This window comes from Brevundimonas sp. (assembly GCF_046295595.1).
Lineage (GTDB): Bacteria > Pseudomonadota > Alphaproteobacteria > Caulobacterales > Caulobacteraceae > Brevundimonas.
In genome coordinates, this window is record NZ_JBKBMX010000023.1 from 1 (window position 1) to 43560 (window position 43560).

Annotated in this window: 44 protein-coding genes; 20 read left to right on the forward strand and 24 right to left on the reverse strand. The window is 69.6% G+C overall.

From position 1 onward, the window contains the following. Both ACK4JY_RS13120 and ACK4JY_RS13125 read right to left on the reverse strand, forming a co-directional pair. A partial coding sequence (locus ACK4JY_RS13120) for a hypothetical protein (protein WP_409606416.1) occupies nt 1-590 on the reverse strand: 590 nt, incomplete at its 3' end. A gap of 46 nt (nt 591-636) precedes the next feature. Beyond that, nucleotides 637-1875, reverse strand: a complete 1239-nt coding sequence (locus ACK4JY_RS13125) for an NAD(P)/FAD-dependent oxidoreductase (protein ID WP_409606418.1) — start codon at nt 1873-1875, stop codon at nt 637-639. Between the two features lie 49 nt (nt 1876-1924). On the opposite strand from ACK4JY_RS13125, the gene greA reads away from it, so the two are divergent. The 3 genes from greA to ligD all read left to right on the forward strand — a co-directional run bounded on the left by greA (nt 1925) and on the right by ligD (nt 5347). After that, nucleotides 1925-2401, forward strand: coding sequence for a transcription elongation factor GreA (gene greA, locus ACK4JY_RS13130; protein ID WP_409606420.1), 477 nt, complete (start codon nt 1925-1927; stop codon nt 2399-2401). A 113-nt stretch (nt 2402-2514) separates the two neighbouring features. After that, a complete protein-coding gene (locus ACK4JY_RS13135; protein WP_409606422.1) occupies nt 2515-2661 on the forward strand; it encodes a hypothetical protein in 147 nt (48 codons plus the stop codon). Between the two features lie 82 nt (nt 2662-2743). Continuing rightward, complete coding sequence (gene ligD, locus ACK4JY_RS13140) at nt 2744-5347, forward strand: DNA ligase D (RefSeq protein WP_409606423.1); 2604 nt, start codon at nt 2744-2746, stop codon at nt 5345-5347. Here the strand turns inward: ligD and ACK4JY_RS13145 are convergent. The 7 genes from ACK4JY_RS13145 to ACK4JY_RS13175 all read right to left on the reverse strand — a co-directional run bounded on the left by ACK4JY_RS13145 (nt 5344) and on the right by ACK4JY_RS13175 (nt 14244). After that, nucleotides 5344-6201: a Ku protein gene (locus ACK4JY_RS13145; protein ID WP_409606425.1), complete on the reverse strand. Its 858-nt coding sequence runs from the start codon at nt 6199-6201 to the stop codon at nt 5344-5346. The two genes, ligD and ACK4JY_RS13145, sit on opposite strands and share 4 nt — an antisense overlap. Before the next feature lie 55 nt (nt 6202-6256). Then, entirely contained in the window at nt 6257-8029 is a 1773-nt protein-coding gene (locus ACK4JY_RS13150) for an ATP-binding protein (RefSeq protein WP_409606427.1), read from the reverse strand. Between the two features lie 4 nt (nt 8030-8033). Continuing rightward, complete coding sequence (locus ACK4JY_RS13155; RefSeq protein WP_409606429.1) at nt 8034-8573, reverse strand: YfiR family protein; 540 nt, start codon at nt 8571-8573, stop codon at nt 8034-8036. After that, nucleotides 8573-10519 (reverse strand): TonB-dependent receptor plug domain-containing protein, encoded by a 1947-nt coding sequence (locus ACK4JY_RS13160; RefSeq protein WP_409606431.1) that lies wholly within the window; start codon nt 10517-10519, stop codon nt 8573-8575. Before ACK4JY_RS13160 ends, ACK4JY_RS13155 begins: the two co-directional genes overlap by 1 nt. 132 nt (nt 10520-10651) lie before the next feature. Beyond that, complete coding sequence (locus tag ACK4JY_RS13165) at nt 10652-12331, reverse strand: response regulator (protein ID WP_409606433.1); 1680 nt, start codon at nt 12329-12331, stop codon at nt 10652-10654. Further along, entirely contained in the window at nt 12328-13827 is a 1500-nt protein-coding gene (locus tag ACK4JY_RS13170; protein ID WP_409606435.1) for an ATPase domain-containing protein, read from the reverse strand. The genes ACK4JY_RS13165 and ACK4JY_RS13170 overlap by 4 nt, the downstream gene beginning before the upstream one ends. 126 nt (nt 13828-13953) lie before the next feature. Continuing rightward, entirely contained in the window at nt 13954-14244 is a 291-nt protein-coding gene (locus ACK4JY_RS13175; protein ID WP_409606437.1) for a hypothetical protein, read from the reverse strand. Nucleotides 14245-14642: 398 nt separating this feature from the next. Here ACK4JY_RS13175 and ACK4JY_RS13180 point away from each other — a divergent pair, with 398 nt between their 5' ends. Next, a complete protein-coding gene (locus tag ACK4JY_RS13180; protein ID WP_409606439.1) occupies nt 14643-15656 on the forward strand; it encodes an AAA family ATPase in 1014 nt (337 codons plus the stop codon). Nucleotides 15657-15696: 40 nt separating this feature from the next. Further along, nucleotides 15697-18168 carry a S8 family peptidase gene (locus ACK4JY_RS13185; protein WP_409606441.1) on the forward strand — a complete coding sequence of 824 codons (2472 nt, stop codon included), beginning with the start codon at nt 15697-15699 and terminating at the stop codon, nt 18166-18168. A gap of 192 nt (nt 18169-18360) precedes the next feature. Here the strand turns inward: ACK4JY_RS13185 and groL are convergent, their stop codons facing one another. Together groL and groES are read right to left on the reverse strand one after the other, a co-directional pair. Further along, a complete protein-coding gene (gene groL, locus ACK4JY_RS13190; protein WP_409606443.1) occupies nt 18361-20013 on the reverse strand; it encodes a chaperonin GroEL in 1653 nt (550 codons plus the stop codon). A 54-nt stretch (nt 20014-20067) separates the two neighbouring features. Then, the gene (gene groES / locus ACK4JY_RS13195) at nt 20068-20355 is read right to left on the reverse strand and encodes a co-chaperone GroES (RefSeq protein ID WP_021698725.1); all 288 of its coding nucleotides are present in this window, start codon (nt 20353-20355) and stop codon (nt 20068-20070) included. 256 nt (nt 20356-20611) lie between these two features. On the opposite strand from groES, the gene ACK4JY_RS13200 reads away from it, so the two are divergent. Further along, nucleotides 20612-21025 (forward strand): hypothetical protein, encoded by a 414-nt coding sequence (locus tag ACK4JY_RS13200; protein ID WP_409606445.1) that lies wholly within the window; start codon nt 20612-20614, stop codon nt 21023-21025. A 136-nt stretch (nt 21026-21161) separates the two neighbouring features. Here the strand turns inward: ACK4JY_RS13200 and ACK4JY_RS13205 are convergent, their stop codons facing one another. Both ACK4JY_RS13205 and pgi read right to left on the reverse strand, forming a co-directional pair. Further along, nucleotides 21162-21383: a hypothetical protein gene (locus ACK4JY_RS13205; RefSeq protein WP_409606447.1), complete on the reverse strand. Its 222-nt coding sequence runs from the start codon at nt 21381-21383 to the stop codon at nt 21162-21164. Between the two features lie 112 nt (nt 21384-21495). Then, nucleotides 21496-23121, reverse strand: coding sequence for a glucose-6-phosphate isomerase (gene pgi / locus ACK4JY_RS13210; RefSeq protein ID WP_409606449.1), 1626 nt, complete (start codon nt 23119-23121; stop codon nt 21496-21498). 101 nt (nt 23122-23222) lie between these two features. On the opposite strand from pgi, the gene ACK4JY_RS13215 reads away from it, so the two are divergent. Together ACK4JY_RS13215 and ACK4JY_RS13220 are read left to right on the forward strand one after the other, a co-directional pair. Then, the gene (locus ACK4JY_RS13215) at nt 23223-23699 is read left to right on the forward strand and encodes a hypothetical protein (RefSeq protein WP_409606451.1); all 477 of its coding nucleotides are present in this window, start codon (nt 23223-23225) and stop codon (nt 23697-23699) included. 261 nt (nt 23700-23960) lie between these two features. Then, entirely contained in the window at nt 23961-24314 is a 354-nt protein-coding gene (locus ACK4JY_RS13220; protein WP_409606453.1) for an endonuclease domain-containing protein, read from the forward strand. A gap of 190 nt (nt 24315-24504) precedes the next feature. Here the strand turns inward: ACK4JY_RS13220 and ACK4JY_RS13225 are convergent, their stop codons facing one another. The 4 genes from ACK4JY_RS13225 to ACK4JY_RS13240 all read right to left on the reverse strand — a co-directional run bounded on the left by ACK4JY_RS13225 (nt 24505) and on the right by ACK4JY_RS13240 (nt 28287). After that, a complete protein-coding gene (locus ACK4JY_RS13225; protein ID WP_409606455.1) occupies nt 24505-25194 on the reverse strand; it encodes a thioredoxin family protein in 690 nt (229 codons plus the stop codon). 11 nt (nt 25195-25205) lie between these two features. Further along, nucleotides 25206-27365: a protein-disulfide reductase DsbD family protein gene (locus tag ACK4JY_RS13230; protein WP_409606457.1), complete on the reverse strand. Its 2160-nt coding sequence runs from the start codon at nt 27363-27365 to the stop codon at nt 25206-25208. Between the two features lie 60 nt (nt 27366-27425). Then, nucleotides 27426-27869, reverse strand: coding sequence for an OmpA family protein (locus tag ACK4JY_RS13235; protein ID WP_409606459.1), 444 nt, complete (start codon nt 27867-27869; stop codon nt 27426-27428). Between the two features lie 73 nt (nt 27870-27942). Next, nucleotides 27943-28287 carry a glycine zipper domain-containing protein gene (locus ACK4JY_RS13240; protein ID WP_409606461.1) on the reverse strand — a complete coding sequence of 115 codons (345 nt, stop codon included), beginning with the start codon at nt 28285-28287 and terminating at the stop codon, nt 27943-27945. 71 nt (nt 28288-28358) lie between these two features. Here ACK4JY_RS13240 and ACK4JY_RS13245 point away from each other — a divergent pair, with 71 nt between their 5' ends. The 3 genes from ACK4JY_RS13245 to ACK4JY_RS13255 all read left to right on the forward strand — a co-directional run bounded on the left by ACK4JY_RS13245 (nt 28359) and on the right by ACK4JY_RS13255 (nt 30686). Beyond that, nucleotides 28359-28787 (forward strand): hypothetical protein, encoded by a 429-nt coding sequence (locus tag ACK4JY_RS13245; RefSeq protein WP_409606462.1) that lies wholly within the window; start codon nt 28359-28361, stop codon nt 28785-28787. 94 nt (nt 28788-28881) lie between these two features. Next, a complete protein-coding gene (locus ACK4JY_RS13250; protein WP_409606464.1) occupies nt 28882-29835 on the forward strand; it encodes a diacylglycerol/lipid kinase family protein in 954 nt (317 codons plus the stop codon). Continuing rightward, nucleotides 29835-30686, forward strand: a complete 852-nt coding sequence (locus ACK4JY_RS13255) for a metallophosphoesterase family protein (protein ID WP_409606466.1) — start codon at nt 29835-29837, stop codon at nt 30684-30686. Before ACK4JY_RS13250 ends, ACK4JY_RS13255 begins: the two co-directional genes overlap by 1 nt. A gap of 75 nt (nt 30687-30761) precedes the next feature. Here the strand turns inward: ACK4JY_RS13255 and ACK4JY_RS13260 are convergent, their stop codons facing one another. From ACK4JY_RS13260 to ACK4JY_RS13270, 3 genes are all read right to left on the reverse strand, one after another. Further along, complete coding sequence (locus ACK4JY_RS13260) at nt 30762-30929, reverse strand: DUF1328 family protein (RefSeq protein WP_409606468.1); 168 nt, start codon at nt 30927-30929, stop codon at nt 30762-30764. Between the two features lie 91 nt (nt 30930-31020). Further along, on the reverse strand, nt 31021-31428 hold the full coding sequence (locus tag ACK4JY_RS13265; protein WP_409606470.1) for a hypothetical protein: 408 nt from the start codon (nt 31426-31428) through the stop codon (nt 31021-31023). Next, nucleotides 31428-31808, reverse strand: coding sequence for a glycine zipper domain-containing protein (locus ACK4JY_RS13270; protein WP_409606472.1), 381 nt, complete (start codon nt 31806-31808; stop codon nt 31428-31430). Before ACK4JY_RS13270 ends, ACK4JY_RS13265 begins: the two co-directional genes overlap by 1 nt. Nucleotides 31809-31941: 133 nt before the next feature. Between ACK4JY_RS13270 and ACK4JY_RS13275 the strand changes: the two genes are divergently transcribed. Continuing rightward, nucleotides 31942-32595, forward strand: coding sequence for a fumarylacetoacetate hydrolase family protein (locus ACK4JY_RS13275; protein ID WP_409606474.1), 654 nt, complete (start codon nt 31942-31944; stop codon nt 32593-32595). Next, a complete protein-coding gene (gene maiA / locus ACK4JY_RS13280) occupies nt 32592-33224 on the forward strand; it encodes a maleylacetoacetate isomerase (protein WP_409606476.1) in 633 nt (210 codons plus the stop codon). The genes ACK4JY_RS13275 and maiA overlap by 4 nt, the downstream gene beginning before the upstream one ends. Nucleotides 33225-33227: 3 nt before the next feature. On the opposite strand, the gene ACK4JY_RS13285 is transcribed toward maiA, so the two are convergent. Both ACK4JY_RS13285 and ACK4JY_RS13290 read right to left on the reverse strand, forming a co-directional pair. After that, nucleotides 33228-34118 carry an alpha/beta fold hydrolase gene (locus tag ACK4JY_RS13285; RefSeq protein ID WP_409606478.1) on the reverse strand — a complete coding sequence of 297 codons (891 nt, stop codon included), beginning with the start codon at nt 34116-34118 and terminating at the stop codon, nt 33228-33230. 209 nt (nt 34119-34327) lie between these two features. Further along, nucleotides 34328-35656 carry a peptidoglycan DD-metalloendopeptidase family protein gene (locus ACK4JY_RS13290; RefSeq protein ID WP_409606480.1) on the reverse strand — a complete coding sequence of 443 codons (1329 nt, stop codon included), beginning with the start codon at nt 35654-35656 and terminating at the stop codon, nt 34328-34330. A 403-nt stretch (nt 35657-36059) separates the two neighbouring features. On the opposite strand from ACK4JY_RS13290, the gene ACK4JY_RS13295 reads away from it, so the two are divergent. The 7 genes from ACK4JY_RS13295 (at nt 36060) to ACK4JY_RS13325 (ending at nt 42107) form a co-directional block, all read left to right on the forward strand. Then, on the forward strand, nt 36060-39269 hold the full coding sequence (locus tag ACK4JY_RS13295) for a YdbH domain-containing protein (RefSeq protein ID WP_409606482.1): 3210 nt from the start codon (nt 36060-36062) through the stop codon (nt 39267-39269). Nucleotides 39270-39349: 80 nt separating this feature from the next. Continuing rightward, nucleotides 39350-39538: a YnbE family lipoprotein gene (locus ACK4JY_RS13300; RefSeq protein ID WP_409606484.1), complete on the forward strand. Its 189-nt coding sequence runs from the start codon at nt 39350-39352 to the stop codon at nt 39536-39538. Then, nucleotides 39538-39921: a YdbL family protein gene (locus tag ACK4JY_RS13305; protein WP_409606485.1), complete on the forward strand. Its 384-nt coding sequence runs from the start codon at nt 39538-39540 to the stop codon at nt 39919-39921. Before ACK4JY_RS13300 ends, ACK4JY_RS13305 begins: the two co-directional genes overlap by 1 nt. Before the next feature lie 65 nt (nt 39922-39986). Further along, nucleotides 39987-40208 carry a hypothetical protein gene (locus tag ACK4JY_RS13310; RefSeq protein WP_409606487.1) on the forward strand — a complete coding sequence of 74 codons (222 nt, stop codon included), beginning with the start codon at nt 39987-39989 and terminating at the stop codon, nt 40206-40208. 31 nt (nt 40209-40239) lie between these two features. Continuing rightward, on the forward strand, nt 40240-41052 hold the full coding sequence (locus tag ACK4JY_RS13315) for a tryptophan 2,3-dioxygenase (protein WP_409606488.1): 813 nt from the start codon (nt 40240-40242) through the stop codon (nt 41050-41052). 11 nt (nt 41053-41063) lie between these two features. After that, on the forward strand, nt 41064-41564 hold the full coding sequence (locus ACK4JY_RS13320) for a hypothetical protein (RefSeq protein ID WP_409606490.1): 501 nt from the start codon (nt 41064-41066) through the stop codon (nt 41562-41564). Nucleotides 41565-41621: 57 nt separating this feature from the next. Next, nucleotides 41622-42107, forward strand: a complete 486-nt coding sequence (locus ACK4JY_RS13325) for a PA2169 family four-helix-bundle protein (RefSeq protein ID WP_409606492.1) — start codon at nt 41622-41624, stop codon at nt 42105-42107. A 63-nt stretch (nt 42108-42170) separates the two neighbouring features. Here the strand turns inward: ACK4JY_RS13325 and rplS are convergent, their stop codons facing one another. Both rplS and trmD read right to left on the reverse strand, forming a co-directional pair. After that, complete coding sequence (gene rplS, locus ACK4JY_RS13330; protein ID WP_409606494.1) at nt 42171-42602, reverse strand: 50S ribosomal protein L19; 432 nt, start codon at nt 42600-42602, stop codon at nt 42171-42173. Between the two features lies 1 nt (nt 42603). Beyond that, the gene (gene trmD / locus ACK4JY_RS13335; RefSeq protein ID WP_409606496.1) at nt 42604-43356 is read right to left on the reverse strand and encodes a tRNA (guanosine(37)-N1)-methyltransferase TrmD; all 753 of its coding nucleotides are present in this window, start codon (nt 43354-43356) and stop codon (nt 42604-42606) included. Nucleotides 43357-43560 lie beyond the last annotated feature (204 nt).

Here is a 43560-nt window from a genome sequence, read left to right on the forward strand (position 1 = left end):
CCGCCGGCCCGACCCGCGCCGCCGCCGCGCGCGCCCCCGCCGGCGCTCGCCGGCCGGGTCGGACCCTGCACCGGAATCTCCAGCCCGGCCGGAATCGGCGCGAGGTCCAGCGCGTGACGTACGAAGTCGCGCAACGACACCACCAGCTCATGGGTGTGCACCGGCCGCCCCTCGACCAGATCCACCGCCGCGCGCTGGGCGAGCCGCACCTGTTCGTCCGTACCCAGAAGGATGATGTCCGACAGGGCCGCCTCGACCGCGTCGCGGATGCGCCGGGCCCGGTCCGAGCCTTCCTCGCCCGGCTCCGCCGCGGCCTCGCCCAGACCGACCCCTTCGCCGGTCACGGCCGCGCGCCGCAGCTGCCGCATATGCCGCGGATCGACCGACAGATCGCCGGTGAACGACCCGCCCAGCACCTTGTAGGCAGCCATCAGAGTCTTCAGCCGTTCGTTGATCTGGCGGTTGGCGCGCTCGCGGCGCTGCTGGAAGGTCATCATCATGACCAGGCGGATGCCGACCCCGATCAGGGCGAACAGGGCCAGCGCCACCAGGCTGACCAGAATGCTCTGCCACGAGCTGAAATCCATCATCCGCATGTCCGACCCCTGAACGCCGCCCCCCGTCGGGGACGCGGGATCAACGCGCGGACGGCGAACCTGTGCCGTGCGCCACGAACCAGGCCAGCACGCCCTCCGCCGCGACCACCCCCGAGGCCATCGACGCCTGCAGCAGATAGCCGCCGGTCGGCGCCTCCCAGTCCAGCATCTCGCCGGCGACGAAGACGCCGGGCAGGGCGGTCAGCATCAGCCGCTCGTCCACCGCGTCCAGCGTCACGCCCCCGGCCGTGGAAATGGCCCGCGCCAGTCCCTGAACCCCGGTCAGGGTCAGGCGCACCGCCTTGATCCGCCGCGCCAGCTTGTCCGCCCCCGGCGGCAGCTCGCCCGGAATCTCGCGCAACAGGCCGACGCCGACCGGCGACAGTCCCGCCGCCTTCCTCAGCCAGTTGGACACGCTGTCCTTGCCGCGCGACCTGGTCAGCCGCAGCGCCAGGGCCTCGATCGACAGGTCGGGCCGCAGGTCGACGGTCAGGGTCGCCGAGCCGTCGCGCTCCACCGCATCCCTCAGCGGCGCCGACAGGGCGTAGACCGCCCCGCCTTCCAGACCGTAGCGCGTCACCATGGCCTCGCCGCGCACCGTCGTCTCGCCGAAGGTCAGGGCGATGGGCTTCAACGGCAGGCCGGCGAACCGGTCGGCGAATACCTCGGACCAGACGACGTCGAAGCCGACATTGGAGGGCCGGAACGGCGCCACCTCGACGCCTTCGGCTTCCAGCGGCTCGCGCCAGCGCCCGTCCGAGCCCAGCCGCGGCCAGCTGGCCCCGCCCAGCGCCAGCACGACCGCATCGGGCCGCTCGACCCGTTCACCCTCCGGCGTCTCGAACACCCAGTCGCCATCCCGCCGGCCTGCCCAGCGCGACCGCGTCCGCAGCTCGACCCCCAGCTCTCCGAGCCGGCCCAGCCAGGCCCGCAACAGCGGCGAGGCCTTCATCGATCGTGGAAACACCCGCCCCGACGAGCCGGTGAACACCGGCTGCCCCAGGCCCTCGGCCCAGCCGATCATATGCGTCGGCGAGAACGGCTCCAGCCAGCCCGACACGGTCGGCGACGCCGCGCCATAGCGGGCGCTGAACCCCTCCATCGGCTCCGAATGGGTCAGATTCAGTCCGCCGCGCCCGGCCATCAGAAATTTTCGCGCCGCCGAGGGCATGGCCTCGTGCACCACCACGGCGACGCCCGCCCGGGCCAGCTGCTCGGCCGCCATCAGCCCGGCCGGTCCGGCCCCGATCACATGCACCGTCTTGTCTGTAGAGCTCATGGCCCCGTTCTAGACCGGAACGACCGCGACCGGCATACGCTTCGTCCCCATGAGCGTTGCATTCACCCGCGAGGAGGATCTGGAGGCCACGGCCGCCGATCTTCCGGACCGCCCGATTTCACCCCACCCGAACCTCGTCACGCCCGAAGGTCTGGCGGCGATCGACGCCGCCCTCGCCTCCGCCCGCGCGGCCTACGCCGCTGCCCAAGCCAAGGGCGACATCGAGGCCGACCGCACCGCCATGGCCCGCGCCACCCGCGATCTGCGCTACTGGTCGGCCCGCCGCGCCACGGCCCAGCCGGTCGAGACCACGGCCGACGGCCGCGTCCGTTTCGGCGGCTCGGTGACGATCGAGCGCGACGACGGCCGCACCCAGACCTGGCGGATCACCGGCGAGGACGAGGCCGACCCGGCCGCCGGCTCGGTCAGCCATGTTTCGCCCCTCGCCGTGGCCCTGACCGGCAAGCGGGTTGGCGACGAGGCGACGGTGGCTGGCCAGACGGTGGAAATCGTCGCCGTCGATTGAATGGTTGTCCCGCGCGCCGGGGCGCCCCACCTTGTACGCATCCCCCGCCGCCCCTGCGGCGTTCTGCCGACGCATTGCGTCAGGCGCGCTGCGCCGGAAAGGAAGACCTGCCGATGGCCCGTAAGCCCAACTACAGCTTCGAACGCATGGAGCGCGACCGCGCCGATCAGAAGAAGGCCGCTGAAAAGGCCGCCGCCAAGGCCGAGAAGCGCGCCGCCGCCCGCGGTGAAAAGCCGGACGAAGAGCCGCAGGCCGAATAACCACCGGCGCCGCCCCGCGTCCGTCGATTGAGCCATCCGGACGCGCGCGCGTTCTCCTTCCGGCTGATGACGGGAGGCCCGGGTGCGCGGCGAACTTGAAACGTACAAGAAGAAGCGGAATTTCGGTGACACGCCGGAGCCTGCGGGCAAGAAGGGCCGGGCGCGCAAGGCCGGCCTGACCTACCTCATTCAGCGTCACGCGGCGACGCGGCTGCACTACGACTTCCGCATCGAGGTGGACGGCGTGCTCAAATCCTGGGCCGTCACCAAGGCGCCGTCGCGCGACACCACCGTCAAACGGCTGGCGGTCGAGGTCGAGGACCATCCGCTCGACTACGGGACCTTTGAAGGGACCATCCCGGCCGGCAACTACGGCGCCGGCACGGTGCAGCTGTGGGACCGCGGAACCTGGGAGCCGCAGGAGGACGACCTCGCCGACGCCTTCGCCCGCGGCAACGTCAAGATGATCGTCCACGGCGAGCGGCTGCAGGGCAAATGGGCCCTGATCCGCATGAAGACGGATCGCGGCAAGCCGTCGAAACGCAACAACTGGCTGCTGATCAAGGAGAAGGACGAATTCGCCGTCCCGGAAGAGGGCGACGCCAATATGGCCATCGACGCCTCGATCACCACCGGCCGCAGCCTCGCCGAGATCGCGGCTGGAGCGAAGAGCTCGACCGCGCCGAAAAAGACCACCCGCGCCGCGCCGACGAAGGCCAAGGCTCCGGCGGCGGCCGCCAGCCCGGCCTCGAAGCCCCGCCCCTTCGTCCCGATCCAGCTGTGCAAGATCGCCGACTATCCGCCGCACGGGAGCGGCTGGGCGCATGAGATCAAGTTCGACGGCTACCGGCTGCAGGTCGCCTCGGGCGGCGGCCGCGCCATCGTCCGCACCCGCAAGGGTCTCGACTGGTCGGACAAATTCCCCGAGCTGGCCGCCGACGCGGCCGGGTGGCCCGATGCGGTGGTCGACGGTGAGCTCTGCGCCCTGGCCGAGAACCACATGCCGGACTTCTCGGCCCTGCAGGCGGCCATCTCCAGCGGCGACACCGGCGACCTCGTCTATTTCGCCTTCGACCTGCTGTTCGACGGCGCCGAGGACCTGCGCAAACTGCCCCTGTCGGAGCGCAAGGCGCGGCTGCAGGCCTATATCGACCGCATCCCCGAGGCCGCCCGCGCCCGCATCCGCTACGTCGACCATTTCGCCACAACCGGCCAGGCCATTCTCGAGAGCGCCTGCCGCATGGACCTCGAAGGCGTCATCTCCAAGAAGCTGGACGCGCCCTATCGCGAGGGCCGCTCGACCACCTGGCTCAAGTCCAAATGCCGCGGCGGCGACGAGGTCGTCATCGGCGGCTGGACCTCCGAAGGCGGCGGCCGCTTCCGCTCGCTGATCGTCGGGGTGCAGGACACGGACGGTTTGCGCCATCTCGGCCGCGTCGGCACCGGCTACAACCAGACCCTGCTCAAGACCCTGCTCCCGGCGCTGAAGGCGGCCGAGACCGACAAGAGCCCCTTCGTCGGCAAGGACGCGCCGAAGAAGTCCCGCGCCGCCGGCGCCACCGTCCACTGGGTCAAGCCGGTGCTGGTCGCCGAGATCGAGCACGGCGGCTACACCGACACCGGTTCGCTGCGCCACGCCGCCTTCAAGGGCCTGCGCGAGGACAAGCCGCCGGCCGAGGTCACCGAACGCCCCCACGCCCCCTCCGACCCGTCGAAGGAGCCGGGAAGCCACACGAACCCGGTCCCCCTCGCCATCCCCGGCGAACGCCCCGCCGCCGGCAAGGGCAAGGGCAAGCTGGTCGTCGCCGGCGTGACGATCTCCAACCCCGACAAGATCCTCTGGCCCGCCGCCGACGGCCGGGACGCTGTCAGAAAGGCGGAGCTGGTCCGCTATTACGAAATGGCCGCCGAGCGCCTGCTGCCGCATGTCGGCGACCGCCCGGTCTCGATCATCCGCGCCCCCGAAGGCATCAACGGCCAGAAATTCTTCCAGCGCCACGCCATGCCCGGCTCCAACCCGCGGCTGAAGCTGATCGATGTAAAGGAGCGCAAACCCTATGTCGGCGTCGTCGACGTCGGCGGCCTCGTCGCCATCGGCCAGTCCGGCGGGCTGGAGCTGCACCCGTGGGGCTGCAAGCCCGGCGACCCCGAAACCCCCGACCAGGTCACCTTCGACCTCGACCCGGATGAGGGCCTCGACTTCGCCGACGTCATCTCGGCCGCCAAGGTGCTGAAGCGCGAACTGGAAGGCCTCGGCCTCAACCCCTTCGTCAAGACCACCGGCGGCAAGGGGCTGCACGTCGTCGTCCCCATCCTCGCCGACGCCAAAAGCCGCATCGGATGGGACCAGTGCAAGGCCTTCGCCAAGGCTGTGTCGGAACGCGTCCGCGCCGCCGATCCCGACCATTTCACCACCACCCTCGCCAAGAAGGCGCGCGGCGGGAAGATCTTCCTCGACTATCTGCGCAACGGCCGCATGGCCACGGCGGTGGCCCCGTGGTCGGTCCGCGCCCGCCCCGGCGCCGGCATCGCCTTCCCCCTGTCGTGGGGCCAGGTGAAGGCCGGCCTCGACCCGGCCGCCTACACCCTGCACGACGCCGCCGCCCTGCTGAAGAAGCCCGACCCGTGGAAGGATTTCCGCGCCGGCGCGGTGAACCCGCGCCCGGTGCTGAAGAAGGTTCTCTAGGCCGCCTTCTTCTTCGCCGGAGGCTTCTTCGCGGCCGGCTTCTTGGCCGCCGCCTTCTTCGCCGGCGCCTTGGCTGCGGCCGAACCCTTCAGGCTGGCGCGCAGGGCCTCCATCAGGTCGATGACATTGGTGTCGTCCGGCTCCGGCGCCTCGACCAGGCCCCCGCCGCCCTTTTGCTTGGCCTTGATCATCGCCTTCAGGGCTTCGTCATAGCGGTCCTTGAACTGGGTCGGATCGAAGTCGGCCTCCTTCTGGCCGATGATGCGGGTGGCGATCTCGACCATGTCCTTGTCCGGCTTGACCGTCGGGATGTCGTCGAAATAGTCGGCGGCGTCGCGCACCTCGTCGTGGGCCCGCAGCGAATAGGCCACCAGTCCCTTGCCGCGCACCTCCAGCGCGATCTGCCGCTCGCGCCCTCGCAGCACCAGACAGCCGATGGCGATCTTGCCCGCCGCCTGCATGGCGTCGCGGATCACGGCGAAGGCCTCGGCGCCGACGCCCTTCTCGGGCACCACATAGAAGGGGTCGTTCCAGTACAGCCGGTCGATGTCGGCCTCGTCGACGAACTCGTCGATCGAGATGGTCCGCGTGCTCTCCAGCTTGACCTTGTCGAAGTCCTCGTCGTCGAACAGGACGTATTCGTCCTTCGACACCTCGAACCCCTTGACCAGATCCGAGCGCTCGACCGGCCCGGCGTCGGGGTCGGTCGGCACCATGCGGATGCGGTTGTTGGTCTCGGGATTGATCAGGTGGAAGCTGACGTGGGTCGCCGAGGAGGTCGCCGTGTACAGCGCCACCGGGCACGTCACCAGCGACAGCTTCAGATGTCCCTGCCAGGTCGGTCTCGCGGCCATGATCGCCTCCTCGTCGTCGGATGTCGCGACTCGAACGCCGCGCCCCCCGAATCGTTCAGGTCGACGTCGTTCGTCCCGCCGCACCCGCCAGCGTCTCGCCCAGCGCCGCCGTCAGGCTGTCGATGCCATACGGCTTGGGCAGCAGGCGGAAGGCCTGGCCGGTCGCCGCCGAGGCCGCCTCGCTGAACCCGGTGGTCAGCAGCACCGGCATCTGCGGCATCCGCCGCCGCACCTCCTGGGCCAGCCCCAGCCCGTCCATCTGGCCCGGCATGACCATGTCCGAGAACACCATGTCGAAGGCCGCGTCCTGCTCCAGCATGACCAGCGCCTCGGCCGCGCTGGCGACCCGCACATGGCTGTAGCCGAGGTCGCCGAGCATATGGCCGACGCCGGCCGCGACCGCATCGTCGTCCTCGACCAGCAGCAGCCGTCCCCCGGCCTTGCGGGCCGGCGCCTCTCCGGCCTCGAGGGCGAGCGCCGGAGCCGCCTCTTTCGGCGTCTTGTCGGTGCGCGGAAGGCACAGGGTGAAGGTCGTGCCCTCGCCCTCGCGCGACTCGACGCCGATGTCGCCGCCCGACGAGCGCACGAAGCCATAGACCTGCGACAGGCCCAGGCCGGTGCCGCGCCCGACCTCCTTGGTGGTGAAGAAGGGCTCGAACACCCGCGACGCCACCACGTCCGACATCCCCGCGCCGGTGTCGGCGACCTTCAGACAGACCCGGTCGGGCACGCCTTCCTCGGTCGGCATATTGTGCCCCGACACCGTCAGACGCCCGCCGCGGGGCATGGCGTCCCGGGCGTTGACCGCCAGGTTCAGCAGGGCCAGCTCAAGCTCGCCGCGATCCGCCTCGATCGGCCACAGATCCTCTTCCAGCTCCAGCACCACCTCGATGTCCTCGCGCAGCGACCGCTCCAGCAGAAAGCGCAAACCTTCGATGTGGCTCCGCAGGTCCAGCACCTCGGCCTGCAGCGGCGAGCGCCGCGCGAAGGCCAGCAGCTGGCGCGTCAGGGCCGCGCCCCGTTCGACCGCCTGTTTGACCCCGGCCGCCAGCGCCGCGCGCCGTTTGGGGTCCTCGGTGCGGTCCAGCAGCTCGATGCCGCTGGACGCCACCATCAGCAGATTGTTGAAGTCGTGGGCGATGCCGCCGGTCAACCGGCCGATGGCCTCCATCTTCTGGCTCTGGCGCAGCGCCTCCTCGGCCTTTTCCCGCTCCATCATCTGCTGCTGCAGCAGGTCGTTGGCCCGCGCCAGTTCGGCGGCGCGGTCCGCCAGCTGGCGGTTGGCGCGGCGCAGCGCGCCTTGCGCGACGGCGAGGACGATGACGACCAGCGCGCCCAGCCCCAGCACCAGCAACAGGCCGGCGATGCGACTGAATCTCTGCGCCGGCGGCGTTTCCAGCACACGCAGGCGCGCCGTGCCCAGGGCCTGCCCGGCCTGCTCGACCGGCCGCACGATATACAGCCGGCCATCCCGGAACGTCGTCGTCCTTGACCTTGGCGCCGCCACGGGCGGAACCACCTCGCCGACGCGGGCGAAGCTGGCCACGAGGCGGTTCTGCTCGTCATAGATGGCCGCCGCCAGCACGTTCGGATTGACCTGCACCGCGTCGACATAGTCCTGCGCCGCCTGGCGGTCGTCGAAAGCGAGGGCGCCGCTGACCGCCGAGGCCAGCAGGTCCGCCTGGGCGCCCGCCTGGCGCGCGGTCTGCACCTTCAATGACTGTTCGTTGACGATCGCGATCGCCACCCCGGCGATCAGCAGCACCAGCAGCGAGGCGAGGGCGACGAGGGGGAAGCGGCTGGAGCGAAGACGGGCGAGCAAGGGCATCGGCTCAACCTCCCCTAACGCTGAGGGCGAGGTTCAGCAGGCGCGAACTGATCGACAACCGGCTGCGCGAGGCGGCCTGCAGGTCGATATGGAACCGCACCCGGTCGTTGCTGACCGCGAAATGGATCATCCCCCGATCGGTCGAGACGGCCCCGTCGGTGACATGCAGGATGGCGGGCTGACCGGCCGGAACCAGGCTCCCTCCGCCGCTGCCGACATAAAGGATGTGACAACCGGCCGCCGCCTCGACCGTGGCCGGCCGCCGCACGATCAGGGGCCGGCCATAGGCGGTCTGGGCCCGCGCCGCCCGGTCCAGGGATCCGGCGAACGGATCTCGGCCGGCGACGCACAGCACCACCGGCGAGCGGCTGTCGGCGAAGGACCGCGGCGGCCATTCAACGAAGGCGGCGAACCGCACCAGATAGTTGGCCTTGACCGAATATTCGAGGTTGGTCTGCAGCGACGCGGGCGCGGCGAAGACGTGCAGCGGCAGGCTCCACAGCAGGGCGACGAGCACCGGCAGGGAGCGCCGCCCCGGACGCATCAGAAGCGCACCTGCAGGGCGCCGAAGACGCTGCGGCCGAAGGCCCGGCCGCGGACCGTATCGCCGGTCTCGACGTGGCGATCCTCGATCAGGTTCCGGCCCGTCAGCGACAGCTCCAGCCGCTCCGTCACATGCCAGCCCAGCCGGACATCGGCCTCGACATAGCCATCGACGGCGGACAGGTCGTCGACGGCGCGCAGCCGCACGTCCAGCTCGACCGCGTCGGTCAGGTCGTGCTGCGACCGCAGCAGAACCTGATAGTCCGGATCGTCGCCGATCGAGACCAGGCCGCTGATGTCGTCGGTCGTCGGCGTATCGTCATAGTCGCGGGTCAGGGTGCTGACGCCGGCGCTCATCCGCCAGGACGGCGACACGTCATAGCTGGTCCAGGCGTCCACGCCCCAGGTGGTCGCCTCGCCATTGTTGCTGAGGTTCAGCGGCAGGAAGGTCACCGGCGTGATCGAGACCGTCCGCAGGTCGTCGTAGACATTGTAGAAGGCGTTGATCGAGAACGACAGTCGCGGCGAGGGATTGGCGCGGTATCCCAGCTCGTAGGCCGTCGCGGTCTCCGAGCGGAAGTCGGCCCCGACCAGGAAGCCCGGCAGTGTCAGGTCGCGCTCGATCCGGTTGGGCGTGCGGCTGGCGCGGCTGATCGCGCCCCACAGCAGGTCGCCCCCCGGCCGATGCCAGGCCAGCCGGATGTTGGGCAGGAATTCCTCGCCCGAGAAGCTGTTGTCCTCGAATTTGGCGCCCAGCGTCAGGGTCAGGCCCTCGGCCAGGGTGATCTGGTCCTGAACGAAGACATTGGTCAGCGTCAGGGTCCGTTCGGCCGGATCGAGAACCGCTCCGCCGGCCGGCGCCGTGAAGCGGGAGTCGATCACGCGGTGGCCGACGCCCATCACCAGCCGGTGCCGTCCCAGATCGAGGGCGTGCTGGACCGACGCGTCCCAGGTGTCGGACTCCTCCAGCGAGCCGGGCTCCTCCCTCTCATGCCGGTCGAAATAGGCCTGGACCTGAAGTTCGCCGCCCGCCAGCGGGCGGACCCAGCGACCCAGCACGTTCCCGCCCCGCACCTGGGTGTCGGTGCCCAGCAGGTCCTCGTTGACGGCGACCTCGTTGTCGAAGACCTCCCCCTGCAGGGTCAGCCGGTTCTCGCCGCTGGCCCAGTCGGCCCGCGCGCCCGCGCGCATCCCCTCGGCGTCGTCATTGGCCTCCTCGCCGGTCGGCGCCCGGGTTTCGCCGCGCTCGTGGCCGCTCACCCAGGCCCGCCAGGCGCCGGCCTCGCCCAGTTGCCCGCCGTGCCGCAGGCCCCAGGCGAAATCGTCGTCCCCGGCCCCGACGCTGAACAGCGTGCCCACCGTGTCGGCGGCCGATCTGGTGATGATGTTGATCACCCCGTTCATGGCGTTGGAGCCGTACAGCGCCCCGCCCGGGCCGCTGATGACCTCGATCCGCTCCACGTCCGCCAGCATGACGTCGTGGGCGTCCCAGAACACGCCCGAGCTCAGGGTCGAATAGATGCTGCGCCCGTCGACCACCACCAGCAGCTTGTTCGAGGTCTCGTAGCCGTTGAAGCCCCGCGCGCTGATCGCATAGTCGACCGCATTGACCCGCTGGACGCTCAGGTTCGGCGCCAGACGCAGCGCCTCGGGCAGGCTGGTCGCGCCGGAGCGACGGATGTCCTCGGCGGAAATGACGAAGATCGCCGCCGCCGCGTCGGCGAGGGCCTCGGGCCGGCGCGACACCGAGGTGATCTCGACCATCGACAGCTCTTCCAGCGACAGCCGTGTCAGATCCTGGTCGTCATGGCCGCCCCCCCCGATCTGCCGGGCGGCGCCGAGGGCGTCATTCGGCGCAGGCGCGGACCCGTGCGTATCGTCGGCCCGCGCCACCCCGGGCAGGACAAGCAGAATCGCGGCCGCGGCTCCCCGCCGAAAATGACGCATCAATATCTCCCCCGACGCTCGTGCGATCGGCTGCAACGCTTCTTCCGTTCATTCGGTTGCCGCCGGCTGACCCGCTTGGCTCGCCGACGTCATCCTGTCCGCACCCCGGATGGCCCAGGGGGCGGTCGGCGGTCAACCCGTCGCGAAGCTGCGCGACAGCTTGCGCGCCAGTTCCGCCTGGACGAACGGCTTGTGCACGATCTGATGATCGCCGACGCCCATCAGCGCCTCGGCGTCGGCGTATCCGGTGGCGAACAGGATCGGCACCCGCGGGCGCCGCGCCCGCAGTTCGCGCGCCAGATCGGCCCCGTTCATGCCGGGCATGGCGAAGTCCAGCACCACCGCGCTGATCTCGTCATGGCGTTCGAACAGGTCCAGCGCCGCCCCGCCGCTGCCCGCCTCGACGACATTGTAGCCCAGGTCCGCCAGCAGGCCGGCGGTGACCTCGCGCACGGCGTCGTCGTCGTCGACGACCAGCACCACCAGATGATCCTCATGGGCGACCGGCCCCGCCCCGGCCTCCACCCCCGGTTCCGCCGGCGCTCCGCTGGCCTTCGGCAGGAACACCTTGATGCTCGTGCCGCGGCCGACCTCGGTGTCGATGGCGACGCCGCCGCCCGACTGTTTGGCGAGGCCGAACACCTGGCTCAGCCCCAGACCCGACCCCTTGCCGACCTCCTTGGTCGTGAAGAACGGCTCGAAGGCCCGGGCCCGCACGTCGTCGGTCATGCCCGAGCCGGTGTCCGTCACCGACACCATCACATAGTCGCCCGGCGCCGGGGCCTCCGGCGTGTCCGGCTCGCCCAGCGTCACATTGGCCGTGGTGATGGTCAGCGAGCCGCCGACCTCCATGGCGTCGCGGGCGTTGATCGCCAGGTTGAGGATGACCAGTTCGATCTGCGTCGGATCGATCATCGCCGGCCACAGATCCTCGGCCAGCCGCGGTTCGGCGATCTGCACGCTGCCGCCGATCGTGCTTTGCAGCAGGTCGCGCATGCTCCTGACCGTGCCGTTCAGATCGACCGGCCGCGGCTCCAGCTTCTGCTGCCGCGAGAAGGCCAGCATCTGGGCGGTCAGCCGGGCGCCGCGCTGCGAGGCCTCGCTCATCATCGCCAGCCGGCGGATCAGCGCCGGGTCCTCGGCCCGCTTCCGCATCTGTTCGACATTGCCGAGGATCACGGTCAGCAGATTGTTGAAGTCGTGCGCCACGCCCGAGGTGAGCTGCCCGACCGCCTCCAGCCGCTGCGCCTGGCGCAGGGCCGACTCGACCTTCTCGCGCTCGCCGATCTGTTCGGCCAGTTGCCGGTTGGCCGCCTCCAGCTCGGCGGTGCGCTCCGCCACACGGCGCTCCAGCATCGCCTCGGCGCGGCGGATCTCCTCGATCCGCTCGCGCGCCTCATACTGCCGCCGCCGCCCGCGCAGGGCCGTCTGCACGGCGCTGACCAGGGTGGTCGGGTGGAACGGCCGCTCCAGAAAGCTGACGTTGCCCAGGGTGTCCGACAGCCGCCGCGCCGCCGGATTGCGCTCGACGCTGCCGCCGCGCTTGGTCAGCACCACGAACGGAAAGTCCGACCACGACGGCTGCCCCTCGATCCACGCCGCCAGCCCGCTCAGGTCGCAGTCGCGCAGCGCCTCCTCGACCACCACCGCCAGGCCGGCGCCCTCCGACAGCCGCGCCTGCAGGCTGTCCAGCGTCTCGCAGACCTCCACCGGCGCGCCCGCCTCCTTCAGGATGGCGGCCGCCACCGCGGCGTCGCGCCCGGTCGGCGCCAGCACCAGCGCCCTTTGCGATACGTCGCCGCCGTCACTCATGCCGAGCGGTCGCCCATCAGGCCCGAGCCCTGGCCGACGAAATTCGGCACCCCGCGCAGCACGCCCTGGAAGCCGTGCAGCGGCTCGCCCAGCGTCAGGCCGTCGGCGCTGATGTCGTATTCGCGGATCGTCTTCTCGTGCCGCCCGGCGCGCTTCTTGATCACCGACACGGCCCGCCGCACATGCCCGGCCGCCTCGAAATAGCGCAGCAGGATCACCGTATCCGCCAGATAGGTCACATCGACCGGCGCCTTCATGTCCCCGACCAGCCCGTGCTGCGCCACCGTCAGATAGGTCGAGGCCCCCTGGCGGTTCAGATACTGCAGCAGCTCGTGGATGTGCAGCACGAGGAATTTCTCCTGCGGCATCGCCGCCTGGTAGCCGTTCAGACTGTCGATCACGACCGTCTTGATGTCGTCCTCCGACACGCAGCGCCGCACCCGCGCCGCGAACTCGCCGGGCGACAGCTCGGCCGCGTCGACCTGTTCGATGATCATCGCGCCGGCGTCGCGCATCGCCTCCAGATCGATGCCCAGCCCCTTCACCCGGTCGAACAGCAGGCCCAGCTCCTCGTCGAACACGAACAGCGCCGCCTTCTCGCCCCGCTCCACCGCCGCCACCGCGAAATTGATCGTGAACAGCGACTTGCCCGTCCCCGCGGGCCCCAGAATCAGGCAGCTGGAGCCGCGCTCCACACCCCCGCCCAACAGGTCGTCCAGCTCCGTCACCCCGCTCGACATCGGCGTCCGCTCGAACGCCGTCCGGTGCTCCGAGGCGACGATGCGCGGATAGACCTCGAGCCCGCCGGTCTTGATGGTGAAGTCGTGATAGCCGCCGCGGAATCGCCGCCCACGGTATTTGATCACCCGCACCCGCCGCCGCTCGGCGCCATACTCCGGCGCCAGCTCCTGCAGCTGGATCACCCCGTGCGCCACGCTGTGCACCGTCTTGTCGTTGATGTCGGTGGTCAGGTCGTCCAGCAGCAGCACCGTCACGCCGCGCTTGGCGAAATAGTGTTTCAGCGCCAGCACCTGGCGCCGGTAGCGCAGCGAGCCCTGGGCCAGCAGCCGGATTTCCGACAGGCTGTCGACCACCACCCGCGTCGGATCCGACCGCTCGACCGCGTCGAGGATCATCCGTGTGGTCTCGCCCAGCTCGAGGTCCGAGGAATACAGCAGGCTCTGCTGCTGCTGTTCGTCCAGCAGGCTCTCGGGCGGCACCAGTTCGAAGATCTCGATCCCGTCCAGCGCCCAGTGGTGCGACGTCGCCGTGGCCCGCAGCTCCTCCTCGGTCTCCGACAGGGTGATGTACAGGCAGCGCTCGCCCCGCGCCGCGCCCTGCATCAGGAAGTTCATCGCCGCCGTGGTCTTGCCGGTCCCGGGATTGCCCTCCAGCAGATACAGCCGGTTCCGCTCCAGCCCCCCGGCCAGGATGTCATCCAGCCCCGAAATCCCGAATTCGGCCTGATCCCGGCCGTCGCCCACGCGCTTCGTCATGCATCCTCTCATGGTCTAGCTGAGCCATAACGCACGGATATGGATAAGGTTACACGGCATATCCTCCCCCAACGGGGGAGGGGGACCGCCGGAACGGCGGTGGAGGGGGCCGAACCCGCTCCGGTCCTAACCCGCCCCCTTCACCACCCCCGCCACCGCGCGGAACATCTCCACCGCCTCCCGGTCCCCCATCGTCTCGAAGTCCACCCCGGCGGTCATCCGCTCCAGCTGGCGCACCACATCGCCGCAGTCGGCCCGCGCCTCTGGCGCTTCCTCGACGACCCATTCGGCGATGGCGGCGATGCTCCGCAGCGCCTCCTGGTCGGTCATCTGCCCCTCGGCCAGCCCCGCCACGGCGGCGATCTCGCCGATTTCGCGCAGGGCCCTGCGGCAGGTCTGTGGATCGTGTTCGCTCATCCCCGCCGAACGCCCCGCAAACCCGCCGGTTCACAACCCACCTTCCTTCTCCCCTCGGGGGAGAAGGTGGCCCGGAGGGCCGGATGAGGGGGCTCTATCCGCCACACCGCCGCCCACAGAACAACACCCCGCTCCCCCCAAGGCCGGCGCGCCCCGCGCGCCCGGCCTGCCCAGCCCCGGTCGCCCGCGCCGGTGCGGGTCAAGGACAGGCCGTCCCGGCCTGCCGCGCGAGCGGCGCGCAGCGTCCTTGAGGCGCGCCGGGGCGGGTGGCCCGTCTTCGTTCCTCGCTGCCGATCGATGCGCTTTGGCTCCCCTGCTGCCAAATTCGATTGAATGCGCGTTAACGTCTTCTCATCCATGCTCTACAGTGCGTTCAAGCCAGCCGAAGATTCAGACCCATGCCCGCCGCCAACCAGGTCATCGCGCTGCTCGCCGGCCATCTCGACGGCGACAACGAACAGGTCAGAACGGTCGCGCTCCAGATCGCGGCGTCTGAAGCGCGTCAGGGGCACATCAAGACTGCCGCGACCATGAAAAAGCTGCTCGATCGCCCCCGACCGAGGAACGCTGGTCCGACAGCGATCGCAGCCGTGGGCGCCACCCTGCTGGCGAAGCCCCGAGGAGATCTCGAGGAGCTAGTCACGGTCGCGTCGCCGAAGGCGCGGGTGAGCGAGATGACGCTTACGCCGATGGTTCGCGAGCGGCTGGATCGGATGGTCCGCCAGCAGACCTCCCGCGGTCGCTTGCGCGAACATGCCTTGCGTCCGAGCTCCAAAATACTGCTGGTCGGCCCTCCCGGTTCTGGAAAGACACTGACCGCTAGCGCCCTAGCCGGCGAACTCAATCTGCCTCTGTTCACGATCCGGCTCGACGCAGTCATAACCCGATTTCTCGGGGACAGCGCTACCAAGCTCAGAACCGTTTTCGACCAGATCGCGCAGATGCGCGGCGTCTATCTTTTCGACGAGTTCGATGCGATCGGCGGCAAGCGCTCGGCCGGCAACGACGTGGGCGAGGTCCGTCGCATCCTCAACTCCTTCTTGCAGTTCCTAGAAGAACCCAATGCGACGGACAGCGTCATCGTTGCGGCGACCAATCATCCGGAATTGCTAGACCGCGCCCTCATCCGACGCTTCGACGAGATTGTCGAATATGGTCTTCCGGATGAGGCGGGTGTGCGCGATATCGTCAAGCGACGTCTCGGCGGCCGGGCAAGCCGGTCGCTGAATTGGGGCCGGATTGGCGAAGCGGCGCATGGGCTCAGTCACGGCGAGGTCTCACGAGCCGTCGAGGAAGCGCTTCGCGAAGCCATCCTCGGCAATCGCAAGACGGTCGATCAGCCGTCTCTGATAACCGCGCTCGACGCGCGTCGCGCCATGCGCGAAGCCATGGCTGACTTGTTCAACGAATAGGTGCAGTTTCACGGTCGACTGCCGAATCTGAAAGTCTCCCGTGCTCCGACCTCATCTGCGCATCGACCGCTTCGCTAGTGAAGCTCCTTATCAGCGCCCTAGGGGCGGCGGTGGAAATAGAAACACCTACGGTCGGGCGTTCGGGCAGCACGCCGAGGATCTCAAGCGCGACCTTGCCAGAGCTTGGGCGGACGCCGACGGCCTTTTGTTCCAGCGCGAAGCTCCGGTGGGCGAGCCCGGTGCCTATGTCGCCTTCGAAACCGCTGTTGATGCGCCCCTGCCATCCCTGGAGTGGAAGCGCGAGGGGCTCCGACTGGCGGCCGCCGGTCGGAATGATGAGGGACGAGCCGTCGGCACCGTATTCGTGCCTGACACGGCGAGGGGCTTTCTGGACGAGAAGATCACGGGCTACGGCGCTCAGACAACCGGCCGCACGCAACAGAACGAAGCCCGTTTCGTTGCGATCGACCGTTTTTCCGCAGCCCGCCTGGCCGACCTCTGGGTCGACGGCCGCGACATGCCTGAGGGCGACGCGTCCCAGTGGTGGGAGTGCTGGTGTTGGCCGGACCGCATCCACAATCTTGAAGCCAAGGCGGCGCACATCGGACTGCCGGTCTCGACAGACCGGCTGACCTTCCCTGAGCGTACCGTGGCTTTCGTCTTCGCCAACGCCACCCAGATGGCCCGGCTCGTCAGTGGTGTCGACAGTGTCGCGGAGCTGCGGCTCGGACGCGACACCGCCGCCTATTTTCGGGGCGAGTCGAGGGCTGACCAGGACGGCTGGATCGATGCCTTTCTGGACCTCATCCAAGACGGCCGGTCCGCCACAGCGCCCGCGATCTGTCTTCTAGATACCGGAGTGAACCGGGCGCACCCCCTTCTGTCGATGATGTTGGCGGCCGGCGACCTCCACTCCGTTCGTGCGGACTGGGGTGTGGATGACGATGTTGGGCACGGGACCGAACTGGCGGGGCTGGCCCTGTATGGCGACCTGACTGCGCCCCTGCAGTCCTTGACGCCCGTCGTACTCGATGTGAGCCTTGAGTCCGTCAAACTGCTTCCGCCGAACGGCTTCCCGGCGAACGCACCTGCAAGCCTCGGCCTAGTGACCCAACAGGCGGTGGCCCTGCCCGAGATTGAAGCGCCCGACCGACCGCGGGTGTTCTGCTTGGCTCTTGGTCAACCGTCCGTCGCCGGCCCACGCGCGTCGAGCTGGTCCGCCGCGATCGACCAGTCCGCCGCGGACGCTCAGGTCGAGAACCTCGAAGAGCGTCATCGCCGACTTTTCATCATCGCCGCCGGCAATGTTCCGGACGGCCTCAACGACGAGGCGATGGAGGACTGGGACAGTCATGAGATCGAGGACCCGGGTCAGGCTTGGAACGCCCTCACGATCGGCGGCATGACCGACAAGGCCGTCATCACCGAGCCGGCTCGGGCTCATTGGACGACGGCCGCCGGGATTGCAGAACTGAGCCCCTATAGTCGAGTCTCCGCGACTTGGCATCGCGGCGTCTCGCCAGTTAAGCCCGAACTCCTATTCGAAGCGGGGAACCGGGCGGTCGATCCTTTTGACCAGAGTCACTGGAGCGGCTTGGACTCCCTCTCGATGCTGACGACCGGGCACCGGGTGACCCAAGAGCCGCTGAGCACATCTTGGGCCACGAGCGCTGCGGCGGCGCAGGCCGCGGGTATGGCTGCGCGCCTGCTAGCCGATGATCCGAACTACTGGCCCGAGACCGTGCGCGCCCTGATGGTTCATGGTGCGGAATGGACGCCGCCAATGCTGGCGCGGTTTCAGGCTCTGGCGGGTAAGACCGAACGCATGATGCTGGCGCGGCGGCTCGGTTATGGCCGGCCGAGTCTTGAGCGCGCCAAACGCTCACGCAGCGCCGATCTAGCCTTGGTCTCCCAGGCCTCGATCCAGCCCTTCCGCAGGGACGGTGGAAACGTGCGAATGAACGCCTTCCACTTCTACGCCCTGCCATGGCCCCGTGACTCCTTGGCTCTTCTGGCGGAGAACGACGTCCGGCTAAGAGTCACCCTGTCTTACTTCATCGACCCCAATCCTAGCGCTGATGCTCCGCTCGCGCCGGCCCGTTACCGCTCGTACGGCCTGCGCTTCGACCTGCGTAAACGAGGAGAGACCACGGCGCAGTTCCAGAGCCGGATCAACGCCCTCGCTGAGACGCCCGACGAAGACCTCGATCTGGCTGGCGCCGACAATGATCGTCTGTTCGGAGCCAAGTCCGTCTCCGCCGGATCGTTGCATACGGACGAGTGGCGGTGCGCAGCGGCGGACCTAATCGACCGGGACTGTTTGGCGGTCTATCCCGTCGGCGGCTGGTGGAAGATGTCCCGTCGACCGGAGGTCTCCGACCGCTTGGCCCGATACAGTCTCGTTGTGACCCTCGACGCAGGCGATGTGGAGGTCGACCTGTATAGCGAAATCGAGCAGCGGATCGCCGCCGCCATTGCCGCAGAGGCGGATGCGGCGGTCATTGACACCTGAGGTCTATAGGCCTGTCCGGTTATCAAGCGATTTTGGGCTTCGTATCCGAGTGATGACAATCCGCGGACGGGTGCTGCTCGGCCGAAAGCGGACCTTCCCAAATGTCGCTATGGGTCGGAAACCACACACCAAAAAGGGCGGAGCCTTGCGGCCCCGCCCTCTTCGTTCGATCAGCGTGAGCGAAGCGCGGACTTAAAAGTCCATCCCGCCCATGCCGCCGCCCATGCCGCCCATGTCGCCGCCGCCGGCGCCGGCCGAGGCCTTCTTCGGCGCGTCGGCCACCGCGGCTTCGGTGGTGATCATGATGCCGGCCACCGAGGCCGCATCCTGCAGGGCGGTGCGGACCACCTTGGCGGGGTCGATCACGCCCATGGCGACCAAGTCGCCGTACTCTTCCGTCTGGGCGTTGAAGCCGTAGGTGGCGCCCGGGTTTTCCAGCACCTTGCCGACCACGATCGAGCCTTCGACGCCGGCGTTTTCGACGATCTGCCGGATCGGGGCCTGGATGGCGCGGCGGATGATGGCGATGCCGGCGGTCTGGTCGGCGTTGTCGCCGGTCAGGCCTTCCAGCGCCTTCGTCGCCTTCAGCAGGGCGATGCCGCCGCCGGGGACGATGCCTTCTTCAACGGCCGCGCGGGTGGCGTTGAGGGCGTCGTCGACGCGGTCCTTCTTCTCCTTGACCTCGACCTCGGTCGAGCCGCCGACGCGGATGACGGCGACGCCGCCGGCCAGCTTGGCCAGACGTTCCTGCAGCTTCTCCTTGTCGTAGTCCGAGGTGGTGTCCTCGATCTGCTTCTTGATCTGCGAGACGCGGGCCTCGATGGCGTCCTTCTCACCCGAACCGTCGACGATGGTGGTGTCGTCCTTGGTGATGGTGATCTTCTTGGCCTTGCCGAGCATGTCGAGGGTGACGTTCTCGAGCTTGATGCCGAGGTCTTCCGAGATGACCTGGCCGCCGGTCAGGACGGCGATGTCCTCCAGCATGGCCTTGCGGCGGTCGCCGAAGCCGGGGGCCTTGACGGCGGCGACGCGCAGGCCGCCCCGCAGCTTGTTGACCACCAGGGTGGCCAGGGCCTCGCCCTCGATGTCCTCGGCGATGATGACCAGCGGGCGGCCGCTTTGCACGACGGCCTCGAGGATCGGCAGCATGGCCTGCAGCGACGAGAGTTTCTTCTCGAACAGCAGGATCAGCGGCTCCTCGAGCTGGGCCTCCATCTTGTCGGCGTTGGTGATGAAGTAGGGCGACAGGTAGCCGCGGTCGAACTGCATGCCCTCGACGACGTCGAGTTCGGTCTCGGCGGTCTTGGCTTCCTCGACCGTGATGACGCCTTCGTTGCCGACCTTTTCCATGGCCTTGGCGATCATTTCGCCGACCTCGGTGTCGCCATTGGCCGAGATGGTGCCGACCTGGGCGATCTCGGAGTTGTTCGAGACCTTCTTGGACGAGGCCTTGATCTCGGCGAGGACGGCGGCGACGGCCTTGTCGATGCCGCGCTTCAGATCCATCGGGTTCATGCCGGCGGCGACGGACTTGAGGCCTTCCTGCACGATCGACTGGGCCAGGACGGTGGCGGTGGTGGTGCCGTCGCCGGCCTTGTCATTGGTCTTGGAGGCGACTTCGCGGATCAGCTGGGCGCCCATGTTCTCGAAGGCGTCTTCCAGCTCGATCTCTTTGGCGACCGAGACGCCGTCCTTGGTCGAGCGCGGCGCGCCGAAGGACTTCTGAATGATGACGTTGCGGCCCTTGGGCCCGAGGGTCACCTTGACGGCGTTGGCGAGGACGTTGACGCCCCGCAGCATCTTCTCGCGGGCTTCGGTCGAGAACTGAACTTGTTTCGCGGCCATGTGAGGCTGCTCCTGTCTATGTTTGTGGGGAAAAAGTCGTGGAAACGCCGGTGCTTACGAGAGCACGCCCAGCACATCCGACTCCTTCATGATGATGAGGTCGTCGCCATCGATCTTCACTTCCGTGCCCGACCATTTGCCGAACAGGATGCGGTCGCCGGCCTTCAGCTCGAGGGCGTTGACCTTGCCGCTGTCGTCACGGGCGCCGGGGCCGACGGAGACGACTTCGCCTTCCTGCGGCTTTTCCTTGGCGGTGTCGGGGATGATGATCCCGCCCTTGGTCTTGGATTCTTCTTCCACGCGCTTCACGAGCACGCGGTCGCCGAGCGGACGAAACGCCATAGTTCAGGTCTCCCAAAATCAGTTTCGGTGAAGCCCCGGGGACCGGCTTTGGCAGCCGCCGCTCCCGAGTGCTAACGCGACCGGGAGGTAAGCCTGGCGGGCCCCATCGTCAAGGACGCGGCGGCGCATTTCCGCGCTCCGTCCCGCGCCGGATGAACCCCCGATGAACCGCCGCCCCCCGTCCTGTTCAGACGGACAGGCGCATACGGGGATCTCTCCAGCGCGGATCGCGCCACCAGCGGAAAGGGACCCGACCATGCAGACGCTTTCGAAATTCACCGCCTCGACCGCCATGGTCGGCGCCATGGCCCTGACCCTCGCCGCCGCCTCGCCGGCCGCCGCCCAGAGCCGCTACCACGACCGCGACCAGGGCGGAGACCGCACCGAGGGCCTGATCCTCGGCGCGGTGGTCGGCGCCCTCGCCGGGGCCCTGATCGGCAATGGCGACGGGAAGTATGTGGCCGGCGGCGCGGTCGCCGGCGCCGCCCTCGGGGCCGGCTCGGGCGGCGGGGACGACTGCGACTACTACCGCGGTGGCCAGTGCTACCGGAACCAGGGTCACTGGGAGCGCGAGCACGGCATCGACAGCCGCGACGGCTACGACCGCCGCGAACTGCGCCGCCTGCGCCACGGCGACCGCCGCGACGATCGCTACGACCGCCGCTGGTAGACCAGCTCCCTTTCGTCCGGCCGCGTGAGTTTGGTCGGGCGTGGGCGAGGAAGGCGGGCGCCGGAAACGGTGTCCGCCTTTTTCTATGGGCGGGCTTCGGGGACTTGGCTACGGGCGAGCCTGGCCGTTGGGAACGTCAAAACAGTTCGTTCAGGGTGCCGATGAAGACGGTCAGCACGAGCGCCAGGATCAGAGCCGCTCCAAACACCGCCATGAGCCAAATGGCGATTATGAAAATGCTCGCCGGGACTCGCAGCCAGAGGGGCATATCCCTAGTTGGCGCGATCGACCGTTCCGCCCAGGACCGGGTGAGGGCGGCCACCAGTTCGAACGAAGCGGAGAGGACGATCTGGAGCAAGATTTCTGCCCGGCAAACAGAAGACGCATCGGTTCAATCGGCTCGCACGCTAATCCCCGATAGCTAAGAGTCTGCAAACCACCCATTGCAAACCTCGAAGCGACCCCCCCCCCTACACCATCAACCGCTTCATCAGCTCCGCCGTCGACGGATCCAGCCCCGCCGACGGCTCGCCGGCCTGAACGTCCTTCAGAATCGCCTTCGCCAGCACCTTGCCCAGCTCGACGCCCCACTGGTCGAAGCTGTTGATGTCCCAGATGACGCCCTCGACGAAGGTCTTGTGCTCATACAGGGCCAGCAGGGCCCCGACCGCCTCGGGCGTCAGGGCGTCCAGCAGCACGGTCGTCGACGGCCGGTCGCCGGGGAAGGTCTTGTGCGGCGCCAGCCGGTCGGCCTCGGCCTCGCCCACCCCGGCGGCCAGCAGCTCGGCCCGCGCCTCGGCCCCGGTCTTGCCGACCATCAGCGCCTGGGCCTGGGCCAGGGCGTTGGACCACAGCGGCGCATCGCCCTCGCGCGCGTCCAGCGCCGCGTCCGAGGTGTGGCGCACGACGATGAATTCGGCCGGGACCACCTGCGGTCCCTGATGGATCTGCTGGAAAAAGGCGTGCTGGCCGTTGGTGCCGGGCTCGCCGAACACGATGGGGCCGGTCGCGGTGTCGACCGGCGTCCCGTCGCGCTTCACCCGCTTGCCGTTCGACTCCATCTCCAGCTGCTGCAGGAAGGCCGGCAGCCGGCGCAGGCCGTGGGCGTAGGGGGCGACGGTGCGGGCGTGACGGCCCAGACCCTCGACATTGAACACCTGGGCCAGCGCCAGCAGCACCGGGGCGTTCTTCTCAAGATCGGCCTCGCGGAAATGCTCGTCCATGGCCCGGGCCCCGTTCAGCACCCGCTCGAACACGTCCCAGCCCAGCGCCACGGCGACCGACAGGCTGACCGACGACCACAGCGAATACCGGCCGCCGACCCAGTCGCGGAAGCCGAAGGTGCGGCCGCAGCCCCAGGCCTCGGCCTTGTCCGGCGCCGCCGTCACCCCGACCAGATGTTTGACCATGCGCCGCGGCGACAGGCTTTCGGCCAGCCACGCCTTGGCCAGATCGGCGTTGGCCAGTGTCTCCTGGGTGGTGAAGGTCTTGGACACCACCACCACCAGCGTGGTCGCGGGGTCGAGGCCGGCGAGGGCCTCGCCCATGTCGCGCGGATCGATATTGGCGACGAAGCGCAGGTCGATGGTCGGCTCCAGCGGCCGCAGCGCGTCCCACAGCAGGCGGGGACCCAGATCCGAGCCGCCGATGCCGATGTGGACGATGGCGGTGAACGGCTGTTTGGTCCCGCCCGTCTCGGCCCCCGAGCCGATGTCGATGGCGAACTGACCCATTTCCGCGCGGGTCGCCGCGACCTCGGCCGAGACCGGCTCGCCCAGCGCGCGGAAATCGGCGTCGTCGGCGGCGCGCAGGGCCGGGTGCAGCACCGCCCGGCCCTCGGTGTTGTTGACCGCCTCGCCGCCGAACAGGTCCGCGCGTCGCCCCTCGATGTCGCAGGCCCGCGCCAGATCCAGCGCCGCCTCGAAGCCCTCGGCGGTCCAGCTCTGTTTCGACAGGTCCAGATACAGGCCGGCGGCCTCGACGCCCATCCGGTCGGTGCGGCCCGGATCGGTCGCGAACTGGTGGACGATGCGCGCGCCGGCGTCCTTGCGCGCCACGGCGCGAAGCATGTCCAGGGCCTGGTTTCGGGCGGTCATGAGCGGAACTCTGCGGGGGGAGGGTAAACCCTCGTTTACGGGTGGGGCGTAAGCCGGTTCAACGCCGAAACGTGATTCGGTCCAACATTATGAGGTCCGCCATGTCCTGCGGCGTCGCCCTGGCCGTCTCCCTGCTGCTCTCCGACCCGAACGTGGCCCTCTCGGCGGCTCAGCCGACCGTCGCCGCCGACGCTCCGGTGTCCGTCGCCTCCGAGCCCCTGTTCGCCGACATCGTCGCCCGCTCCGGCGCGCTGCACGGCGAAGTGCAGGGCTGGCTGGCCGCCGGCGCCGGCGATCAGGCCGGCTTCTTCACCGGCCCGGCCTTCAGCCGGTTCAAGAGCCAGGCGTCCGAGCTGGCCGCGCTCGACCTGCAGGGGCATCTGATCCTCAAGGAACGCGGGACCGACAACGACCTGAAATGCATCCTGCGCGGCATTTCGGAAGATATTCCGCTCAAGGTCGCCGCCGTCGAGGCCGCCCCGACCCCGGCCGAACGCCGCGTCGCCCTCGACGAACTGGCCTATCTGCTGAACGACAACGTCGAGGTCATCACGGCGCCGCCCGCGCCGGCGAGCTGATCCCTCTCCCATTGGGAGAGGGCTTGAGCGCACGACGGCATAGCCGTCGTCCTTGCGCGAAAGGGTGAGGGTCGATCCCCGACCTTCGGCGAAGCCGTCGCAGGCCGGAGCGGCGGCTTACGCCGACTGTGCCAGCCGACCCTCATCCGACGGGGCTCCGCCCCGCCACCTTCTCCCAATGGGAGAAGGATCACACGCGACATTCACCCGCCGCGGTTGTGATTGCTTTTCCAGCCGTGCCTGTGGCCGTAGCCTCGCCCCATGGCCGGCCCCCGCACAGCCTTCGCCCGAAACCAGCGGCAGCAGTCCGGCTTGGCCGAGCGCCGGCTATGGGAACTGCTCAGGGCCGGACGGATCGATGGCCACAGGTTTCGTCGCCAGCAGCCCATCGGCCGCTTCTTCGCCGATTTCGCCTGCGACCGGCTCCGACTGCTTCTCGAGATCGACGGCGGCGTTCATCGTCTCGACGAGGTGATCCTGCGGGATCATTGGCGACGGACGGAACTGGAAGGTCTGGGTTGGACGGTCCTTCGGTTTGCGAACAACGAAGTCACCGAACGTCCGGACCGGATCCTGGCCGCCATCCGTTCACACGCTGCCGCCCTCAATCTCTGATCCTTCTCCCATTGGGAGAAGGTGGCCGGGCGGAGCCCGGTCGGATGTGGGTCGGCTGTTTCAATCGGCGTAAGCCGCCGCTCCCGTCAGCGACACGGCTTCGCCGACCCCGACACCCGACCCACACCCTTTCGCGCGACCGATCACTTCGCTCCCGGGCGCTCAAGCCCTCTCCCAACGGGAGAGGGGCTCAGACCGTCTCCGGATATTTGACCGAACAACCGTACGGCGTGGCGAAGGCGGTGCGCACCGGGCGACCCGCTTCCAGATCGTCCAGCGCGGCGCGGACGAAATTGTTCGCCCCTTCCAGATCCTCGACCTTGTTGGTCGGGCGGTCGTCGATGCCGCCGACGAACCGCAACACGCCCTCGCCGTCGATCACCCGCATGTCGGGCGTGGTCTTGGCGTCGTACAGCTTTCCGATCGCGCCGGTCGGGTCCAGCAGCAGATGCGTCGCCGCGCCATTGGTGCGGGCCTTCCACTGCCGGGCGGCCTCGCCCTCGACATGGCCCTGGGTCCCCGGCGCCGAGGAGATGATGGTCAGCCAGACGACCCCGTCGGCGACCGCCTCGCGCTGCAGCGCCTGCATCGCCCCGGTGTAGTGTTTCTGCACATAGGGGCAGCCCTCGTTGGTCCATTCCAGCACCACCGTCTTGCCGCGGAAATCGGCCAGCGAGCGTTGCGCGCCGTCGGCGTCGACGAGGGTGAAGGCCGGCGCCGCCTGACCCGCGACCGGGGCGGCCCCGGCTTCGGCGGTTGCGGCCGCGGGAGGGACGGGGGTTTCGGCCGCATCGGGCGCGGCGGCCTGCGGCTGGCAGGCGGCGAGGGGGAGGGCGAGGAGGGCGAGGGCGGAAAAGGCGACGGCGGTCGGGCGTTTCATGACGAACTCCTTCAGGGTCGGACATCCTTGAGGGCGTCGACGACGACCCCCTCGGTCAGCAGTTGCGGCAGGATGCGCGGCTCGGCCGAGCCGGGCGAATACAGCAGATACAAGGGAACGCCGGACCGGCCGTGGCGCTGCAACTCGGCGGTGATGGCGTCATCGCGCCGGGTCCAGTCGCCGACCAGATAGACGGCGTCGGCCGCCTCCATCGCCGCCGCGACCTTGCCGGAGCCCAGCGATGTCCGTTCGTTGATCTTGCAGGTCACGCACCAGTCGGCGGTGAAATTGACCAGCACCGGCCGACCCTTGGCGAGCGCCGCCAAGACCGCGGCCTGCGACCATGGCTGTGAGGGCAGGGCCGAGGTCCGGGCGGCGGGGCTGTCCGTCTCCGGTGGCATTCCCGCGACGCCGCCGACCAGTCCGATGGCGAGGACCAGGGCGACAGCGGCGGCGACGGCGCTGACCACGGCCGTTCCGCCCTCGGCGCGCCGCGTCTGATTGATTCCGACCAGCCACAGGCCGAAGGCCGCGAGCACGACGGCGATCAGCAGCAGGCCGAGGGCCTCGGCGCCGCTCTGACGGGCGAAGACCCAGACCAGCCACGCCGCCGTCGCATACATCGGGAAGGCCAGCAGCCCCTTGAGCCGCTCCATCCACGGCCCCGGACGCGGCAGGCGCGACAGCAGGCCCGGCGTCAGGCTGACCACGACGAAGGGCAGGGCGAGGCCCAGCCCCAGCATCAGGAACACCGCCAGCGCCATCGGCCACGGCATCAGCAGGGCGGCGCCGAGGGCGAAGGCCATGAAGGGGGCGGTGCACGGGGCCGCCACCACGACCGCCAGCGCCCCGGTGAAGAAGGCGCCGACGCCGCCCGGAAGTCGCGCCAGCGGCCCGGATCCGGCGCCCTGCAGCCCCGCGCCGACATGGAAGACGCCCGACAGGTTCAGCGCCACGGCCAGCATCAGCAGGGCGAGGCCCGCCGTCACCGCCGGCGACTGCAGCTGGAAGCCCCAGCCGACCGCCTCGCCCGCCGCCCGCAGCGCCAGCAGAACGCCCGCCAGCAGCAGGAAGGTCGCCAGCACCCCGGCGAGGAAGGCGAGGCCGTCGCGCCTCGCATGGGCCGGATCGTGGGCCGAAGCGGTCAGCGCCGCCGCCTTCATCGCCAGAATCGGGAAGACGCAGGGCATCAGATTGAGGATCAGTCCGCCGAGGAGGGCGAACAGCGCCGCCTGGGCGAAGCCGGCCCAGCCTGCGCCTGTCGTCGCCGCCGTCGTCGCCGCGTCGTCCCCGGCCTGCGCCAGGTCGCCCGAGCCGGAGGTTCCGGCCAGGACCGGTCCCGGTTCGGCGGTCACCTCCCAGGCGCCGTGCGCCGTCGACAGGACGCCGGCGACCGGCCCCTGCAGGCCGCCGCCCCGCACGCCGCCGCCGGCCTGCATCCGCAGCGTCAGCCCCTGTGGGCCCCATGAACCGCTCTGCGGCGCGGGATGGTCGATAACGCCGCCTTGGAAGGGGAAGAAATAGCTCGGCCCGGGATCGCGCCCGGCCAGCGGTCCGCCGGCGGCGCTCAGTGTCAGGACGCCGTTCTCCACCGCGATCCGGGCCTCGATCCCGGCCGGGCGGGGCGCGGTCTCGAGGATCGTCTGGATCGCCGCGCCGTGGCGCGGGTCAAGCGGGGCCGCGCCCTCGCGGACCGGCAGCTCCAGCGTCAGGGTCAGTTCGTCCGGCACACACATCTCGGCGCTGCAGACGAGGAACAGCGCCCGCACCGACAGGGCCAGGGTCGTGCCCGGGGTCGCGGTCGCGGGAATTTCGATCGGGACCGGCAGATAGCCCTGGCCGGAGTAGCCGTAGTTCATCAGGCCGGACAGGCGCTGGCGCTCGGGCAGGGGCCAGACGATGCCGCCGGCCTCGACGCCCGCGGGCAGGCTCCAGGTCAGGGTCGTCGCCCCGCCGGAATCGCCCGGATTGCGCCAGTAGGTATGCCAGTCCGGCTCGATGTCCTGACGCACGGCGACGATGGCCGTCGAGCCGGGCGCCGCCCATTGCGACATGGCGACCAGTTCGGCGGCGATCCGTTCGGTCCGCTGCACGCGCCCGTCCTGCGCCGCCGCCATCGACGGAGCGCCCAGCAGGGCGAGCAGGAGGATCAGTCGGAACAGGCGGGTCACGCGGCGACCTTAGCCGCCCCGCCGCCTCCGCGTCACGCGTCGTCCTGTCTCATCCGGCCCTCAGCGGGGCGCGGCGTCGACCAGAACCTCGGTGCGCCGCCGCATCGGCTCGCGGGCGCCGTCGGCGGTCACCGCGCCGGAATCGCCTGCCGCGCCAAGGGAGAAGACCGGCGAGGGCCAGCCCGCCGCTTCCAGCGCCTCGGCCACGGCCAGGGCGCGGCGCTCGGACAGGGCCAGGTTGGCGGTGGCCCCGCCTCTCGCATCGGCCAGGCCGATGACGCTGACGCCGCGAATCTGGCAGCCCTGCAGCTGCCCGGCCGTGAGGCTGATCGCCTGCCGCGCCGCCTCGGTCAGACCGGCCTCGCTGTCACGGAAATAGAACTCGAACCGCTGCGGCGTGCAGACCTGCGGCTCGGTCACCAGCTCGCTGCGCTCCGGCGCCCCGGTCATGGCGCAACCCGCCAGCACCAGCCCCGCCCCCAGAATTGCAAATCGCCCCATCATCCCGCTCTCCTCGCAGAAAGGGCGGCCCGCCAAATGACGAACCGCCCTGTTCACTCAAGAAATCCAGCCGCGCCTAGTAGCGACGCTGACCGTTTTCCCAATAGCATTCGGTCTGGCGACCGTCGTAGCAATAGTAGTACCGGCCTTGGCTGTCGCGGTAACGCTGCTGGTTGCTCCGGTCCTGTTGCGAGCCGCGGATCGCGCCCGCGGCACCGCCCACGACCGCGCCGATGGCAGCCCCGGTTCCGGCGCTGCCGTCACCGACATTGTTGCCGATGATGGCGCCGGCGACGGCGCCGATGCCCGCGCCGATGGCGCCTTGTCGAACGGTCTCGTTAGAGCCGCTGCCGTACGGATCACTGGCGCAGGCGGAAGCCAGCAGGCCAGCGCCGGCGATCGCGATGATTGCCTTTTTCATGGGTATGTCCTTCATCCCTTGGGTTCGCCCCTAGGGTGATAATGCTGGATAAGCGTGACGGTTCCCCCGTTATGCTGTTTGTTGAGCCTGTGACAGGCTTTGCAGTACGTCGCACAGGGGGTGCGGCCGGCCAACAGGGGCGACAGACGGGGGTTTGTATGCGCTTTTCTCAACCGGTTCGGATGTCGGATGATGGCGATCACAGTCCAGTGTGGGCGCGCAACAAGCGCCGCCGGGGCAATCCGCTGGTCGGCTTTCTGGTCACGCTGCTGGCGCTGTTCGGCGTGCTGACCGCGGTCCTCGGCGTCAAGGAACGCTCGCTCGCCGAAGGCGGCGCGCTGATGGACGGCTGGATCAACACGGCCGTCTCGACGGTGCGGGGCGAGGCGCCGAAGGTCGCCGATCAAGCCGGCGACGCCGCCGAAGCGGCGGCCTCCAGGGCCGGGGACGCGGCGCAGGCGGGCGCCGCCGCCGCATCGGAAGAACTGAAGAAACAATAGTCACGCTTCCGCCGCCCTGCCCGGAACATCGACCCGGGCGGGGCGTTCGGGCGGCATGAGCGCAACCCCGACCTCCGCGACCCGACAGACGACTGTGACGGAACCGGCTACCGATACACCCGTCGACGCGCCGGTCGAATCCTGCGTCCTGACGCCCCATGTGGCCCTCAAGCGGGTCGTCATGTTGGTCAATCCCCTGTCCGGCAGCGTGGGCCCGAAGGCGGCGGGCGAGGCGGAAGCCATTCTTCAACGTTACGCCTGCCAAGTCTCGGTCGTGACGCTTGAGCCGGGGCAGTTCGACGACCAGGTCCAGGCGGCCTTCGACTCGAACCCGGACGTTGTGTTCGTGCTCGCCGGCGACGGGACGGCGGGCACCATCGCCTCCCGTGCGGGGCCGGACGGTCCCCTCGTCGCTCCGTTGCCGGGGGGCACGATGAACATGCTGCCCAAGGCGCTCTACGGCACGGCCGACTGGAAGGCTGCGTTGAAGGTCGCCTTGGAAGACGGCGCGCCGCAGAGTGTCGCGGGCGGCGAGATCACCGATGGCCGAACCACCCAAGCCTTCTATTGCGCCGCCATTTTCGGGTCTCCGGCCCTGTGGGCCCCGGCGCGCGAGGCCGTTCGCCATGGCAAGCTGGGCCTTGCCTGGGCCTATGGTCGCCGGGCGTTGAAGCGGGCCTTCTCCGGCCAGATGCGTTTCTCACTCGACGGAACCGTCCCGCGCCGCGCCGAGGCGCTGGTCCTGATCAGCCCGATGATCTCGCGCGCCATGGATGAGGCCTCGGGGCTGGAGGCCGCGGTGATGAATCCGTCGGACGCCGGGCAGGTTTTCAGGATGGCGGCCCACGCCATGATCGACGACTGGCGTCAGGACCCCGCGGTGAGCACCCGCCCGACCCAGCTGGTCGCGATGCGAGCGCGGTCGCGGATCCCCGCCGTGGTCGATGGCGAGCCGATGCAGCTGCGCCATGAGGCGCGGGTCCGGTTCATCCGTCAGGCGTTCAGGGCTCTCGCGCCCACGCCGCCGGCGGCCGGGGACAGCGTCTGATGGGACGTGTGCTCCAGTTCTCCGACGTGCATTTCGGGCGCGAGCATCCGGATGCCTGCGCCGCCGCTCTCGCGTTCGCCCACGACACACCCTGCGATCTGGTCCTGATCACCGGCGACGTGACCCAGAGCGGTTTGCCGAACGAGTTTGCCGCCGCGGGCGACTGGATCCGGCGCATGCCGGAGCCGACCTTCGTCATCGTCGGCAACCATGATGTCCCTTACTGGAGCCTGACGTCGCGTCTGTTCCACCCTTGGCGGGCGTTCGAGCGGGCCATTGGCCACCCGGCCCACGACCATCAGTTCCTCAGCCCCGCCGTGATGGTGCGCGGCGTGGTGACCGCGCGCGGCTGGCAGGCCCGGCCCAACTGGTCGAAGGGGGTCATCGATCTGGACCAGACGCGCAAGGCGGCCGAGGCGCTGAGGCAGGCCCCCGCCGGGGCCCTGCGTATCCTTGCCTGCCACCATCCGCTGGTCGAGATGATCGGCGCGCCCATGACCGGGGAGGTCAAGCGCGGTGAGGCGGCGGCGCATATCTTCGCCGAGGCCGGTGTGGATCTGATCACCAGCGGCCATGTCCACGTGCCGTTCGCCCTGCCGATCGCGCTGGGCGACCACTGCTCCTATGCGGTGGGGTGTGGAACGTTGTCCGACCGGGAACGCGGCGCACCGCCCAGCTTCAATCAGATCGACTGGGACGCGCACGAGATCGTCGTCACCGCCATCACCTGGACCGGGAGCGGCTTCGAGCCAGGCCAGATCTGGCGGCTGCCGCGCCGGCAAGACACGCGCCGGGAGGCCACCGCGCCCGCAAGCGAGCTCCCGGAAGGCTGGGAACGGCCCACGACCTGAGGGCTCCTGCTGCGGGCAAGAAAAAGGGGCCGCAATCCACGATCGCGGCCCCTTTCCTGTGTCAGCAAGACCGACCTAGAGCCGGGTGCCCCGCTTGCCCTGGAAGAAGTGGACCACCAGGAGAATGAGGAAGATGACGAACAGCACATAGGCGATGTTCATCGACAGTCCGGCGACGCCACCCGCGCCGAGGGCGCCAGCGACAAGCGCGAGCACGAGAAAAATAACGGCCCAACGAAGCATGAGGGAAACTCCCGGATTAGTTGATCCAAAGGGAGCGGCTCTGACCGCCGCGCCTGTCAGATCAACGCCTCCGGCCCACGCCTGTTCCGCTTCAGCGCCGCCGCCGCCGGGTGTGCGACGTCTCTGTGAAGGCGGCCGCGACCATGGTCGCCAGCGCCGGATTGCGAAGGAAGATCCAGCCTCCCGCCAGCGCCGCCGCGGCGCCGAGGATCGGACGCTGGCGGAACAGGGTGAAGGCTCGCTCGCCCATGCCCACCGGCTCGTCGTCGTCGGCTGCCTCGGCCTCAGTCTCGCGACGAAGGAAGACACTCACGACAATCACCGCCGCGAGGGCGAACAGCAGCGCCGTCAGGGCGGCCGCCGCGAGCGGCACGATCACGAGGCAAAGGGCGTAGAAGATCGTCGCCCCGAACGCGATGACGGCGACCATCGCGGCGGCGGCGGCGGCTCCCGCCGCCACGGCCTTCTTGACCAGCTTTTCCCCGAGTCCGCCGAGCATCAGCGCCGACGACCCGAGAGCAGAAGTCCGAGCACGACGCCGACCCCCAGGGCGATGGCGGTCGACTGCATCGGGCGCTCCTGGACGCGCTCGGTCACATACCGTTGCGCCTCGTCGAAGCGTTCCGACGCTTCGTCATAGTACTCGCGGCCGCGGCCGCGGGCGGTGTCGTAATAGCCGCGAGCGCGTTCGCGCAGCACTTCGGACTGTTCGCGCAGGCGGGCCTCGGTTTCCGCGGCCTTGGCCCGGAGACGGGTCTCGGCGGTGGCCGCCTTTTCGCGCAGGGCCGCCTTCTCCTCGGCGCCGAGGGTCTTCAGGTCGTCCTTCAGCGTGTTGAGATCGTTCTTCACGGCTGTCCGTGCTGCCTTGTTGGTGGCCATGTGCGCGCTCCGCTTGCAAGCTTGACGGTTAATATAGAACCTTCAGCCCAGAACGCCACTCCGCCGCGCCGGTTCCGCATTGCAGCAAACGCGGGCGCTGGCGAAGGACCCCGACCCGCTTTAGATAACGGGCATGACCGACTGGCTGTTCCCGCCCGCCCCGATCCCCTCGCTACCCGTCGCCGGACGGTCGGAGCGCCTTCCGGTTCGGCGGATTCTGTGCGTCGGCCAGAACTATGCGGCCCATGCCCGCGAGATGGGTCATGAGCGCGCCGATCCCTTTTTCTTCTCCAAGCCCGGGGACGCCCTGGTGTCCGACGGCGCCGACCCGGTCTATCCCGGCTCGACCGCCGACCTGCACCATGAGGTCGAACTGGTCTGCGCCATCGGGGTCGACGGCGCCGTGGTCGGATGGGCGGTCGGTTGCGATCTGACCCGCCGCGACCTTCAGGCCGCCGCCAAGGCCAAGGGGCGGCCGTGGGACGCCGCCAAGGGCTTCGACCAGTCCGCGCCGTGCGGCCCCCTGACCCTCGGCGCCCTGCCTGACCCGACCGCGCCCATCCGCCTGTCGTTGAACGGCGGGACGCGCCAGTCGGGCCGGCTGGACGACATGGTGTGGGCCCCGGAGGAGATCCTCGCCAAGGCCCGCGCCCTGTGGGACGTTCGCGCCGGAGACCTGATCTTCACCGGCACGCCGGAGGGCGTGGGTCCGCTTCAGCCCGGCGACCGGGTCGAGGCGACGATCGGCGGTCTTGAGCCCCTGGTGTTCACGGTGCGGCCGCGATGATCCTGCACGGCTACTGGCGGTCGGGCGCCGCCTACCGCGTCCGCATCGGCCTGAATCTCAAGGGCGTGGAATACGACCGGCACGGCGTCGACCTGCGTACCGGCGCCCAGGCCTCCGAGGCGTTTCTGGCTCTCAATCCGCAGGGTCTCGTGCCCGCCCTTGAAGTGGACGGCGGCGTTCTGACGCAAAGCCCGGCGATACTGGAATGGCTTGAGGAGGCGCATCCGACGCCGCCCTTGCTGCCCCTGGATCCTGTCGGCCGGGCCCATGTCCGGGCCATGGCGGCCCTGATCGCGTGCGACATTCATCCGCTGAACAACCTTCGCGTCGGCAAGGCCCTGCGGCAGACCTTCGGTGCCGATCAGGCCGCCGTCGACGCTTGGGCCGCTCGCTGGATCCTGCCCGGTTTCGAGGCGCTGGAACGGCTGGTCGAGGTTCATGGAGATGGATGGTGTTTCGGCGCCGCCCCCACCTTGGCCGACTGCTATCTGATCCCGCAGATCTATTCCGCGCGCCGCTTCAACGTCTCAATCGAAGCCTTCCCGCGCCTGCGGGCGATCGACGCGACTGCGACCGCTCATCCAGCCTTCGTCGCCGCCCATCCCGACAACCAACCGGACGCGGACTGACCGTCAGGCCATGAACCGGTCGACCGCCGCCAGGAAGCGGGTCGGCTGGTCGATCATCACCATGTGCTCGGCCCCCTCGATCCGCTCGAACCGGGCCGGGCGCGGCAGCGAGGCGTAGGCGCCGCGGAACAGGCTGTCGGTGCGGCCGCGCGGCGAGGCGGCGTCGGGGCTCCAGCCATAGACCACGGTGACCGGCGCGGTGATCTCCGCCAGACGGTGGCGCAGGTCCACGGTCATGACCTCGTAGAGCGACTGGGCCAGCACCCGGCGGTCGCCGCCCTGCCAGCCCATGGAGCCGAACACCGCGTCGGCGGCTCCGCCCAGTTCCAGCCCGAGGTCGCGGCCACGGGCCCGCAGGCCTTCGTCGCCGAGGAACTGGATGGCCTGGTAGGCGACCTGGGCGATCGGCTCAACGTCACCGACGGTCGCGCCGGGACTGATCAGGGCCGGGAAGAAGGGGGAGGCGTCGACGGTCATCAGCCGGCCGACCCGGCCCGGTGCGTCCGCCGCGAGGCGAAGCGCGATCTGTCCGCCCATCGAATGGCCGATCACGGCGGGAGCGGCGAGACCGGTCTCGGCGATGTAGCGGCCGACCTCGCCCGCCAGCGCCCGCATCACCGCGCCATCGGCGTTGTCGCCGGCGGGCAGGTCGCCGAACCCGCGCACGGAGACCATATGCAGACGGCGCCCCTGCGCCAGCCGCGCCGTGGTCCTGCCCCATACGGCGGCGGTCGAGGCGAGGCCGGGGATCAGGATCAGGTCTGCGCCGGCGCCGCGCGTCTCGACCACGATCCGCGTCGACCGGAACGGGGTCTGGGCGAGCGCCGGCGCGCCCATGGCGGACCAGGCGGCGGCGCCGAGCAGGCCCTTCAGCAGGTTTCGTCTTTGGTTCATGAGCGGCAGCCATCCAGAGTGTCCCGTGAAGAACACGGACGAGGTCTGGATGATCCGGCGTCCAACGATGGAAGGGTTCCACGTCGACCCCCTCGTACGGCCGAAGCGCGAGGAAGGCTGGCGCCGGTCAGCCAGACCCAGGCACCATGGCCGGAAAATCTGGCGCGACTATGATGGCGGTGAACATCCCCCGCCCGAAGGCGTCGAAATCAGCCCTGGGCGGGCCGCAGTGCGCCGCCGAGGCTGGCGGTCTGGACCTGCGGACGGCGCTCGCCGCCGGCGGCGATGATGCGGTCGATGCGGGCTTTTTCAGCGCGGAAGGCGGCCAGATCGGCCCCCGACAGCTCGACGCCCTCGGTGGTCTTCACGCCCGCCGGATTGATCCGCTGGCCGCCGCGCCAGATCTCATAGTGCAGGTGCGGACCGGTCGAGGCGCCGGTCGAGCCGACATAGGCCACGACTTGGCCCTGCCGGACCCGCTGGCCGGCGCGCATGCCCGAGGCGTAGCGCGACAGATGGCCGTAGCCGGTTTCAAGACCGTTCGAATGGCGGATGCGCAGCCAGTTGCCATAGCCGCCCCAGCGACGGGCCTCGACCACCACGCCGTCGGCGGGGGCGACGACCGGCGTGCCGGTGCCAGCGGCGAAATCGATGCCCTGGTGCATCTTGCGATAGCCGGCGATCGGGTGACGGCGGAACCCGAACGACGACGAGACGCGGAAGCCGCGCTCAAGCGGCGTGCGCATGAAGGCCGAGCGGGTGTTCTTGCCGGTGGAGTCGAAATACTGCGCTTCCTTCGCCCCGGCGGGCTGGAAGCGGTAGAAGGCGACGCCTTTCAACTGGGCGTACAGCAGGCCGTCATTGCCGATCGTGCGACCGTTCTCGGTCACCGTCCGACCGTAGACATAGGTGAAGTCATCGGACGCGCGGATGTCGCGATCGAGGTCGAACTTGTGCGAAAATAGCTGGCCGGCCTTGCGGCGAACCGCGGCAGGGACGCCTTCGCGCTGGGCCGAGCGGGACAGCGAGCCCTCGACCTTGCCGTTCAGGACGACGATCTCGCTGGTGACCTTCTCCTCCAGCGCGCGCAGGCGCAGGGCGCCGTCGAAGGTGCGCGACACGGTCACCTGGCTGGCCGGTCCGGTGCGCAGGGTCAGGCCAATCAGGCGGGGGTCGCCGCGGCCGCCGCGGGGTTTGGCGATGGCGGTTTCGAAACGGAGACCGGCGCGGATGGCGCTCATGTCCATGGCGTTGGCGAGGGTGGCGGCGATGGCCGAGGCTTCCTCGGGGGCGATGCCGGTGCGGCGCACGGCCTGTTCGAAGGTTTCGCCGCGGCGGATCTGGACGGGGATGGCTTCGGGGGCGGTGAGGCCGGCCGGGGTTCCGGCGGCGGCGAAGGCCTGGGCCTCGATGGCGGCCAGTTGTGCAGCCGTCAGGGGTGGAACTTCTTCAGCCTGGGCGGGCTGGTAAACGCGTCCGGCGAGTAGAGCCACCGAGAGGGCCGCGACCGCCGTGAGGGCGTGAGGCGCGAGCCGCATTGGTTGGCGTCGTGGATCGAACTGAGCCATCGGTCCCCGAAAAAACTGATCGACGCCGATCCGGCGCCCAAGCCACTGAAAGCAAGGATCGCGCCTGAAGAAGCCCCCCGGCGCGAGACAGGCCGTATAACCCGTCTGTCCCATCATGGGAAGGTAGTTCGTTACAGACCGTTAACCGGCGCCGTCACGGGCGGTAATGCGTTTGGAGAGAGCCAGCTTAACCAGTGGCGCGAACAGTGTATTGACGGCATTTCGTTGAGGTATTCGGGCGCAACTCGCCGCCCCGCCTTGATGTCGTCACGACTGCATTCAAGGTGGCTGTTGCGCCACTCTGCTGTGTTTTCATGGTCACGCCTGCTGTGTTGTCCGAGGAGTTCCGTTTGTTCATCGCCCGAGCCAAGGCATGACCGACGCCCCCGCTTCCCGGCCGGGCCGGCCGTCCTCCCGTCGCAGCGGAGGGGCCCGCCGCCTGTGGCTCGCCCTCGGGGCGCTCGTCTGCATCCTGATCGTCCTCGCCGGCCTGCTGTATCTGAACCGCCGGGCCGCGACGCGTCAGGTCCTGGTCGGCTGGCTGGAGCGGCAGGGCATTCCGGCCGAGGTGGAGATCGAACGGCTCGAGATCGACGGACTGGTGGCCAGCATCCGCATCGGCGACCCGCGAGACCCCGACGCCGTCATCGACAGGGTCGAGGTCGACTACGCAATAGGCGCCCCGTGGTCGGAGACCGGCCTTGGTCTCACGCCGAGCCGCATCCGTCTGGTGCGGCCCGTGCTGCGCGCCTCGTTCCGGGACGGGCGCTTCTCGGTCGGCAGCCTCGATCCTTTGGTCGAGCGGTTCACCGGCCAGCCGCCGCGACCGGACTCGCGCGGACCCCTGGTGTTGATCGAGCGGGGGCGGGTCCGACTCGACACGGAATTCGGTCCGGTCGCGGTTCAGGGCGACGCCCGCATCGACGACGGCCGGTTGATCCGGGTCAGCGCCCGGATGCCGGCGGCCGACCTGAAGAGCGGCGGCTATGAGGCGCGGGCTCTGGCCGCCACCCTCTCCGTCACCACCACGGGAGACCGGGTGGCCGTCAGCGCCGCGGCCTCGGCGGATCAGGCGACCCTGCCCGGTCTCGCCAGCGCCGGGACGCGCCTGACGCTGACCGGCGACCTGCCCTATCCCGACATGGAACAGCGTCGCGGTGACGGCCGCGCCCGTCTGAGCGCCGGTCTGGTCGCCGAAAGCCTCACGGCCGGCGACCTCGCCGCCCGCGACGCCGTCGCCGACCTGCGCTTCGACGGCCAGACCGCCGGCTGGATCGAGACCTTCCGCATCGAGGGTGCGGCCGACGCCGACCTCCGCGCCGCGCGTCTGAGCGGCCCGGACCTCGCCGCCACCGCCGCCGCCGTCCGCTGGAACAACGCTCGCGCCCGCCTGTCACGGGACGGGGAGGGTCTGGCCTGGGGGATCAGCGGCCCGGCCCGGGTTTCGGCCGCACGGGCTTCCGGCGCGGGACTGGACGGCGCCGGACTGGTCCTGACCTCGAGCGGCCTGACCGCCGGCGGCCGCGACGCCGCGTGGGAGGTCAGCGGCCCGCTGGCCCTGAACGCCGACCGGCTCGGCTGGGACGACCTGTCCCTGACGGGCGCGCGCGTGACGGCGGACCTCGACCTCGTGGCCGACGCCGGCCTGCGCCTGAAACTGTCGGGCGGACTGCGCGCGACCCGCGGGGCCTGGCCCCTGTTCGGCCCGGCCGCCGGCGACGACGGCGCCGATCTGGCGGAGATGAAGCGGGCCCTCGGCGCCTTCGCGGTCGACATTCCGGCCTTCAGCCTGACGTCGGGCGCCGGCCGAACTCAGGTGACGCTGGACCGCCCCGCGACCCTGCGCCCGGCCAATGGCGGGGCGCTGACCCTGCGCCCGGCCGCCGGGCCGGTCTTCGCCGCCGCGCCGGGCCAGCTCGGCGGCGGGACTCTGACCGTTGCAGCCACGCGCGGCCGGGGCCTGCCCGAGGCGGCCTTCGCCATTCCGGCGTGGAGGCTGACCCCGGACGGCTTCACCGCCGATCTCGACGGCCGCGCCGCGCTCGATTTCGACCTCGCGCGCGGGATCGCACTGGAGACCCGCGGCCGGCTGACTTCGTCCCGTGGAGAGGTCCGATATGTTGCGGCGGACTGCGCGCCGGTGACGGTTGAACGGCTTGAACTCGACGAGAACGACGTCGTCGAGGTCTCGGGCCGGGTCTGCCCCATCGATCGCCCGCTGGTCAGCATAGCCGACGGGCGCTGGCGCGCCGACGGGGCCCTCGCGGACGTCGACGCCTCGGCCCCGTTCCTCGCCCTGAACATACGCGACGCCATCGGTCGGTTCGCCGCGACCGGCGGCCCGACTGGCGTCGGCCTCGACACCCGGATCGAACGGGCGACGATCGAGGACGCCACCACACCGATCCGGTTCAACCCGCTGACCGCCTCCGGCGCGGCCCGGCTGGCCGATGAGAACTGGACCGGCGGCTTCGACCTCGCGCGGGGCGCGGCGTCGCTGGGTCGCCTCGAGCTCGCCCACGACGGCCGGTCGGGCGCCGGCGGCCTGACCATCGACGCGCCCTCGCTGGTCTTCGCCGAGGGCGGCCTGCAGCCGGCCGATCTCAGTCCCCTGGCCGGCGACTATTTGGGATCGCCGGCGACCGGCTCTGTCGCCTTCCAGGGGCGGATCGACTGGGTCGCCGAGGCCGAGGGCTCCAGTTCCGGACGTCTGACCATCCCCGGCCTCGATTTCGTCAGTCCCGCCGGCGCGGTGAAGGGGCTGAAGGGCGTCGTCGACTTCACCAGCCTGGCGCCGCTGACGACCGCCCCGGGCCAGCAGCTGACCATCGACCAGCTCGATTCCGTCACGCCGCTGACGGACATCACCCTGAACTTCGGTCTGGACAAGGCCGCCGTGACCGTGGACGTCGGCGAACTCGCCGTGGCCGGCGGCGTCGTCCGGGTCGAGCCCTTCGCCATGCCGCTGGACCGCAGCCAGCCGTTCAGCGGCGTCATCGTGCTGGAGAAGGTCCAGCTGGGCGAGATCATCGCCGGCTCGGGATTTGCCGACTCGGTGTTGCTGGATGCGGTCGTCTCGGGCCGGTTGCCCTTCACCTCCGATCCGGTCTCGGGAATCCGCATCACGGCCGGGACCCTGTCCGCCATCCAGCCGGGCCGGCTGTCGATCCAGCGCGAGGCGCTCAGCGGTCTGGAAGCCGGCGGGGGCGGGGAGGCGGTGCCGCCGAACACGGTGCAGGACCTCGCCTACCAGGCCATGGAGAACCTGTCGTTCGACATCCTCTCGGCCGAGGTCAACAGCCTCGACGAGGGCCGGATCGGCGTGCTGTTCCGTATCCGCGGCCGCCACGACCCGCCGGTGCATCAGGAGCTGCGGATTCCGTTCGCCGAATTCATCAGCCGCGAATTCCTCAACCGGGAACTGCCGCTGCCGTCGGGGACGGGCATCGATCTGACGCTCGACACCACCCTCAATCTGAACCAGCTGATCGGCGACCTGCTGGAGCTGAACCGGGCGCGCAACGGCGCACCCTCCGCCAGCGCCGCCGCGCCGCCGCGCGAGGACCCTGTTCCGACGCCTTGATCCCGCCGCCCTCGCCGTTCAGAACCCGTTCACCCTGCCTGGCGTTAGATCGTCGCAGATCAACACCGGAGACCTCGACCATGAACCGGACGCGCGCACGTCTCGCCCTGATCGGCTTCATCGCCGCCTTCGGCGTGGGCGCCTGCACTCCTACGGTCCGGTTGCAAGTCGATCCGATCCAGATCTACGCCAAGCTGGACGCCGATATCCGCGTCCGCCTCGACAAGGAGCTTCAGGACCTCCTCGTCGAGAACCCCAACCTGTTCTGATGCGAAAGCCGCTTCCGATGTTCTCCTTCCGCAAGCTGTTCGTCATCACCGCCGCCGTGGCCGCCCTCGGCGTCGCCGCCGGCGCGGCCTTCGCCCAGACCGCCGGGCAGAAGGCGATGATCGACGCCGCCAAGGCGCAGGGCGCCGTGGGCGAACAGGCCGACGGCTATCTCGGCTTCCGCCAGCCCTCGTCGGATCCGGCCCTGACGCAGGCCGTCACGGTGACCAACAGCGCCCGGCGCGAGGCCTATGCCAACACCGCCCGGACCGCCGGCACGTCGACCGAGGTCGCGGCCGCCCGCGCCTTCGAGACCATCGTCCTGCCCCGCGTCAGCTCGGGCCAGTGGTACCGCAACGCCCAGGGCCAGTGGGTCCAGCGCTGACCGGCGACTCCGCCGCACCGTTGCGTCGCGGGGGACGGCTTCGCGCCGTACTGACCGCCATCGGCGTGACCGCCGGCTCGATCATCGTCATCAACTGGGCGTGGACAGCCATCGGCGGCGGCCCGATGCCGCTGCACGGTTCCATCGCCCTGTCTCTGGGCGTCGCCGGCACGGTGGCCCTCGCCTGGGGTCTGATGGCTCTGGCTTTCCGGTCCGACCGCGAGGGATGGGACGCGCGGGCCAACCGGGCGGACGACGCCGACAGCCGGCCGCTGGACAAGCCTTGAGCGGGACGGCCGCCCGGGCGATAGGTCACCGATGACCGACACCACCGACCCGCGACCGTCCGTGATCACCTATTCGGGCTATCTCGCCCTCGACGACCTGCTCGTGGCCCAGCATCCGCTGTCGGACGAGCACGACGAGATGCTGTTCGTCATCATCCATCAGACCAAGGAGCTGTGGCTCAAACAGATCCTGCACGAGGTCGCCCAGGCCCAGGCCCTGGTCCGCGCCGGCGATCTGGTTCCGGCTTACAAGAGCCTCGCCCGCGTCAGCCGCATCCAGGCGGTGATGACCATGAGCTGGGACATTCTCGCGACCATGACCCCGGCCGACTACCTGCGCTTCCGCGGCGTGCTCGGCTCCTCCTCGGGCTTCCAGAGCGACCAGTTCCGGCGTTTCGAATATATGCTGGGACTGAAGGACGACCGCTTCCTGCGCTTCCACGAGGAACGGCCGGAGGCCCACGCGGCGCTGAAGTCGGCGCTCGACGCGCCCAGCCTGTATGACGACGCCCTGGCCCAGCTCGCCGCCGCCGGCCTGCCCGTTCCGCCCGAAGTGCTGAACCGCGACGTCAGCCAGCCGTGGCAGCCGTCCGAGGGCGTCGAGGCCGCCTGGCTGGAAGTCTATCGCGACACCGCCCGATGGTGGCCCTTCTACCAGCTGGCCGAGAAGCTGGTCGATCTGGACGACGCCCTGCTGACCTGGCGGCACAAGCATGTCGTCACCGTCGAGCGGATCATCGGTCGTCGCCGCGGCACCGGCGGCACCGAGGGGGTGGCCTATCTGACCGAGACCCTGCAGCGCCGCTGCTTCCCCGAGCTGTGGTCGCTGCGCACCAAACTCTGATGGAGGCGAGCATGCGAAGAACCGCCCTGCTGACGATCGCCCTGCTGACGCTGGCCGCCTGCGGCCGCGACGAGGCGCCCGCGCCGGCCGCGCCGCAACCGCCTTTCGCGCCGCAGGCCCCGGCCGCGCCGATGCCGCCGCAGCCCGCCGAGGCGCGGGCGGCGCCCCGCCTGTTGCTGGTGGACGCCTCGGACGCGCCCGTCCTGACCCTGTTCTGTCGCGCGCCGGGAATGCTCGTAATTCAGGCGCCCGGCTTCGAACCCATCGCCAGCGAGGACCGGCTGACGATCGGCGCGGGCGACGAGGCCTTCGCCTTCGTCGCCGACCTCAAGGCCCCCGGCCCCGGCGTCACCGCCAGCGGGACGGCCGAGGCGGACCTGTTCGCCCGCATGGCGCGCGGCGAGCCCGTCACTGCCGTCTATGGCCGCCAGACCGTCGGTCCTGCCCGGGCGGAAACGCCCGCCGCCCTGAGCGATTTCCTCGCCCGGTGCGGCGGCCTGTCGGAGCGCTGATCGGCAACCAACCGGGTCATGGCGCGGTTCTCAGGACAGACTGAACGGAAGCCAGCCATGTCCAACGCCAATCGCCACGACATCCACGTCCTCAACGACCTGATCCAGACCGCCATCGACAGCGCCGACGGCTATCGCGAGGCGGCGGCCGAGGCGACCGATCCCGGCCATCGCGACCTGTTCGCGCGGCGCGGGGCCGAACGCCGTCAGGTCGCGGAAGATCTGCAGTCGACCGTGCGCGAACTGGGCGGCGATCCGGCCGCCGACGGCTCGATCCTCGCCAAGGCCCAGCGCGCCTTCGCCGACGTCAGACACGCCCTGATGCGCGATGAGGCCAGCATGGTCGGCGCGGTCGAGAGCGCCGAGGAGGCCGTTCGCGCCCGTTTCGAAAAGGCCCTCGCCGACAGCCAGATCTCGGCCATCACCCGCGAGACCGTGCGCCGCGCCTTCGTCCGCGTCAGCGAGGGTCGCGACGACCTGCACGATCTCCGCCACAGCCTCGAGGGCCAGCGCGACGCCTCGAACCCGCTGTTCCCCCGCTAGGGCGCACGAAAAAGGCCCCGGCGTCTCCGCCGGGGCCTCGTCGTCTCAGAACTGTGAGACAGCCTATGCTTCGGTGTCGGCGGCCGGGCTCTCGGCCTTGCCGGTTTCCGGCACGACAACGCCCTTGGCCGGACGCACGGTCTGCTTCTCGGCGATCCGGGCCGACTTGCCGCGGCGGTCGCGCAGATAATAGAGCTTGGCGCGCCGCACGACGCCGCGACGCTTGACTTCAATGGCGTCGATGTTCGGCGACATCAGCGGGAAGACGCGCTCGACGCCCTCGCCGAAGCTGATCTTGCGCACGGTGAAATTCTCGTTGATCCCGCCGCCGGCGCGGGCGATGCAGACGCCCTCGAAGGCCTGGATGCGTTCGCGCTCGCCTTCCTTGATCTTGACCATGACCCGCAGCGTGTCGCCGGGCTGGAAGTCAGGAATGGCGCGCTTCTCGACGAGGCGGGCTTTTTCTTCGGCTGCGATCGTCTGCAGGATGTTCATTCTACTCTCCTCGGGCTTTGGCGCCCTTTAGCTGTGATTTGGCGGGCTCGTGGCCCGCAGGGGTCTTGTCCAGATGCGCCGCCCAGAGGTCTGGCCGTCGTTCCCGGGTCGTCTCTCGCCGCTGCTCTTCGCGCCATTGTGCGACCTTCTTGTGGTCGCCCGACAGAAGCACCTCGGGTATCTCCAGCCCCTCGAACGTCCGCGGTCGCGTGTACTGCGGATGCTCCAGAAGACCGTCCTCGAAGCTTTCCGAACTCAGGCTTTCCGCCTGGCCCAGCACCCCGGGGATCAATCGCACGCACGCCTCGATCACCACCATCGCCGCCGCCTCGCCGCCGGCGAGCACCGCGTCTCCGACGGAGACCTCCTCGAACCCGCGCGCGTCCAGCACGCGCTGATCCACCCCCTCGAACCGGCCGCACAGGACGGTGATCCCGTCTGCTTTGGCCCATTCCTTGACGCGCGCCTGGGTCAGGGGCCGACCCCGGGCGCTCATGTACAAAAGCGGCCGCGCCGGTCCGGATACGCTATCGAGCGCCCGGGCCACCACGTCCGCTTTAAGCACGGCTCCCGGGCCGCCACCCGCGGGGGTGTCGTCCAGGAAGCCGCGCCTATCCTCGCTGAAGGCCCGAATGTCAAGGGTTTCGAGGCTCCACAGCCCGCGCTCGCGCCACGCCGTGCCGATCAGCGAAACGCCGAGCGGCCCCGGAAAGGCTTCCGGAAACATGGTCAGGACGGTGGCGGTGAAGGGCATGGCGGCCCTGATACAGGGGCTAGGGTCTAGGGACTAGGGACTAGAACACCGGCTCCGGACGGGGCCAATCCCTGTGGCCCCTAGCCCCTAGCCCCTAGCCCCTAGGTTCTGAACCCATAAAGCTTGCGGTGACCCGGTCTCGCTGATTCAAGGATTCCGGAAGGAGCCTTGGCATGGCGCGATACGATCTGAGCGAGGTGGAGT

What these genes read in the sequence shown, in the direction of transcription:
- ACK4JY_RS13325 (WP_409606492.1), top strand. Translation starts at nt 41,622, where the DNA reads ATGTCCAACGCCAATCGCCACGACATCCACGTCCTCAACGACCTGATC.
- ACK4JY_RS13295 (WP_409606482.1), top strand. Translation starts at nt 36,060, where the DNA reads ATGACCGACGCCCCCGCTTCCCGGCCGGGCCGGCCGTCCTCCCGTCGC.
- ACK4JY_RS13305 (WP_409606485.1), top strand. Translation starts at nt 39,538, where the DNA reads ATGCGAAAGCCGCTTCCGATGTTCTCCTTCCGCAAGCTGTTCGTCATC.
- pgi (WP_409606449.1), bottom strand. Translation starts at nt 23,121, where the DNA reads ATGACCGCCCGAAACCAGGCCCTGGACATGCTTCGCGCCGTGGCGCGC.
- rplS (WP_409606494.1), bottom strand. Translation starts at nt 42,602, where the DNA reads ATGAACATCCTGCAGACGATCGCAGCCGAAGAAAAAGCCCGCCTCGTC.
- ACK4JY_RS13235 (WP_409606459.1), bottom strand. Translation starts at nt 27,869, where the DNA reads ATGATGGGGCGATTTGCAATTCTGGGGGCGGGGCTGGTGCTGGCGGGT.
- ACK4JY_RS13285 (WP_409606478.1), bottom strand. Translation starts at nt 34,118, where the DNA reads ATGAACCAAAGACGAAACCTGCTGAAGGGCCTGCTCGGCGCCGCCGCC.
- ACK4JY_RS13180 (WP_409606439.1), top strand. Translation starts at nt 14,643, where the DNA reads ATGCCCGCCGCCAACCAGGTCATCGCGCTGCTCGCCGGCCATCTCGAC.
- ACK4JY_RS13245 (WP_409606462.1), top strand. Translation starts at nt 28,359, where the DNA reads ATGCTGTTTGTTGAGCCTGTGACAGGCTTTGCAGTACGTCGCACAGGG.
- ACK4JY_RS13260 (WP_409606468.1), bottom strand. Translation starts at nt 30,929, where the DNA reads ATGCTTCGTTGGGCCGTTATTTTTCTCGTGCTCGCGCTTGTCGCTGGC.
- ACK4JY_RS13220 (WP_409606453.1), top strand. Translation starts at nt 23,961, where the DNA reads ATGGCCGGCCCCCGCACAGCCTTCGCCCGAAACCAGCGGCAGCAGTCC.
- ACK4JY_RS13165 (WP_409606433.1), bottom strand. Translation starts at nt 12,331, where the DNA reads ATGAGTGACGGCGGCGACGTATCGCAAAGGGCGCTGGTGCTGGCGCCG.
- ACK4JY_RS13125 (WP_409606418.1), bottom strand. Translation starts at nt 1,875, where the DNA reads ATGAGCTCTACAGACAAGACGGTGCATGTGATCGGGGCCGGACCGGCC.
- ACK4JY_RS13225 (WP_409606455.1), bottom strand. Translation starts at nt 25,194, where the DNA reads ATGAAACGCCCGACCGCCGTCGCCTTTTCCGCCCTCGCCCTCCTCGCC.
- ACK4JY_RS13315 (WP_409606488.1), top strand. Translation starts at nt 40,240, where the DNA reads ATGACCGACACCACCGACCCGCGACCGTCCGTGATCACCTATTCGGGC.
- ACK4JY_RS13200 (WP_409606445.1), top strand. Translation starts at nt 20,612, where the DNA reads ATGCAGACGCTTTCGAAATTCACCGCCTCGACCGCCATGGTCGGCGCC.
- ACK4JY_RS13215 (WP_409606451.1), top strand. Translation starts at nt 23,223, where the DNA reads ATGTCCTGCGGCGTCGCCCTGGCCGTCTCCCTGCTGCTCTCCGACCCG.
- greA (WP_409606420.1), top strand. Translation starts at nt 1,925, where the DNA reads ATGAGCGTTGCATTCACCCGCGAGGAGGATCTGGAGGCCACGGCCGCC.
- ACK4JY_RS13160 (WP_409606431.1), bottom strand. Translation starts at nt 10,519, where the DNA reads ATGCGTCATTTTCGGCGGGGAGCCGCGGCCGCGATTCTGCTTGTCCTG.
- groL (WP_409606443.1), bottom strand. Translation starts at nt 20,013, where the DNA reads ATGGCCGCGAAACAAGTTCAGTTCTCGACCGAAGCCCGCGAGAAGATG.
- ACK4JY_RS13290 (WP_409606480.1), bottom strand. Translation starts at nt 35,656, where the DNA reads ATGCGGCTCGCGCCTCACGCCCTCACGGCGGTCGCGGCCCTCTCGGTG.
- ACK4JY_RS13240 (WP_409606461.1), bottom strand. Translation starts at nt 28,287, where the DNA reads ATGAAAAAGGCAATCATCGCGATCGCCGGCGCTGGCCTGCTGGCTTCC.
- ACK4JY_RS13255 (WP_409606466.1), top strand. Translation starts at nt 29,835, where the DNA reads ATGGGACGTGTGCTCCAGTTCTCCGACGTGCATTTCGGGCGCGAGCAT.
- ACK4JY_RS13155 (WP_409606429.1), bottom strand. Translation starts at nt 8,573, where the DNA reads ATGCGTCCGGGGCGGCGCTCCCTGCCGGTGCTCGTCGCCCTGCTGTGG.
- ACK4JY_RS13170 (WP_409606435.1), bottom strand. Translation starts at nt 13,827, where the DNA reads ATGACGAAGCGCGTGGGCGACGGCCGGGATCAGGCCGAATTCGGGATT.
- ACK4JY_RS13270 (WP_409606472.1), bottom strand. Translation starts at nt 31,808, where the DNA reads ATGGCCACCAACAAGGCAGCACGGACAGCCGTGAAGAACGATCTCAAC.
- trmD (WP_409606496.1), bottom strand. Translation starts at nt 43,356, where the DNA reads ATGCCCTTCACCGCCACCGTCCTGACCATGTTTCCGGAAGCCTTTCCG.
- ACK4JY_RS13135 (WP_409606422.1), top strand. Translation starts at nt 2,515, where the DNA reads ATGGCCCGTAAGCCCAACTACAGCTTCGAACGCATGGAGCGCGACCGC.
- ACK4JY_RS13175 (WP_409606437.1), bottom strand. Translation starts at nt 14,244, where the DNA reads ATGAGCGAACACGATCCACAGACCTGCCGCAGGGCCCTGCGCGAAATC.
- ACK4JY_RS13275 (WP_409606474.1), top strand. Translation starts at nt 31,942, where the DNA reads ATGACCGACTGGCTGTTCCCGCCCGCCCCGATCCCCTCGCTACCCGTC.
- maiA (WP_409606476.1), top strand. Translation starts at nt 32,592, where the DNA reads ATGATCCTGCACGGCTACTGGCGGTCGGGCGCCGCCTACCGCGTCCGC.
- ACK4JY_RS13265 (WP_409606470.1), bottom strand. Translation starts at nt 31,428, where the DNA reads ATGCTCGGCGGACTCGGGGAAAAGCTGGTCAAGAAGGCCGTGGCGGCG.
- ACK4JY_RS13300 (WP_409606484.1), top strand. Translation starts at nt 39,350, where the DNA reads ATGAACCGGACGCGCGCACGTCTCGCCCTGATCGGCTTCATCGCCGCC.
- groES (WP_021698725.1), bottom strand. Translation starts at nt 20,355, where the DNA reads ATGGCGTTTCGTCCGCTCGGCGACCGCGTGCTCGTGAAGCGCGTGGAA.
- ACK4JY_RS13150 (WP_409606427.1), bottom strand. Translation starts at nt 8,029, where the DNA reads ATGCCCTTGCTCGCCCGTCTTCGCTCCAGCCGCTTCCCCCTCGTCGCC.
- ACK4JY_RS13320 (WP_409606490.1), top strand. Translation starts at nt 41,064, where the DNA reads ATGCGAAGAACCGCCCTGCTGACGATCGCCCTGCTGACGCTGGCCGCC.
- ACK4JY_RS13145 (WP_409606425.1), bottom strand. Translation starts at nt 6,201, where the DNA reads ATGGCCGCGAGACCGACCTGGCAGGGACATCTGAAGCTGTCGCTGGTG.